This is a genomic window from Streptomyces sp. NPDC058221, assembly GCF_042882365.1.
In the GTDB taxonomy this organism is placed as follows: Bacteria; Actinomycetota; Actinomycetes; order Streptomycetales; family Streptomycetaceae; genus Streptomyces.
This window is the reverse complement of the sequence record NZ_JBHVWF010000012.1, coordinates 1-57671: the sequence shown is the minus strand read 5'-3', so window position 1 is coordinate 57671 and position 57671 is coordinate 1. Positions and strand designations below refer to the sequence as shown.

Here is a 57671-nt window from a genome sequence, read left to right as displayed (position 1 = left end):
GCCGGCCTCCTGCTGGCCGTTCTCGCCGCCGCCTGCGGCAAGGACGGCAGCCCGCCCGTGAAGGGGCCGAAGGCCGCCGAGCTGCCGGTCTACAAGGTCGACACCGGATTCCGGCTGCCGGACTCCAGAACCTGGACGCAGGCCAAGAAGCGCGGGTACCTGCGGGTGGGCGCCAAGGAGGACCAGCCCTATCTGGGTGAGAAGGACCCGGCCACCGGGGTCTACTCCGGCTTCGACATCGAGATCGCCCGGATGATGTCGGCCTCGCTGGGCTTCGACCCGAAGAAGATCCGGTTCAAGACGATCGCCTCGGCCAACCGCGAGACGGCGTTGCAGAACGGGCAGATCGACTTCTATGTCGGCACCTACACGATCAACGACATGCGCAAGAAGCTCGTCGGCTTCGCCGGCCCCTACTACATGGCGGGGCAGGGGCTGTTGGTCCGCACGGACGAGAACGACATCCACGGCCCGCAGGACCTGGCGGGCAAGACGGTCTGTTCGGCAGCGGGTTCGACCCCGTACCAGCGGATCGCCGCCGACTACCCGAAGGCGCACCTGGTCTCCTACGACACGTACTCGATCTGTGTCGACAACCTGCTGACCTACCAGGTCGACGTCGTCACCACCGATGACGCGATCCTGCTGGGGTTCGCCGCCAAGGCGCCCGACGAGATGAAGGTCGTCGGCAAGCCCTTCTCCGAGGAGCCGTACGGCATCGGCGTACCGCGCGGCGACAACGCCCTGCGGTCCGCGCTGAACGACGCGCTGGAGGCCAACGAGAAGAACGGCAACTGGAAGAAGGCGTTCGAGGCCACGCTCGGCCTCTCCGGGGCGCCCGCGCCGAAGCCGCCGCCCATCGACCGCTACCCGGCGACCTGAGAGGACGACCAGAACCATGGACGTACTCACCGAGAATTTCTCGCTCTACGGCAAGGGCTTCCTCGGAACCGTCGAACTCACCGTCTACGCCTCGATCCTGGCGCTGGTGCTCGGATTCGTGATGGCCTCCTGCCGGGTGGCACCGGTCGGCTCGTTCCGGGTGATCGGCACGGTCTGGGTCATGGTGCTGCGCAACACCCCGCTGACCCTGCTCTTCTTCGCCGTCCTGCTCGGTCTGCCGCGCTTCGGCCTGGTGCTGCCGTTCAAGGTCTTCGCGGTCATCGCGCTCGGCTGCTACACCTCCGCGTTCATCTGCGAGGTGCTTCGCTCCGGGATCAACACCGTGCCCACCGGCCAGGGCGAGGCCGCCCGCAGCCTGGGAATGACGTTCGGCCAGACGCTCGGCAACGTGGTGCTGCCACAGGCGTTCCGCTCCGTGATCCCGCCGGTCGGGTCGACGCTCATCGCGCTGGCCAAGAACTCGGCCATCGCCGGGGCGTTCAGCGTCACCGAACTGCTCGGCACCTACAAGACCCTCAACGAACTGGGATTCAGCATCATCTGGACCTTCGTCTGGATCGCCGTCGGGTACCTGATCATCACTCTGTCCATCAGTGCGGTCTTCAACGTGCTGGAGAAGCGCTGGGGAGTCGCCCGATGACCACCCACTCCGCACCCTCCGCCACGGCCCTCTACGACATCCCGGGGCCGCTGACCCGTAGACGGCACCTCGTCTACGGGGTCATCTCGACGGTCCTGATCCTCGCCCTGGTCGGCTGGGTCATCTACCTGCTCTTCGACACCGACCAGTTCACCAGCGCCAAGTGGTCACCCTTCGAGTACAAGGGCATCCAGGAACTGCTCCTGCGCGGCCTTGGCAACACCCTCAAGGCGTTCGCGTACGCCGCCGTGCTCTCGCTGGCGCTCGGGGCCGTCCTCGCCGTCGGACGGCTCTCCGACCACCGGCCGGTGCGCTGGGTCGCCACCGTCCTCGTCGAGTTCTTCCGCGCCATGCCCGTACTGGTGATGATCTTCTTCATCTTCGTCGCGCTGAAGGTGCAGCCGCTGCCGGCCCTGGTCGCCGGGCTGACGCTCTACAACGGCTCGGTGCTCGCCGAGGTGTTCCGTTCCGGCATCAACTCGGTGGAACGCGGCCAGCACGAGGCGGCGTTCGCCCTGGGCATGCGCAAGACGCAGGTCACGACCTTCGTCCTGGGCCCGCAGGCGGTCCGCGCGATGCTGCCCACCATCATCAGCCAGTTGGTGGTCGCGCTGAAGGACACATCGCTCGGCTATCTGATCACATACGAGGAATTCCTCCACGCGGGCAAGCTCATCGCCTCCAACCTCGACTACGATCTTCCCTTCATCCCTGTGGTGATGGTGATCTCGCCGATCTACATCGGGATGTGCATGCTGCTCTCCTGGTTCGCGACCTGGATGGCGAAGCGGCAGCGGCGCAATCCGAAGACGGAGGCGGTGGACGTCGCACCCGCCCAACCAGGAACGCTCCAGCCGGGAGCGCAGTAGCCGGGAACTGCCGTGAGGCGGTGCCCGCCCGGTAGCAGCCGGTGATCACTTCTCGTGCAACGGTACGGACCGGATGACGGTCCGTACCGGCGAGGGGAAGGTCAGCTGTGAGCCGGCCGGGCTGTGCTCGGTGCGCAACGGGCCGACGGTGTCGGCCACCAGGGCGCGTCGGTGACCGGCCGGGACGCCGTGGGAATCGGAGAGCCACTCCGGGCCCACGGGGAACGGCCGGCCCGGCGTCCGCCCGCAAGGCCCGGGCCCCCGGACCGCCCACACCCACCGCCCAGGAGCGGCGCGCTCCACGTCCGATATTCTCCACGTTCGATCCCCAAGACCGCTCCTTGGCCGGCCTGCAGCTGTCCGGCGCCGGTGAAGAAGGTCGTGGAGACCCTCGGAGAGTGGGAGACATCGGTGCGCGGAGCAGCCGGCAACATCCTGTACCGGACGTCCCTGGACTGCCAGGACCGCCGGTGACGGCCGCGGACGCGACCACCGGCCCGGTCGCCGCGCAGGAGGAGGAGCAGCTGCAGCGGGGCTCCGGCTCGGTGCTGCGCAGCGGCGCAGTCATGGCCGCCGGGTCCGTCGTCTCGCGGGCGACCGGATTCATACGCTCGGCGGTCGTCGTCGCCGCCCTCGGCACCACCTTGCGCGCCGACGGCTACACGGTCGCCAACACCGTGCCCAACATCCTCTACATGCTGCTGATCGGTGGCGCCCTCAACGCCGTCTTCGTCCCCGAACTGGTCCGGGCGGCCAGGGAACACACCGACGGCGGGGCCGCCTACACCGACCGGCTTCTCACGCTCTGCACGGCCGGGCTGCTCGCCCTCACCGCACTCGCCGTCGTCGGTGCCCCGCTGATCATCTCCGTCTACGCCCCCACCTACGACGGTCACCAGGCAGAACTCACCATCGCACTGGCCCGCTACTGCCTGCCCCAGATTCTCTTCTACGGGCTCTTCACCCTCCTGGGACAGGTGCTCAACGCCCGTAACAGGTTCGGGGCGATGATGTGGACCCCGGTCCTCAACAACGTCGTGATCATCGCGGTGTTCGGGCTCTTCCTCGCGACCGCGGCCGGCTCGAACGGCAGCCTCACCTCCGCACAGGCCCAGTGGCTCGGCTGGGGGACCACGGCCGGGATCGTGGTGCAGACCCTGGCGCTCGTACCCGCCCTGCGTGCCGCGAAGTTCCGTTGGCGGCCGCGGTTCGACTGGCGCGGCAGCGGACTCACCCGGCCGCTGCGTGCGGCCGGCTGGCTGGTCATGCTCGTGCTGACCAACCAGGCCGCCTACTGGGTGGTGACCCGGCTCTCCACCGCGACCGGGCAGCACGCCGTCGACCAGAATGTGGCGGGCGGAGCCGGCTACACCGCGTACAGCTACGCCTACCAGCTCTGGGTGGTGCCGCAGGGCATCGTGACCGTCAGCCTCGTCACCGCGCTGATGCCGCGGATGAGCAGGGCGGCGGCCGAGGGCGACCTGCTCGGGGTGCGGCGGGACGTCTCCTACGCCCTGCGGACCTCCGCCGCCGTGGTGATCCCGGCCGCGGCTGCTCTGCTCGCGCTCGCGCCGTGGGTGATGGGGTCGGTGTTCGGGTACGGAGCCACGGGCCCGGCGGACATCACGGTGATGGCGGGCATGATGGCTGCCTTCGCGCCGGGGCTCATCGCCTTCTCCGGGCAGTACGTGCTCTCCCGGGGGTTCTACGCGATGAGCGACACCCGTACGCCGTTCTTCCTGAACCTGGTCATCGCCGCGCTCCAGGCCGGTCTCGCGGTCGCCTCCTATCTGCTGCTGCCGGCGCGCTGGGCCGTCACGGGGATGGCCGGGGCGTATTCCGTCGCGCTGTTCGCCGGCTTCGCCGTCACCGCGTACGTCCTGCACCGGAGGGTCTCCGGGAGCGGAACGGCCCGCCCCTCGGCCGTGCGTTCACCCGTGGTGTGGGCGCATGTGCGGCTGGTCGCCGCGTGCGTGCCCGCGGGGCTCCTGGCGTACGTGGTGGCCGGCGCCGTCGACATGCAGGGGGCCGGGCTCGGTGATCTCGCCGCCGCGGGCGCGGGGGCGGCGGTCCTCCTCCTTACGGTGGCGCTGCTGGCCCGTCCGCTGCGGCTGGCCGAGGTGAGCACCGCGCTGGAGGCCGTCCGGCGCCGGCTGCGGCGGACCTGAGATCTGTTGCCCGCTCCCGCTGCGATGACGTCGGGAGGGGCATCGGGGCGTCGATCTCCCCACGTCGGCCGCGCTGCGGCACCCGGGGCCCAGGGACTCCGCGGCCGGCAAGGACCGAAGAGCCCGCGACCTTCATCCCTCCCCAGGATTCGGATCGTTCTGCTCGTGCGCCTGCGCCCAGGTGTTCGCCCATGCGTCGAGTGGCTGGAGGGCGTGACCGAGCGCTGTCGTGGGAATGGGCGAGAGCCTCGGCAGCCCATCCGTACCGTGGCGCTCTTCGCTGCCCTTTGGGCTGGCTGCCTCAAGTACACGATCGCGGGGGGCACTTCACCCTGCGCGTGTCATCACATCCGTGATACCACAGAGCATATTTGTCAGGGCGAGTGTCGAACGGGGTGTTGTGGTGGCTGTGGGCTATCTGGTGACCGTGGTGTTGGCCGTACTGATCGTGGTGTTCTGCCTGGTTCGCATACGCGGGCCCAAACCGCTCTTCTACTTCAGCTACCGGCTCGGCCTGGTCTTCAACGAGATTCCGCACGTTGCTCTCTACGCTCTGGTGGCATCGACGGCACTGGCCTTCTCGGAGGGCGATATCGCCACCACCCCTGACCGGGTGAATGTCGGGGTGGCGGCGGTCGCGGCTGCCGGGCTGGTGGTGGTCACCCTGCGCGGGATACGGGCGGCGTCCGTGGTGCGGGGCGCCCTGGACGAAGCGCTCGGCGCCGGTTCGGGGACACACCGCCGGCCGCCGCTGGCACGCATCCTGCTCAGACCCGTTTTCCGCCGCCGCCGCGACGTCAAGCGGGTGGGCAACCTCAGCTACGGGGACGGGGGCCGCCGCAACCTCCTCGACGTCTACCACCACCGCTCACGCCCCGAGGGCGGCTCCGTAATGATCCACTTCCATGGTGGACACTACGACCAGGGCCGCAAGAACACTCAGTCGCTGCCCCTGCTCTACCGGCTCGCCGGCCAGGGCTGGGTCTGCATCAGCGCCAACTACCGGCTGAGGCCCGACTTCCCGCATCCTGCCCATCTGATCGACGCGAAGAAGGTCATTGCCTGGGCGCGCGAACACGCAGCGGAGTACGGCGCGGCGCCCTCGGCGGCCGTGTTCGTGGCGGGGAGCTCCGCGGGTGGGCACATGGCGGCGCAGGCCGCACTCACCCCTAATGAGCCGGCCTACCAGCCCGGGTTCGAGGAGGCGGACACCTCCGTGGCGGGAGCCGTCGCACTCAACGGCTTTCTCGCGGAGTACTTCGACGGAGACCCGGCAACCTCGCCGGTGAACCTCGTCCGGGCGGATGCACCACCGTTCCTCATCGCGCACGGGGACCTGGACGAACTGGTGGACAACGACAATCCCAGGGCCCTTGTCGCCGCTCTGCGCTCCGTCTCCGCCTCGCCGGTCACGTACGTCGAACTGCCCGGCGCACACCATGCCTTCGACCTCTTCCACTCCTTCCGGTTCGAGGCGCTCATCGACGGCATCGAGGACTTCGCCGCGTGGGTGATGGCCCGAAGGAGTCGGTCTGAGAACCAGTGAAGCGACCATGTCGAGATGCTCCGGCGGCTGAACGCGCGGATCGATCGGCTGGTGTGGACCCACCGGCACAACGGTCGACCGGCCTCGTCCTTCCTCATGGCGGATGCCAGCGGCACCCGGATGTGATGGGCGCCGGGCAGGACGGGGGTCCAGCCGCCGTCGACGACGAGCTGGGCGCTGCGGACGGGGCGGGGCGGGTCTGCTGGGGACGCGTGCTGGGCGGTTGGACTTTCCCGTACGACCTGTTGGAGGTTCACCGCGAAGCCGTACGAAATCCTTCCCTGCGCCACCGGGCTTGATTAGCTTCCCGGCTGTACGACAGAACTCGGGAGGCTCAACTTGACCACGGACATCTCACGGCGACGACTCTTCGCGCTCGGCGGCGGTGCGCTCGGCGCTGCGGCGGCGGGGTCGCTGCTGCCGCCTTCGCTGCAGGCCGCGATAGCCGCGCAGCCGGCACATCCGGCGGGGTCCGGCGGCCGCGACGGGCTCGGAGCCATCAAGCACGTGGTGATCCTGATGCAGGAGAACCGTTCCTTCGACCACTACTTCGGGATGCTCCGGGGCGTACGCGGCTTCGCGGACCGCAACGCCGTCGAGCTGCCCTCGGGCAAGCCGGTCTTCGAGCAGCCCGCACCGCTGGGCACCTCCGTTCTGCCGTTCCCGGTGCGCGGCGCCGCCGAGACGCAGAAGCAGGACCTCCAGTACGTCGGTGCGCTCGACCACTCCTGGAGCGGCGGCGGCAAGGCGTGGGCCGACGGGTGGATGAACGGCTGGGTGTCCGCGAAGACGGCCGCCACCATGGCGTACTACGACCGCCGTGACATCCCTCTGCACTACGAGCTGGCCGACACCTTCACGGTCTGCGACGCCTATCACTCCTCCATCCACTCCTCGACCAGCCCCAACCGCAACCACCTGTGGAGCGGCAAGACGGGCAACGAGCCGAACGGCCGGCGGGCCGTCGACAACGACGCGTACGACGAGGGCACCCACCCCGGATACGACTGGGGCACCTACGCGGAGCGACTGGAGAAGGCCGGGCGCAGCTGGCGCACGTACACCGAGTGGGAGAACTTCACCGACAACCAGATCGAGTTCTTCGCCACCTTCAAGGCCATCGCCCGCAAGGCGCTGGCGAAGACCGGCGGGCACACGTACATGGAGTCGTTCTACTCCGCCGTGCGGGACGCGGACGCAGCCGAGCGGGAGCGGCTGTTCGACCTGCTGGAGGAGGGCGTCGCCACCCTGGACAGGGCCGAACGCCGCCTCTTCGAGAGGGCGTTGCGTCGGCTGGAGACAGGAACGCTGGCCGAGGAGTTCGCCAGGGACGTGGCGGCGGGCACGCTGCCGCAGGTCTCCTATCTGGTGCCCTCCGCGGTCGACTCGGAGCACCCGAGCGTCTCCTCGCCGATCCACAGCGCGACGATCGTCTACAAGGTCCTGGACGCGCTGGGCAAGCACCCCGACGTGTGGCGGCACACCGCCGTCATCATCAACTACGACGAGAACGACGGCTTCTTCGACCATGTGCCGCCGCCGGTCGCCTCGCCCGAGGTGGCCGAGGAGCAGTGGGAGGGCAAGCCCACCGGACTCGGCATGCGGGTGCCGATGCTCGTCGTGTCGCCATGGACCATCGGCGGCTACGTCTGCTCCGAGGTCTTCGACCACACCTCCGTGATCCGCTTCCTGGAGCGCTGGACCGGGGTGAAGGAACCGAACATCAGCGACTGGCGGCGCACCGTTGCCGGCGACCTGACCTCCGCATTCGACTTCTCGCGAGGACGTCGCCGACCCGAGGTGGAGCAGCCGGGCGCAATCCCGCCGTTCAGCGGCCGCTGGTCGCCGAGGCCGCCGCTCGTGCAGCGCATGCCCGTGCAGGAGCCGGGCGCGCGTCCGGCCCGTGCACTGCCGTACCAGCCGGACGCGCAGGCGAACGTGGTGGATGGCGCGGTGCGGGTGACCCTCAGCAACACGGGGCGCTCGTCGGCGCACTTCGCGCTGTATCCGTACGCGGGCGAGTTCCCCGTACCCCAGCACCGGGACGTGAAGGGCACGGCGCGGTGGACGGTGCCCGTCACCGGCGCGGCGTACCGGTTCACGGTGACGGGGCCGAACGGCTTCCGCCGTGAGTTCGCCGGGTCCGCGAAGGACGGTGCCCGGGCCGAGGTTGCGTCGCGGGTCGACGCCCGTGAGCGCGATCTGCATCTCACGCTGCGCAACACGGGGCGGACGGCGCTCACCTTCAACGTGCGGCCTCGGGGATACGTCGACGAGGCGGACCTGCGCGACTGGACCAGGACAGTCAAGGTCAAGCCGGGGCGCAGCCGCACTGTTGTGCACTCGGCGGCCGACGCGCACGGCTGGTACGACCTGGACGTCTCCGTCGACGGGGACGACGCCTTCCGGCGCCGGCTGATGGGGCACATCGAGAACGGCCGGGCGAGCGTCTCGGGCTGACCGGAGCCCTCTGCGCGGGGGGCCTCGCCCCGGCCCCCGTCTCGGTGGCAATGGTGCGTCCGGCCTTCGGAGTTGGCGTGGCCTTCTCCCTCCCTGGGGTCACGCCCAGAGGTGACCGTTGGCCATTGCAACTTCATCGAGCGTGTCTCCCGGTGGTCCCTCGGCCGGCTGCGTCGATGCCGAAGAACGATGGTGCGAGTCGGGCCCGGGTCAAGGGCAAGGGCCGGCGGTCATCGGACCATGGGGTGTGGACGGTGCGGTGAGGTAGGCGATGATCATGTCTGCGAGCATGTTCCGGTAGTGGTCCCGGCTGTCCTGGGCGACCAGGTCGCGGCCGAACAGTGCGCCGAATGTGTGCCGGTTCGATACGCGGAAGAAGCAGAAGGAGCTGATCACCGCGTGTACGTCGATGGCGTCGACCTCCGCGTGGAAGAGCCCCGCTTCCCGTCCTGACCTCAGGATGCGCTGTAGTACCCCGGCCGCGGGAGAGCCGAGCCGGCTCAACTTCTCGGAGCCGATGATGTGTTCTGCCTCGTGGATGTTCTCGATGCTGACGAGCCGGATGAAGTCGGGATGCGCCTCGTGGTGGTCGAACGTCAGCTCGACCAGTCGGCGGGTGGCGGCGACGGGATCGAGGTGTTCGACGTCGAGTTCGCCCTCCAGTTGGCGGATCTCCGAGTAGGCCGCTTCGAGCACCGAGGTGAAGAGCTGTTCCTTGCCGCCGAAGTAGTAGTAGATCATCCGCTTCGTCGTGCGAGTGAGGGCAGCGATCTTGTCGACCCGCGCGCCTGCGTAGCCGTCCCGGGCGAACTCTCTGGTCGCCACCGTGAGGATCTCTGCCCGGGTGCGAGCCGCGTCGCGCTGACGCTCGGCGGGCGGCGCTGACTTCTGGGCGCTGGACATGCCCTGCTCCTCCGGTGCGTTGTGAGTGTCCCGTGATTGTAGGAGCGGGGCTGTGTCCGGATCCTTCGGTGCGAGGGCTTCTCGTCGTGCCCCACCCTTGCTATAAGTAACGTACTGGTTCGTACATTACTGGAGGTGTGATGGACCGGATCCCCATGCGGGCGATCGTGAGGGCGCTCGTTCTCGACGGGCCCGGCCTCGATCTGCTCGGCACTCGAGAGTCGGCCCCCTGCAGTAGCGTCGGCCTCGTCGATGTGGAGAAGCTCTGCCACCGGACCGCAGCCGCACACGGACTGGAGGCCGACCCCAGGCAGAGCAGCCACGAAGGCTGCCTCGTCGACGTCGTCCTGACGGGTACTCATCTCCGTGGGGAGTCCCGTCACCGCGGCTACGTGGCGGGCGCGGCGGACGCGGTGATCTGCGGTGCGGGACCGGGCGGGGACGTACGCGCGTTGACGAGCCACGCGGGGTTGTTGGGTGGCGCGTCGCGGTGACGGCGGGTGCGTACCTTATCGGGCTGATCGGCGCGGGCATCACCACGTCGCTCAGTCCCGCTCTGCACGAACGCGAGGCGGACCGGCAGGGGCTGCGATACCTGTACAAGCTCCTCGACCTGGATGCCTTTGGTGCCGGCCCGGAGAGGGTGGGCGACCTCGTGCATGCGGCCCGCGACCTCGGGTACAACGGGCTCAACATCACCCACCCCTGCAAGCAGACCGTCATCCCGTACCTGGACGCCCTCGATCCGCAGGCAGAAGCGCTCGGCGCCGTGAACACGATCGTCTTCCGGGACGGACGGGCCACCGGGCACAATACCGATGTCACCGGATTCGGTGCGGCGTTCGCCCGGGGGCTGCCCGATGCTTCCACCTCACGCGTGGTCCAGCTGGGAGCCGGTGGCGCCGGGGCGGCCGTCGCCCACGCCATGCTCACCCTGGGCACCGGACACCTGACCCTGGTCGACACCGACGAGGCGCGTGCCCGGTCGCTCGTGGCCTCATTGAACGCCATCTTCCCCAAGAAACCGGTGGTTGCCGGTGCCCCGCGGGACCTCGCCCGGGAACTGGCCCACTGCGACGGCCTGGTGCATGCCACCCCGACCGGGATGAGTGCGCATCCCGGCATTCCGTTCGCGCCCGAACTCCTCCACCCGCGGCTGTGGGTGGCGGAAGTCGTCTACCGGCCGTTGGAGACACGGCTGCTCGCCGAGGCGCGCGCACTGGGCTGCACCACGCTGGACGGATCGGGAATGGTCGCTCTGCAGGCCGCGGACGCTTTCCGGTTCTTCACCCGATGCGAACCCGATGTGGAACGCATGCTCGCTGATGTCGCCGACCTCGTAAGGGTCCCGGATCCACGCAGCTGAAGCCAGAAGAAGGATCACGATGCGTACGTCCATCGCCACTGTCTCGGTCAGTGGAACGCTGACCGAGAAGCTCAATGCCGTGGCCCGTGCGGGGTTCGACGGTGTGGAGATCTTCGAGAACGACCTGCTGGCCAGTCCGCTCACGCCCGAACAGATCAGGGCGCGGGCGGCGGACCTGGGCCTCGAACTCTTCCTTTACCAGCCGATGAGGGACGTCGAAGGGCTGTCCGCCGACGCCTTCGCCCGAAGTATGCGCCGGGCCGAGCACAAGTTCTGTGTCATGCGTCGACTCGGCGCCGACACCGTGCTGGCGTGCTCCAACGTCTCCGCGCACACCCGCGACGACGATGCTCTTGCCGCAGCTCAACTGCGTGAACTGGCCGAGCTGGCGGACGAGTACGGGATCCGCGTCGCCTACGAGGCCCTTGCGTGGGGGCGTCACGTCAACACGTATGACCACGCCTGGCGCATTGTCGAGGCAGCGGACCATCCTGCTCTCGGCGTCTGTCTGGACAGCTTCCATGTCCTGGCCCGCGGCGGCGACCCCGCGGGCTTCGCCGCGCTTCCCGGAGAGAAGATCTTCTTCGTTCAGCTCGCTGATGCCCCGCTCATGGGGATGGACGTCCTGCAATGGAGCCGCCACTACCGGTGCTTCCCCGGCCAGGGTGACTTCGACCTTGCGGAATTCGTTCGGTCCGTGGTGCGGACCGGATACGACGGGCCGCTCTCGCTGGAAGTCTTCAACGATGTCTTCCGCCAGGCGGACTCCGGCCGTACGGCCATCGACGCGCGGCGTTCCCTCACTGCGTTGCAGGAAGCCGCCGGAGTACTTGAACTTCCCGCAGCTGCCGCGCCCACCGGTATTGCCTTTGCCGAACTGGTCACCATGGACACGGAGCCGGTCGCCTTGCTGCTCCAGGCGCTGGGATTCTCCCGTACCGGAAAGCACCTCTCCAAGCCCGTAGACCTCTGGGAGCAGGGTGCCGCGCGTGTCCTGGTGAACACCGAGCCCGCCACCGGCGGCAGCGGGCCACGTCTCGCGGCCCTCGGCATCGAGTCACCGGACCCCGGGGCTGCGGCCAAACGGGCCGAGTCGCTCGGGGCGCCGGTTCTGCCGCGCCGTCGCGCCCGCACGGACGTCCTGCTGGAGACGGTTGCCGCTCCCGACGGCACCGAGCTGTTCTTCTGCGCATCCGGCCGGCACGACCTGCCCGACTGGCTGGACGACTTCGCCCGCCTAGCGGATCCTTCGTCGCGTTCCGGGCCCATCACGGGTGTCGACCACGTTGCCCTCACCCAGCCGTGGCACCAGTACGACGAAGCCCTCCTCTTCTACCGCAGTGTGATCGGGCTCCAGCCGCACGGTGGCGTCGATGTTCCCGACCCGTACGGCCTGCGGCGCAGCCGGGCCGTCAGCAACCAGGACGAATCGGTGCGCATCGCGCTGAGCATCGACCCGGCGCCGGGCGCCTCTCATCGCGCCTCCCAGCACATCGCCCTGGCCACCGACGACATCGTCGGTGCCGCGCGGTGGGTCGGCGGCACGGGACATGTCCTGCCGGTCCCCGACAACTACTACGACGACCTGGCCGCGCGCCATGTCTTCGGGCCCGGCGAACTGCGGACCTACCGTGAGCTGTGCATCCTCTACGACTGCGACGAGCGTGGCCAGTTCCGCCACTTCTACACCACGACCATTGGGGATGTCTTCTTCGAGGTCGTCCAGCGCGACAACGACTATGCCGGCTTCGGTGAGCAGAGTGCCCATGTGCGGCTGACCACCCAGCACGCTCAGCACGGTTCGCGTAGATGCCATTGATGCGGGTGAGCACCGGGTCATCGACGGGTCGAACGTGCGGAGGGCGATGATCACAGCCTCTGCGCGCCGCTACTGACCAAGTGCAACCGTGTCAGGGCTCAGACGCGGGAGGCGGACCGATGGCCGGTGGTCGGACGGCGGGGAACCAGATCGGTCACCTCGCCGGGAGCGGAGAGGGTGAGGGCCGTCAGTGCCGTGTGGTCGGGGGAGAGGGTGCAGGCCGGGTCGGTGCGTGTGGCGTCGCCGGTCAGGGCGAAGGCCTGGCACCGGCAGCCGCCGAAGTCCTGGTCGCGTCGGTCGCAGGTCCGGCACGGAGAGCGCATCCAGTCGGTTCCTCGGTAGAGGTTGAACGCCTTGGACTCCTCCCATATCCAGCGCAGCGCCCGGTCCTTGACGTTGGCCGGGTCGAGCCCCGGCAGGGTGCCTGCCGCCGGGCAGGGAAGGACCGTGCCGTCAGGGGTCACGGTGAGGGAGACAGCTCCCCACCCTCCCATGCAGGGTTTGGCCACTCCGTCGAAGTAGTCCGGCGCGACCCAGACGATCTCCAGGCCTCCCTCCAGCCGCTCCCGCCATCTGTTGACGGACTCGACCGCACGGGCCACCTGGTCACGGCCAGGCATCAACGCTTCCCGGTTGAGCAGGCCCCATCCGTAGAACTGGGTGTTGGCCAGCTCGATCCGGTCCGCACCCCAGCGCAGCGCGAGTTCCACGAGGCCGTCGACGGCGTCCAGATTGTGCCGGTGAAGTACGGCATTGACGCCCAGGGGCAGCCCGGCCCCGGTGACGAGTGCTGCCGCGGCCTCCTTGGCGGCGAACGCCCGGCTTCCCGCGATACGGTCCGAGGCGGCGGGTTCCGCGTGCTGGACGGATAGCTGGACGCTGCGCAGTCCCGCGCCGGTCAAGGATCGGAGGCGGTCTTCGGTGAGCCCTGAACCGCTGGTGACCAGCTGGGTGTAGATGCCGGATTCCTCCGCGCCGGTGACGATGGTCTCGAGGTCCTTGCGGAGCAGCGGTTCGCCACCGGAGAGGTGGGTCTGCAGCACGCCGAGCTCCGCCGCCTGGTGAAACACGTCCACCCATTGCTCGGCGGCCAGTTCGTGGGAGCGGCGGGTCAGTTCCAGTGGGTTGGAGCAGTAGCCGCAGTGCAGTGGACAGGCGTGCGTCAGCTCTGCCAGGAGTCCCCAGGGGGGCGCGATCGTGCTCACCGGATCCAGCCTTCCTTGTGCATCCGTTCCACGAACGGACCCACTTCTGCGTTGACGGGAGCTCCGGGAAAGCGCGCCCGCAGCTCTTCGGCGATCCGGGCGACCGTGCGCGTGCCGTCGCACAGTTCCACCACGTGACGGGCGCTGCCCGTCAGTACGACCACGCGCTCGGGCATCAGCAGGACGTGATGACCGCGCGCCCGGTCGTGTCGCAGGAGGACGCCGGGTGCCGGCCGCGGGTACCAGTGGTCCGGATCGGAGGTGGTCACGGTGTGTTCCCCGGTCGGCTTCCGTGCTCCACGGCATCGAGCAGGGACCACAGAATGTCGCACTTGAAGGAGAGGGCCGACAGGGCTGCCAGTTGTCCGGAGCGGGTCCGCGCCCAGTCGGTGACCCAGGTCAGGGCCTCAGCCCCGTCACGGCGTCCCTGTGGAACCCTGCTGCGGAAGTAGGCGAGGCCCTGTTCGTCGATCCAGGGGTAGTAGCGGGGGAAGGTCTCCAGGCGGGTCAGCATGATGTTCGGCGCGCACAGTTCGGTGAGCGAGGACGCCACGGCTTCCGGAGCGGGGCTCAGCCGGCAGAAGTTCACGTAGCCGTCGACGGCGAAGCGCACCCCGGGGAGGACGGACTCGCCCGATTCCATTTCCGCGCGGTCGACGCCGACGGCCTCGCCGAGCCGCAGCCAGCGCTCGATGCCGCCTTCGCCGTCCTCGATGCCGTCGTGATCCTGGATCCTGCGCAGCCAGGAGCGCCGCATGGCCGGCTCGGGCAGCTTGGCGAGGATCAGCGCGTCCTTTACCGGGATACTCCGCTGGTAGTGGAACCGGTTGACCACCCAGGTGCGGAGCTCGGCGGGGCTGAGCCCGCCCTGGTGCATCCGCACGTTGAACGGGTGGGTGTCGTGGTAGCGGCTCCGCGCGAGCTCCCGCAGTTCGTGTTCGAACGCGGCAGGTGCCAGCGGGCTGTTGTCCGGCTGTGCGGCGGGAGCTGTGGCCCGGCCCGGACGCGGGGGTGCGGTTGTCATAGTTCGATCACCATGCCGTCCTGTGCCACTTCGAGCCCTCGCTCGGCGAGGACGCCGTGCTGGGGGGCGGAGGGGTCGACGAGAGGGTTCGTATTGTTGAGGTGGGTATAGAGGCAGCGGGCCGATAGCTCTGCCAGCCACCCGGCCGTGCCACCGGGGCCGTCGACGGGCAGATGGCCCATCCCGGTGGAGGTCCGTGCCGAGATACCCAGCCTTCGCGGCTCCTCGTCATCCCAGAACGTCCCGTCGACGAAGACGCAGTCGGCCCCGGCGGCTTCCTTCGCGAAGCCCTCGGTCCAGACTGCGAGCGCTGGTGCGTAGAGCGCCGTCGTCCCGCCGGCGGGGTCGTGGAGCCGGGCAGCGACCACCCAGGAGTCGTCCTCCAATGCATCGGAGGCGTACCGGGGGCGCTTGGTGGACAGGGGGACGGCGGACACCTCGATTCCGGCGGTCACCGCCGGGGTCTGCCCGGCCGGCGGCAGATCGTGCCAGGTGATGGAGGTGTACGGCGTGAGTACGGTGTCCAGGGCCAGTCGTTGGCGCAGTGCCTGCCGGACGGGCGCGGTGGCGAAGATCTCCAGGTGGTGCGCCTCGCGCAATCTCAGAAGGCCCAGCGTGTGGTCGAGTTCGGCGTCGGTGAGGAGGATCCGGACCAGGGGGGTGCGCTCGCCGCCGGCTCCGGGCCGGAGTTCGGGGTGCGCTTCCATCTGTTCCGTGATGTCGGGGCCCGCGTTGATGAGGAACCAGGAGGACTGGCCGCTACCGAGAACGGCGAGGGAGTCGTGGCTGCGGCGCCGGTCGGGGTGGGCGCGTGCCCCGGAGCATCCGGGGCACGCGCAGTTCCACTGCGGAACTCCTCCACCAGCTGCCGTGCCCAGCGTGAGCACCAGCATATGGGCGTCTGCTAAAGGTCGTTGAGGTAGTAGGCGGTGACTTCCATGCCGGTCTCGATGACCGTGAAGTCCGGGGCGGACCAGGTGGCCACGGCCGTGGTGCTGGACGTGGCCTGGTCCTGCGGTGCGGGTGCGGGTGCGGTGGATTCAAGCATGGTCGAAATCCCTTCGGGTGAGGCGAGATCGGTGATGGGCGGGGCGCCTTGCGGCGAGCGGGCGGGGCGGGAGGATCCTTGCGCAGCACGGCTGGGGACAACCCCGGGATCCGTTGTGCGGTTCTTCGGTCCCGCCAGGTGGATTGCTCCCTACGCTAGACATGGCGGAGAGCAGTGGCAAGAGGCGCGAACGGGCAGATCCACGCGGTTGCGGAGGACGGTTTCGGATCGCGGGCACGGCGCCGCGTCGTAGGGCGGACGCGGCGCGGAGCCCGGGGCCGGCACTACTTGCAGAAGGGCTTGATGCCCGAAACCGACTGGATGCCGCCCACGATCAGCTTCTGGAACTCGGCCGCGCCGGCGAACGAACCGTCCGTGGTGAATTCCTTGGCGTCGTGGCCCAGCGTGGTCACCCAGGACTTGCCACCGTCGTAGTACTGGCACCAGGCCACCGCGTGGTTGTCGCCGTGTCCGGGGTGGTTGTAGTTGCCGGTCACGCCCTTGGCGAGGGTGCTCTCGTCGACCTTGGCGAGCACGCGCACCTTGGTGGGGGCGGGCGCCAGGTTGTACCACTCATCGGTGAAGTTCCACCGGGCCGGAAGCCCCTTGGTGGAGACGTCCTTGCGCTCGACGGTCTGAACGGTGCCGGGCTGGGAGGCGCCGTGGTCGTAGAAGTTGGCGTTGCCCAGCAGCCCCTCGTACCAGGGCCAGTTGTACTCGGTGCCGAATGCGTTGTGGATGCCGACGAAGCCGCCGCCGCCCCGGACGTACTGCCGCAGCGATGTCTGTGCGGCGTCGTCCAGTGCGTCCCGGCTGGTGGAGAAGAACACCACCGCGTTGTATTTGAACAGGGTGTTGGGGGAGGCGAGTTGGCTGACGTCCTCGGTGTAGTCCACCTGGAAGCCGCCGGTCTCACCCAACTTGATCATGGCCTTCTGGACCACGTTCGCGTCGGTGAGCGGCGGGTTCAGGCCGGCCGCCAGGGCGGGCCCGAGATTGGCGTGGCGAGGGCCGGCCGTGCGGGTGTACAGCAGGATCTTGTGGCCCTTGGCGGGATCGAAGTTGCCCCAGTCGTGGTAGCAGTCGGGGTCGAGACCGCGGCAGACGCCGTAGTCCGGATCGCCCAGTTCCTTGGCGCCGGTCCCGGTCCGCCCGTGGGCGACGCTGAGGGTGCCGGTGGCGATGAGTGCCACGACCATGGCAACGGTTATTCCCAGTGTGGCGAGGACAGCCGAGCGTGTGCTCAGGGCTCTCGCTCGCAGTGTTCTTCCTGACATGGTTTTTCCTTCTCTTGTCGAGGACACGCCGCGCAGGCGGCACGCCGGAGAGAGGTGAGGGGCCCGGGCGGGGGCGAGGAAGCACCGGTCGGGCATCCGCCCCGGCCCGGAGGGCAGCACGGGAGGGCGGTCGGCGCTACTTTCGAAACACGCCCTAGGAGATGACGATCTTGCCCGTGCTCTGCGGGGAGATCGGGTCGTTGTAGAAGTACTCACCCGGCGTGTTGAAGGTGTGGGTGTACGACTCACCAGGCATCAGCAAGCCGGTGTCGAACTCGGCCTCGAAGAACGCGACGGCGCCGTGGGCGGACTTGTTGGCCGCTGGATTGGTGAAGGTCACCGTGGTGCCGTGGGGGACGGCGAGGTGCTGTGGGGACATGGCGTTCTGTGACACCAGGTTTTCCGCGGCCCCGGGCGCGTTCTTCGTGCTGTCCCAGACGCGGCCCAAGGTGATCGTGTTGCCGGCGGTCGCGCCGCTGACGGCTGCCGCGCGGATCTGGTTGCGCTTGGACGGGGGAGTGGGTGCGGCGGCCGGGCCGACCTTGCCCCCGACCTTGAATGCCCACAGGTGATCGCCGCGCGGGATGTCCGGGTAGGGCAGCCCGTTGCCGCCGGCGAGCACGGCCACGTACTGCTCACCGTCGATCTCATACGTCATGGGGCTCGTGTTGACGCCCGCGCCGCACTGCCAGGTCCACAGCTCCTCGCCATTGGAGTCGTCCAGGGCGGTCAGGACACCGTCGGGACGCCCCTGGAAGAGCACGCCGCTCGCGGTGCTGAGGACGCCGTTGCCGTGCGCGAGCGACCAGTCGCCCTCTCGTCGCCACGAGACCGTGTTGGTGCGGGGGTCGACCGCCACGACTCCGCCGGCGAAGTACTCGCCGAGCGGGCGGGCGGTGTTGACCCGGCCGTCGTGGGTGTTGGAGTAGGCGGAGTTGATCAGCCCGTAGCCGACGTAGACCAGCCCCGTGCGGTGACTGAAGGACGGGGAGGACCAGTCCGCACCGCCGCCTGCCCCTGGATACAGGATGGTGGGCCGGTCCCAGTGCACCTCGAACAGGCCCCCGGTGGCGTAGAACGGCACCGGGCGGGTGGCCTTGTCGATGCGTGGCTCGGTCTCGACGAAGGGCTCACCGCCCGGGAAGGGCTGGGTGGGAGAGGTCTTCTGCGCCGCGTGCTGCGGCACCGGCCGCTCCTCCATGCCGTGCACCGGGTCGCCGGTCGAGCGGTCGAGGATGTAGTACATGCCCGTCTTGCTGCCGTACACGACGACCTTGCGCTTGCGCCCCTTGATCTGGATGTCCGCGAGCACGGGCGACATGACGCCGTCGTAGTCCCAGATGTCGTGATGCACGGACTGGAAGTGCCAGCGCCGCTTCCCTGTCTTGGCATCGATGGCCACCAGGCAGTTGGCGAAGAGGTTGTCCCCGCCACGCGTGGAGCCGTCGGTGCGCGGATAGGGGTTGCCGAACGTCCAGTAGACGAGGCCGAGTTCGGGATCGACAGCGGGATGGATCCAGCAGACCGCGCCCCCCGTCTTCCAGGTGTCGCCCTCCCAGGTGTCATGGCCGAACTCGCCGGGGCCGGGTGCGCCCCAGAACGTCCAGACGACTTCGCCGGTCGCGGCGTCCAGGGCGTAGCCGCGCCCTCGGGCGCCCGCGGTGCTGCCCTGCGTGCCGACGTAGATCAGGCCGTCCCAGTAGACGACTGCCCCGGCCAGGCTGCCCTTACTGCCGCCGCACTGGCCGCTGGCCGGGTCGCAGCCGGGATCGCCCTGGTCCTCGATGAGCATCTCCCTGGTCCATACGACAGCGCCGGTGCGCTGGTTCAGGGCGTAGATGATGTTCGCGCCGGAGATGGTGAAGGCGAGCCCCTGGCCGAGGGCGACCCCGCGCATGTTGGTGGTCTCGGTGCCGACGCTCGTCTTCCATTTGACCGCGCCGGTACGGCCGTTGACGGCGAAGATGTTCTGCTGGGTGGTGGCGACGTAGAGCACACCGTCCTGTGCGACGACGGCGCACTGCTGGGCGCGGCCGGTGTCGCCGCCCTCCAGATTGATGTGCCAGGCCCCGCCGAGCTGCTTCACGGTGCGCGGGGTGATCTTCTTGAGGGATGAGTAGTTCTGGTTGGCCAGGTTGCCTCCGGCCTTGGGGAAGTTCTTCGCTGTCGCCTCGAACGCCTGCCGGGGGACGGGCGTTGCCAGGGTGCCCGTGGGCGCTTCAGCAGCCTGGGCCGGTGAGTTGAGAACTGCGATGCTCGCGGTCGTGCCGGCCGCGGCTGTGGCAAGAAAACTGCGTCTGTCCATGAACCCTCTTCCGTGGCATGGCCCTGCCGAAACCCAGTGCCTGATGGCCCGATGGGCGGCGAGGGTGGGAAAGAGCGGGAAGCTGATCTTGGTCCGCTGTGCGGTTTGCTAGACCCGCATGGTGGTCGCCGTGAGGCGCTTCCATACGTTAAGGACGTGGCAGCGGCCTGACAAGGGTCACGACGCGGATTCCTCGTGGGCAGGCGGATCGACAGGGTGCAGGCGGGCGGGCAGGACGGATCGCGGGATGGGGCCCTTGTTGCGTCGGCCCTGCCCGGTCTCCTCCCAGGCGTGGGCCAGGATGCCCACCGACCGGCTGATGACGAACAGGCCCCTGGCCAGCGGTGCGGGGAAACCGAGCTCGGCGTAGATGACGGCCGTGGCACCGTCGATGTTCATCGGAACAGGACGGGCGCCGGCACGGCGCTGCCGCAGGGCGCGTTCGACGGCCAGAGCCGCCTGCAGGTGGTCGCCCGCCACTACCCCGGCGGCCACGGCCTCCTCCGTCAGCCTCAGGAGTGGATCGCGGCGGGGATCGACGGGATGGAAGCGGTGGCCGAAGCCCGGGAGATAGCGGGAACGTGCCTGGCGCAGCGCCATGACCTCGGTGGCGGCCGCGTCCCAGTCCCGGCCCTCCATGTGAAGGGAGCGGATCTCCTCAAGCATGTCCACACACTGCTGGCCTGCTCCGCCGTGGATGTCACCGAGCATGTTGACGCCGGTGGCGATCGCGTTGTTGAGTCCCACCCCGCAGGTCGCTGCCATACGCGCGGCGGCGATCGAGGGCGCCTGGGGCCCATGATCCACGCCCGCCACGAGCGCCGCTTCCAGCAGGGCGGACTGACGTGGCGACGGAAGGTCTCCGCGCAGCAGGAGCCACAGGGTGTCCACCAGGCCGACCGACCCGATCAGGCCCTGCACGGGCCGGTCCCGCAGCTCGATGGAACCGGGCTCGATGTGGCTGACGGCGGTGGCCCACCACTGTGCCGCCTCGTCGTGGGCGGATGTGGACGAACTCATGAGCCTGTCGCCTCCTTCGCGGCGGTGGCGGACCAGCGTGATGCGAGCTCGTCCCGTTCATGGTTGTGCTCACCCAGCAGTGGAGGCGGAGTACGGGGCAGGAAGGCCTCTCCGTCGAAGAGCACCCCGCTCCCCAGTACGGGCAGGGCGGTGCCCGAGGCATCGGGCCTTCGGAGTTCGGCGATGAATCCCCGGTATCGCAACTGAGGCTGGGAGAGAGCCTGAGGGACGGTGAGGACGCGCGCCGCAGGTACGCCCGCGGCGGTCAGCAACTGTTCCCACTCCGCCGCCGGGCGTCGTGAGAGCGCATGGTTGAGAGCGGAGTTGAGTTCCTCACGATGGGCCTTGCGGCCCTCCCGCTCGATGAAGCGGGGATCGGTGACGAGCTCAGGAGTGCCGACAAGCCGGCACAGGGTCTCGAACTGACGCTGCTGGTTGGCAGCGATGTTCAGTGGTGCGTCCGCCGTCCGGAAGGTGCCGGAGGGCGCGGCGGTTACGTTCTGGTCGCCCATCGGCTCCGGGGGAACTCCGCTGACCATGTAGTTGGAGACGGCCCATCCCATGGCTGACAGCGAGGTCTCCAGCATGGAGACGTCCAGCCGGCTGCCCTGTCCCGTGCGTTCCCGGTGCAGCAACGCGGCGCTGACCGCGAGGGCTGCGGACAGTCCGCCGGTGGTGTCACACACGGGGAATCCGACCCGCAACGGGGCGGTTTCGGCGGTGCCGGTCACGCTCATCATCCCGGAGAGCCCCTGGATGATCTGGTCGTACGCCGGTGCGTCACTCATCGGCCCGCTCTGACCGAAGCCGGAGATGGAACAGCAGATCAGCCGGGGGTTGATCCGGTCGAGGCGTTCCTGGTCGTACCCCATCCGGGAGAGCACACCGGCGCGGAAGTTCTCCAGGAGCACGTCGGCGCCGGCGAGCATCTCCTCGAAGACCTCGCGGTCGGCCGGGTCCTTGAGATCGAGTTCCACGGACTTCTTGCCGGCGTTCTGCGCCAGGAAGGAAGCCCCGATGCCGGCGCGGTTCAGGTCGGCGTCGGGGCCGAGGTTCCGGGCCAGATCGCCCTGTCCGGGGCGCTCGATCTTGATGACCTCCGCCCCGAGGAGCATGAGGTGGTAGCTGCAGTACGGCCCTGCCAGGACGTTCGTCAGGTCCAGAACTCTTATGTCGTCGAGCGGTCGCACATCCATGGATGGTGTCTCCTCACGCGGTGCCGCGGGACGGCACCGCTTTCCGGCACGGTGGTCAGCCCCGAGGTCCCAGGGGGTGGTCGAATCCTTGCGACATGATCTGCGCGGCCACCTGCATCAGGTCCTGAGCGAACTCGTCGATTGCGTCCTGCGTGATGCGGGCGCTGGGGCCGCTCAGGGAGAGCGCCGCAACGACCGTGCCGGACGAGGTGGTGAGGGGTGTGGCTACCGCCGTGAGACCGACGTCGCGCTCGCCGTGGCTCACCGCGTATCCCTGCGCGGCGACCTGATCCGCCCACTCCCGCAGGCGCTCGGCGTGCGGTTTGCCATGGGGTGAGGCCAGCGCGATCCGCTGCAGCAACGCGTCGCTCGCGCCGCTCAGCAGCACTTTGGACGAAGCGCCTGCCCACAGCGGCAGTTCATCGCCCACTCGCACCACATGGCGCAGCGGCTGGGGGCTTTCCTGCTGAGCTACGCAGACGCGGTGGATGTCGCGCCGGATCATTACGTTGGCTGTCTCGCCACGCCGGTCCGCGAGATCTCGCAGGAGCTTGATCGTCTCCTGCGGCAGCTCCCAGCTCTGATGAGCGAGATGCGCCCAACGCCACAAGCCCGGCCCTGCCGCGTATCCCGCGTCCGTGGACCACAACAGCCCGTATCCCTCCAGTGTCTGCACCAGCCTGACCACAGTTGTCTTCGCCAGGCCGGTCGCCTCCACCATCGTCTTGAGCGAGACGACGGGCTGGTCCTCGGTCAGCAGCGACAGGATGTCCAGGGCTCTGCGAACGCTGCGTACGCCGCCAGGTCCTTGATCGGAATCCATGATTCCTCCTTCGTGGGGTCTGTTCCGGAGTGCCTGTCAGAGATACACCAGGACGACGGCGTGTCCATTCGGTGGCACCGATTCGGTGCGAAACCTGAAAATTCAACTTGTTTCGTCCGGGCTATTGCCAAGCCCAACCGGCGCCCGTACGTTACACGCCAGTCCACAAGGCGGTCTACGCAAACCGCTAGATGGCTTGACTGGAGACGTGATGCTGGAAGTCATCCTCAAATCCGTCGCCGATGCGGATGTCGTCGACGCACTGCCCTTCCTGGCGGGTACATGGTCCGGTGACGGGCCGGCCGCGGAACGGAGCGGGCCATACCTGCGGCGCACCGTCAGCCGGGCTACCACTGCCCTGCCCGCAGAGATCGACCGGGCCGTCGACGATGCCCGGCGCTACGCTCCTCAAGTTGGCACGCTCGCCCCGGCGGCGCGGGCCGAAATCCTGCAGCGCGCCTCAGTGGCCGCGCTGGCCCACCGCGACCAACTGGCCCGGCTGCTCGCCCTGGAGCTGGGGAAGCCGGTCAAGGACAGCCGCGTCGAGATCGAGCGGGTCGCCTCGACCTTCGAGGTCTGCGCGGCCGAGGCCCGGCGCATCGACGGGGAGACCCTGCCGGTCGCGGGCTGGAACACGGGTGTCGGCAACAGCGCCTTCACCTACCGCGCGCCTGCCGGGGTAGCCCTGGCGATCACTCCCTTCAACGCACCCGCGAACCTGTTGGCGCACAAGCTCGGCGCCTCGTTCGCCGCGGGCAACACCACCCTCGTGAAGGCTCCGCCGCAAGCGCCCGCCATCTCGGCAGCTGTGGTGGCCCTGCTGCTGGACAGCGGCATGCCCTATCAGGCGGTTCAGCTGCTGCACGGCGGGGCAGACGTCGGCGCCGCGCTGTGCGCGGCCACCGAGGTCGACGTCATCAGCTTCACCGGGAGCGCCGCCACCGGAGCGGCTGTCGCACGCGCCGCCGGCGCCAAGCGTCTGGCCCTCGAACTCGGCGGCAACGCCGCCACCATCGTGTGCGAGGACGCCGTCATCGAGTCAGCGGCCAAGACCGCGGCGCGCACCGGGTACAGCAACTCGGGGCAGAGCTGTATCTCCGTCCAGCGCGTCTACGTGCACCGAAGCCGCTACGCCGACTTCCTCGACGCCTTTGCCGCCGCGGTCGACACCCTGGTCATCGGTGACCCCATGGACCCGTTGACGGACATCGGGTCCATGGTCGACGAGGACGCGGCCGAGCGCGTGGTCCGCTGGTCCGCGGAAGCCAGTGAACTCGGCGCCTCGGTGCTGCGTGGCGGCACGCGTGACGGAGCCACCGCGGCCCCGACGATCATTGCCGGACCGCCGGCGAATGCCTCGGTCGTCGTCCACGAGGTGTTCGGCGCGCTCGTCGCGGTCATGCCGTACGACGACTTCGACACCGTCATCGATGAGTGCAACGCCAGTCGTTACGGGCTGCAGGCGGGCCTCTTCACCCATGACATCAACCGCATCTTCACCGCCTGGCGCCGCCTGGAGGTGGGCGGACTCATTGTCAACGGCACCTCGAACTACCGCCTTGACCACATCCCGTTCGGCGGGGTCAAGGACTCGGGGTTCGGACGCGAGTCGCCGCGCTGGCTGATCGACGACTACACGGTCGTCAAGACCCTGATGCTCCGCGGCCTGTCCATCTGGGGCGATCGCCACGACCTCACGAAAGGGAACCAGTGACCACCGTCACCGCAGCTGAAGCCCTCGTCACGCAGTTGGAGTCGTACGGCGTCGAGTACGTGTTCGGGACGTGCGGGCACACCAATATCGCGCTGCTCGATGCCCTCGGCCCCAGCTCCATCCACTTCGTGATGGCCCGGCACGAACAGGCCGCGGCCCATGCCGCCGACGGCTACGCTCGCGCCTCCGGCAAGCCGGGCGTACTGCTCACCCATGTCGGCCCGGGCATGATGAACGCCGTCACGGGTGTCGCCACCGCGGCCATGGACTCCGTGCCGCTCGTGGTCATCTCCGGTGACATCCCCTCCTATTACTACGGTCGTCATCCGCACCAGGAGGTCAACCTCCATGCGGACGCCGACCAGACCGCGATCTACCGGCCCTTCTGCAAGCGCGCCTGGCCCGTCCAGCGCACCGCCGACCTGCACCGGACCATGGAGCGCGCGTTCTGGACGGCGACTTCGGGCCGTCCCGGCGCCGTACTCGTCAACGTCCCCATGGACCTCTTCTCACGGCAGGCCGCGCCGTATCTCCCCGGATCGCACTCCATACCCGACAGTTCACTTCCCGGCATTGCCGAGGAGGCCGCACAGCGCATAGCGCAGGCGCTGGTGGACGCGGAGCGGCCGCTGATCTACTTCGGCGGCGGGCTGCGCACACCGGAGGCCAAGCAGTCGCTGCTCAGCCTTGCCGAGCATCTCGACATCCCGCTCGCCCACTCCCTCATGGGCAAGGGAGTTGTCCCCGACAGGCATCCGCTGCTCCTGGGCATGCCCGGTTTCTGGGGACTCGACTCGACCCATGCCCACACCAAGGACGCCGACCTCGTGCTGGCCCTGGCCACGCGCTTCGCGGAGACCGACGCCAGCTCGTGGGAGCCCGCCTACACCTGGAACTTCCCGCCGAGCAGGCTCATCCAGATCGACATCGACCCGGCGGAGATCGGCCGCAACTACCCGGTCGAGATCGGGGCGGTGGCCGACGTCGGCCACTCCGTTCGCGCCATCGACGCGGCCGTCCGTGTCCTGCAGCCCGAGCGCACGCACCGGCCGGGGCTGCGCGAGACGATCGCGGTCAGCCGTGCCGAACTCTTCGACACGGCAGCGGACAACGGCGCGAGTGACAACTTCCCACTGCGGCCCCAGCGCATCCTGGCGGACCTGCGGGCAAGCCTGCCGGCTGATGCCATCCTGGTGACCGACGTCGGATGGAACAAGAACGGCGTCGCGCAGTCCTACGACCTGCCGCCCGAGGGCCGGTTCATCACACCCGGCGGAGCGTCCACCATGGGCTTCGGTCCCGCCGCCGCCGTCGGCGTACAGATGGCACAGCCACAACGCACCGTCGTCGCCCTCATCGGGGACGGCGGGATGAGTGCCCAGCTGCCGGCCGTTCCGATGGCAGTGGAGCAGGGCCTGCCCGTCATCTTCGCCGTGATGAACAACCGTGCCCACGGCACCATCTCCGACCTTCAGCGCTCCAACTACGGCCGGGGGTACGGCTGCGACTTCACCGGACCTGACGGCCGGCCCTACAGTCCCGACTTCGCCGCGTACGGCAGGTCCTGCGGGGCCGACGGCTACGAGGTGTCCACCACCGAGGAGCTGGCAAAGGTCCTCGCCACCGCGGTGGAGCGACGACGGCCCGCCGTCATCGACATCCCCATGGTCAACGAACCGGTCCCCACACCAGGCCACTGGAACATCAACGACATCTACAACGGCGACTTCCCCGACGAAGGATGAATCCCATGCACGCAAAAACCCGAAGCACCTTCAGCATCCCGGCCGCCGCGCTCGGCGTGCTCCTCGCCGCGTCCGCGTGCAGCGCCCCCGGCGACTCCGGTTCCGACAGTGCCAGTGACAGCGGACCCATCAAGATCGCCGTGGTGAACGCCCAGAGCGGCCAGCTCGCCTCGCTGGGTGACTGGGAGGCCAAGGGTGCCAAGCTCGCGGTCGAGGAATGGAACAAGAAGGGCGGCATCGACGGCCGCAAGATCAAGCTGACGGTCTTCGATGACCAAGGCGACCCGACCACCGGCACCAACATCGCCCGCAAGCTGGACAGCGGAAACTACACCGCGATGATCGGCACAGCGGAGAGCGCCGTCACGGTCGCCATGGCGCCGATCCTCAGGCAGGCGGAGATCCCCAACATCGCCTCCGGCCAGGCCACCGCCCTCGTCGATGTGAAGAGCCCCTTCCTCTTCCTCAACGGCCCCACCAGCACCACCTACGACTCCACACTGGCCGAATACCTGGTCAAGACCAAGAAGTTCAAGAAGATCGCGGTGATCTCGAACAACGGGTCCTACGGGAAGGGGGAACACGACGCCTTCTCCGCGATACTCAAGAAATCGGGCGTCACCCCGGTCACCGACCAGGTCGTCACCACGGACCAGAAGGACTTCAGCGCCGCCCTCTCGCGTATCCGCCAGGCCAAACCCGACGCAGTCTTCATCGGCTCCGAGGAGGTGGAGGCCGGCCTCATCGTGAAGCAGGCGCGTGACCTCGGCATCACCGCTCCGTTCGCAGGCGCGGCCCCGCAGGGCACCCCGGTCTTCATCGACACCGCCGGCGCCGCGAACGCCGAGGGCACCATCGTCAGTTCCCCCTACCTGAGCAACGAGATCAGTGACGCCGGCCGCGCTTTCGCCAAGGCCTACAAGGCCAAGTACGGCAAGGAGGCCGAACTGCACGGAGCCAAGTCGTACGACGGAACCAACATCGTGCTCACCGCGCTGAAGAGCAGCGGCGTGGCGAAGGGCAAGAAGCTGGCCGACGAGATCCGTGCCACCAAGTACGCCGGCCTGCTGGGTGACTTCGCCTTCGACGAGACGGGCGTCGGAATCTTCAGGACCACCATCGGAATCATCAAGAACGGAAAGCTCTCCGCAGCTCAGTAGCCAGCCCGTCGAGCCGAGAGCCGGGCTCCGCACCGGCATCAGGGAGCCACCATGCAAGTAACCCTGCAGACCCTCGTCGGAGGTCTCAGCCTCGGAGCGATCTACGCGCTGATCGCTGTCGGATTCTCCGTCGTCTACCGCACCATGGGCCTGGTCAACTTCGCGCACGCCGACGTCGCGATGATCGGCGCCTACGCCGCCTCCACTTTCTACCTCACGACGCACGTTCCATTCATCGCGGCCGCCGTCATCTCCATCGTCGTCACGGGCATCATCGGTCTGGTCATCGAGCGGGTCCTGCGCCCGCTGGAGAACAAGGACTTCGACCTGATGCTGATCGGCACCATCGGCTTCGGGACCGTCCTCCAGGCGGCCGCCACACTCATCTGGGGCACGACCGGGCGTGCCATGCCCTCGCCGATCACCTCCGGCCCGATCGACGTCATGGGGATCCGCATCCGCACGTACGACCTGATGGTCATCGCGATCACCGCGGTAGCCGTGGTCCTGCTCACGCTGTTCCTCCAGCGGACCAAGCCCGGCGCGGCCATGCAGGCGGTGGCCATGGACCACGAGGCCGCCACCGCGGTCGGTATCCACGTGGGCCGGAGCAACGCGCTCGCCTTCGCGATCGGCGCCGGCATCGCTGCACTGGCCGGCAGTCTCGCCGGGCCCATGCTCTATGTGGACGCCACGCTGGGCGGCGCCCTCGGTGTGAAGGGGTTCGCCGCGGCGATGCTCGGCGGGTTCGGCAGCATTCCAGGGGCGGTGGTGGGAGGCCTGGCCATCGGCGTACTGGACTCCTACGCAGGGGACCACTTCCAGGGGTACTCCGTCCTGGTCACCTTCCTGGTCTTCACCGCGGCCATCATGATCCGCCCGACCGGAATCTTCGGCGAAAGGACGGTGAGCCGGGCGTGAACCTCCTCAAATCCAAGCCGGCGCTCATTCTGCTGGCGTGCGTTGTCGCGTATGCGCTGCCGTACGGTCTGAACGGCTACTCGATGCATGTGGTGGACATCGCGATCATCTTCGCCCTCCTCGCCATCGGGATGGGCCTGGTCATGGGCGTCGCGGGTCAGATCAACCTGGCCCAGGTGGCCTTCTTCGGCGTCGGCGCGTACACCACCGCCATCCTCACCACCCACTCCGGCTACGGCTTCTGGACCGCCGCGATCGTCGGGCTCGCGGCCACTGTCCTGGTGGGGCTGCTGGTGGGGCTGCCGGCGTTGCGCATGCAGTCCCACTACCTCGGCATCGTCACGCTCGGCCTGGCACTGGGATTCGTCAACTGGATCACCAACGCGGAAATCACCGGGGGAGCGGACGGCATCTCGGGCATTCCGGTGCCACCGCTCTTCGGGATCGACCTCGCCGACGAGTACCTCTACTACTACCTGGAGATCGTGGTCTTCGGGATCGCTCTGGCCTTCGGCACCTTCGTCGTACGGACCAGGCTCGGACGCAGACTCCGTGCCATGCGGGACGACGCCCTGGCCGCCGGCGCCATGGGAGCGGAGATCCCACTGCTCCGGATGACCGCCTTCATGCTCGCCAGCGTGTACGGAGGCGTGGCCGGCATTCTGTACGCGGGCCTCATCCGGTACGTCGCCCCCGAGACCTTCAGCCTCACCAACATGTTCCTGCTGCTGGCCATGGTCATCATCGGCGGCCGACGCAGCCTCATCGGCTGTGTTGTCGGCGCCGTCGGTCTCGTACTGATCCGTGAGGCACTCGTCGACTTTGCGGTCTACGCGCAGCTCGGCTACGGCATTGTCGTCGTCCTCATGGTGGTCTTCGCCCCCACCGGACTGGCCGGTATCCCGGAGCGAATCCGACAGGCCGTCAGCCGCCGGAGGAAGAACGAGGATGTACGGGCCGCCGAGCTGGGGCCCTACCTGCCCGACGCCCTCCCCGTTGATCAGGCACCCGGCCACGGAGCGAACAGTGGACCGGCACTGGAGATCAGCCACATCACCAAGCGGTTCGGTGCGCTGGCCGCGCTCGACGACGTCACCCTCACCGTGCAGTACGGCGAGATCCGCGGCATCGTCGGTCCGAACGGGTCAGGCAAGACGACTCTGTTCAACGTCATCAGCGGCCTTTACCGGCCTACGGACGGCCGAGTCGCGGCATCCGGCCGCGACGTCAGCCGGGCACGGCCGTACCGGCTCTCTCTCTGGGGGATGGCGCGGACGTTCCAGAACCTGCGCCTGTTCTCCCAGATGACGGTCCGCGAGAACATCCTCGTTGTCCTCGACCGGTCCCGCACCACGACGGTTTGGCAGTATGCCGTGTGGCCCGTCGGCGTCCTTTCCAACGAACGCCGCCTGCAGGCGGAGGCGGACCGAATCCTGAAGGTGTACGGGCTCACCGCCTTCGCGGACGCGCACCCACAGTCGCTCCCGTACGGCATCCAGCGGCGGATCGAGATCGCGAGGGCCATGGCGGGACGGCCGCGCTTGCTTCTTCTGGACGAGCCGGCGGCCGGTCTGAACGGCGAGGAGGTCGGCCAGCTCTCGGCGATCGTGCGCTCCATCCGTGACCAGGGCGTCACCGTCGTACTCATCGAACACAACATGGGACTGGTCATGTCCCTGTGCGAACGGATCACCGTTCTGGCCGCCGGCACCGTCATCGCGGAGGGGACACCGGCCGAAGTGGCGGTGACCCCTGAGGTCATCGAGGCGTACCTCGGCGACTCGGCGCCGGTCGACATCCCCGTTCCCGCCGCACAGGAGATACCGCGATGACCCCGAAAGCCGGCGGACCCGCCGCACCGAAATCGGACACCGACCACCTCTCCGTGACCGACCTGACCGTCCACTACGGCGGAGTCTGCGCGGTCAGGTCGGTCGCGCTCAGCGTCGCGCCCGGTGAGTCCATGGGCATCATCGGCTCCAATGGAGCCGGCAAGACTTCCACCCTCAAAGCTCTCATGGGGCATATCCCGCGCACGAGCGGGAGGATCACCCTCGGTGACACCGACCTCAGCACCGTACGAGCCCGCGACATGGTCCGCCACGGCGTGGGCTACGTACCGGAGGGCCGCCATGTGTTCGCCGGGCTCTCCGTCGAGAAGAACCTCCTGCTCGGCGCCTACCACCTGTCATGGAAGGGCGAGACACGAGACACCCTCGCCCACGTGTACGACCTCTTCCCCATCCTGCGGGACTTCCGCAATCGTGCCGCCGGAGACCTGTCCGGCGGCCAACAGCAGATGCTGGCCATCGGCCGGGCACTCATGTCCCGGCCCAGTCTCCTGCTGCTGGACGAGCCCTCCATGGGTCTCTCGCCGAAACTCATCGAGAACGTTCTGGAGATCCTCGTACGACTGCGTGGCGACGGACTCGGGATTCTCCTGGTCGAGCAGAACGCCAAACTGACGTTCGGGGTGACCAGTCACTGCCTTGTCATGGAGAACGGCTCCGTCGCCATGGCGGGCACGTCCGAGGAGCTCGCCCACGACGAGCGGGTCCGGCAGATCTACCTCGGGCTGTGAGTGGGCCTGACCCGAGCGCGATCCGCGGTACCGGCGGAATACACGTCAGGACCGACCCTCGATCAGCCGCCGGGCAAGCGGCTGGTCGAGGTACGGCCGCACGTTCGGCCGCCATGTGAACAGGCTCGTCCTCCACTCGATTTCGCCACCGTGGTTCGCCGTTTCCCACCACATCAGTACCTCGATAGGAACCTCACCATGACCGACCACTGGGATCACCAGGTCGACCTCCTTGTCGTGGGCTCCGGTGCGGGTGGCCTCGGATCCGCTGTCGTCGGTGCGCAGGAGGGTCTCGGCGTCCTCGTGCTGGAGAAGAGCGAGTGGCTCGGTGGCACCACCGCGTACTCGGCCGGCACGGTCTGGGCTCCGGGCCACCGCTACCAAGAGGACCCCGCCGCGGACACCGCCGCGGCACGGGACTATCTGGACGCCCTGGTCGGTGACCGTGCTCCGATGGAACTGCGAGAGAGCTACCTCGGACACGCACCCGAGATGATCGACTACCTGGAACGGGCAGGTGTCGGTTTCTGGCACTCCGCGAAGGCCGTTGACTACCACCCCGAGATTCCGGGCTACGGCACCGGGCGGGCTCTCGAACCTCACACCTTTGACGGGCGCCGACTCGGCAGAGACCGTTTCGGCCGGGTCCGCCGTCCTGTAAGGGAACTCGCCCTCTTCGGCGGCACCCTCATGGTCCGCCGCTCGGAGGTGAACGAACTCCTCACCGTCTTCCGCGGATCGGCGCGCGGCATGACGCTCGCGCTGCGCCTCGGTGTGCGTTGGGCAGTGGACAGGCTCCGCTACCCCCGGGGCACCCGGCTAGCCATGGGCAATGCCCTGACAGCGAGCCTCTATCACCAGCTGCTGAGTCGTGGGGGCGACGTATGGTTCACCGCGCAGGCCACGGAACTCGTCGCCGACGCGACCGGGCGCGTGGTGGGCGCGGTGGTCTCGAAGCGCGGGAGAACCGTCCGGATCGCCGCTCGGGCCGGCGTCGTCCTTGCCGCCGGCGGATTCTCGGCCAGCCCTGAACTACGTGCCCGCCACCTGCCCGTGCCCACACCGCAGTTCACGCCTGCGGCAGAAGGGGCCAACGGCGACTCGATCGCTCTCGCTCAGGCGGTGGGCGGAGCGCTTGGGGAGTCCAGCGGCGACAACGCCCTGTGGTTCCCGAGTTCTCTGGGCCGTCGCCGGGATGGTTCCACCGCGGTCTTCCCGCACATATGGGACCGGGCCAAGCCGGGTATCGTCGCGGTCAACGCCGCAGGACGCCGGTTCGTGGACGAGGCGGTGTCCTACGACCGCTTCGTCCGGGCCATGTATGCAGAGCATGCGTCCGTACCGACGATCCCGGCGTGGCTCGTCACCGACGCGCGAGCCCTGGCCGCGTACGGACTCGGCATGATCCACCCACACACCCCACGCCCTCTTCTCAAGCGGCACCTGCAGTCCGGCTACCTGCGTACGGGAAAGTCCGTCCGTCAGCTCGCCGCTGCGATCGCGGTCGACCCCGCCGGTCTCGCGCGCACCATTGTCGACAGCAACCGCTATGCCGCTACTGGTGTCGACGAGGAGTTCGGAAAGGGCGGACACCCCTACGGACATCAGTACGGCGATCCTTCCCACACGCCGAACGTGAACCTTGGCCCCATCGAGAGAGCGCCCTATTACGCCATTGCCGTGGTTCCGACCCCACTGGCGACCTCGCTGGGCCTCACGACCGGCCCGCAGGCTCAGGTCCTCGCGGAGGACGGCACGCCGGTCCGCGGCCTCTACGCCTGCGGCAACGATGCGAACTCGCCAATGGCATCGGAGTACCCAGGAGCGGGGTGCCAGATCGGCGGCGCTCTCACGTTCGGCTATCTTGCCGCCCGTCACGCGGCCCGCTCGCTGCCCCAGCCCGAGTGACCCTTCCTGACGGCGCAGCTCTTCATCGAGGGCTGGGACAACTTGCGCCGACCGCACAGCAGTCCCGGCTGCCGCAGCCCGGCCGAGTGCGAGAGCACACTCGCAGCCGGACCAACACACCAAGGCGTCCGTCAAAAGGGAACAAGCTCAGGCGTGGCGGGGGTGACGCGCGTTGCGCCGCAGACGTATGTCACCTTGACCATCACAGAATGCTTCGTCTTCGTGTCGTCCACGACTTGTCGGGTTAGCGGGCCGCCGCGTCGGGGGAGGAGCGGATCATGACGAGTACCGATCATGTCGCGAACGGTCACAACAAGCCCTCAGGTTCGTCAGCCCGTCAGCTGGCCGCTGCCTCCATCGGCAATGCGGCAGAATGGTACGACTGGTACGCGTACTCGTTCCTCGCTGTCTACATCGCTGACCAGGTCTTTCCGAAAAGCGCGAGCAACTCCCTGGTCCCTCTGCTTTCCACCTTCGCCGTCTTCGCCGTCGGCTTCTTCATGCGGCCCGTCGGCGGCCTGCTCATGGGAGCCGTCGCTGACCGCCATGGCCGGCGTGCTGCCCTCACCGCGACCATTCTGCTCATGGGTGCCGGCAGCCTTCTCGTCGCCTTGACTCCCACCTACCACGCCGTCGGCGTTCTTGCTCCCATCGTTCTCGTCGTCGCACGGCTGGTCCAGGGGCTGTCGGTGGGCGGCGAGTTCGCCGCCTCGACGACCTTTCTCGTCGAATCGGCCGGTCCTGGCAGGCGCGGGCTCTTCTCCAGCTTCCAGTACATTTCCACCACCATCGGCCAGCTCATCGCATCGGGCGTCGCCGCTCTTCTCGTGTTTCTCCTCACCAATGACCGGATGAACGAATGGGGCTGGCGGGTCCCTTTCCTGATCGGTGCGCTGATCAGCCTTGTCGGCCTCTGGATCCGCCGAGGAGCCCACGAGACCCGCCCCGCGGAACAACGGGGCGGTGCCCGCCCCGGTCTCTTCGAGGCCCTGCGGCGCCACCCCCGCGGGTCTCTCCTGATCTGCGGCATCACCACAGGCGGCACCATCGCCTACTACACGTGGACGACCTACCTGCCCACCTTCGCTCAGGTGAACGCCGACTTCGACAAGGGGGACGCGCTCGTCGTCAGCACCATCTCGCTCGCCTTCTTCGCTCTGCTCCAGCCCCTGGGCGGCATGCTGTCGGACCGGATCGGCCGCAAGCCGCTCCTGCTGTTCTTCGCGATCGGCTTTGCGGCGCTGGTCGTTCCTCTGCTCGACTCGGTCACCGACGCCTTCGTCTCCCTGCTTCTGGTGCAGTGCGCGGGAATGGTCCTGCTCACCGGCTACACCTCCGTGGCAGCGGCCGTGAACGCCGAGATCTTTCCCGCACGTGTACGGGCTGCGGGGATCGGATTTCCCTACTCGCTGACGGTGGCACTGTTCGGCGGCACAGCTCCCTATGTCGGCACCTGGTTCAAGGAAGCAGGTCACGCCGGAGGATTTGCCTGGTACGTGGCAGGGCTGTGCCTCGTATCCGCTTGCTTCTACCTGGTCCTGCCCGAAACAGCGAAGAGGCCGCTGAAGGGCTGACGGGGCACTGTCCGGGGCATTCTGTGATGAGCTGAGGTCCGCCTCCCCGCCTCCGTCCGGCCGTAGGGCCCGTGGGCCGGACGGAGCCCGTGGATGCCGTGGGATTCAGCCCGCGCGGTGCGAGGTGCGCGGTGCGGGTGTGGGGGCGGGGGCCTGTGCCGCTCTGGTGACGTCCGAGACCAGTTCCACCACATCGGGCCCGTACGCCTGGGAGTTGACGACCTTCAGCAGCAGGCAGAAGGTGTTGTTGCCGTGCTTGCGGGACAGCCGTTCGAAATTCCGGGCCAGGTAGCGGGTCGCCGCCTGGTTGGTGATTGCCTGCTGTCCGCAGAACAGGAACACCGGGCGGGCATCCTGGCCGGCTGTCAGCCGGGCGAGCAGCACGTATTCGGCGACGCCCTTCTCCACCCGGTAGCGCTCGGAACCGATCTGGAAGGCGTTGCGGTCCGGTCCGGGCTCGGCGTCGGTGTTCACCTTCACTCCCGGCAGCAGCGAATGCAGATGCGCGGCCATCCGCCGGTTCAGACGCGTTCCGAGGGTCCAGCCTTGAACTCAGTTTCGTGACAGCCTCCTGACCTGGGGAAACGTGAGGCTCCCGCTTTGGCGGGAGCCTTCGCCATGAGAATGGAGGCGTGAAACCTCCGCATCCCCTGCCTTCCGGTAGCGATCTCCTGGCAGCGTGTGCCTGATCCTCTACGAGGCCGCCCGCCCCACCATCACCAACCGTGCCTCGGAGGTCGCCCCGCTACGGCAAAACACCGCACGATCGGGCAGGGGTCGCCCCGACCTCGACGCAACCATGCACGAGGTCGTCAACTATGAGCTGCCGACGGATCTCAGGGGAGGTGCCTTCAGCCGGAGGAGTCCGAGCCGCGTCCGCTGCCGACGGCTCCTCCGAGTGCCCGTCTCAGCGCCCGCGCCTCGTCGGCGAGGCGCCGGGTTACAGGCTCGTCGCGGAGACCAAGGTCGTTCAGCCTGGCATGAGACTGGACCAGTCGCTCGGCGACCTCGCCGAGCAGGTCTTCTACCATGCCGGGGGTCAGGCCGGAGCCCGGCAGAGGTAAGGCGTCGATCTGCTCGTTCAGTAGGTCGATGCCTTCCCGTACCTCGGCGTGGGGCTCAGCGGGCATGTCCGACCGTGCGAGCTGGCGTTGCAGCCGTGACAGCGCGAGTGCGGTCTCCTCCAGGAGTCGCACGTGCCGGTCAGCCTGGAACCCGGCGTCGGTCGTGGAGACGTTTCGCAGAAACGCAGTGTGGTTCTGCGCTCCCACCATCGTTTGGTACACGCGGCCCGTGTGCACCGTGCTGTCGCTGGCTCCTGCCGGATTCGAGCAGCCGAGAGCGGGCCGGAAGCAGGGATGAATACGCAGGTTTTCCTCGTACGGCTGGACGGGCCACTGGGAGTCGCCCGCGTACACAACCCCATTGCCACGGCACACGCCCAGAAATCCGATGGCGTAGAGGGCGTCGATGACGGACGTTGCCGTCAACTGCTCTGTGTACGAGGAGTACCTCTCGTGGAGGGCTTCGCGGATCGCGTCGAATTGTGCGGTGAAGTCGCCTCGACCTACGGCGTAGCCGGTGTTCTCAAATTGCGCGAACACTGGCCGTAGGAATGGGAATCCGACGTTGTACTCCTTGGCGAGATCATCGAGTTTCCAACGGGAGAACTGCTCGGCCGCCTCCAAGACATTGTCCTCTTGGATCGTCGGACGTCCCGAACGGTCGGCCGCGTCCCGGCACAGTGTGAGGAACTGGATGATGTCACGGGGCCGGGTGAGGGTACGCCGCACGAGGTAGTCCGGGGTCCACTCGCCGACGACCCTGCGAGGGAAGACTCCGTCCCATAACTCATATTCTGAGACCGGCCGTTCGAGGGACAGACTGGCGCGGGCGCGGGCCAGAGCGCGAAGCGCGGCCGGGCTCCAAGTGATACGGACTTCGTCGCTGCGGAATTTGTCCCCGTCAGCGAAGTTCAGTGCGTCGTAAATGTCGGCCCGCACGAAGAGCACACACCGCACGGCGTGTCCGTACGCCGCGAGGACGTGCTTGGTGCCCAGCAGGAGGCCGGTGACCAGCGCGTGGCTGTCTGGGTCGGCCTGCCACACCTGTTCGAGCTGGTCGACCAGGATGAGAAAGGGCTTCTCCCGCGCCGCGACGCAGCCGAGGTCATCGAAGGCGGCTCGTACACCTGCTTCGATTGCGCCCAGTTGCCTTGTGGCCTGCGCGCCTTCTGAACCGCCGTTTGTGCCTGGCTCGCCCCCGGCGCTGAAACTCGCCTCGAAGCCGAACATTTTGACCGACAGTGTCGCCGACTGCAGCAGGCGTGTGCCGCGACGCAGCCGGTCGGTGAGCCGTCCGTCGTCGCCCTCGTTGTTGGCCCGGAGGAAGTCCTTGAGAGCGCGTACGGAGGCGGGAGTGCGCCACTTCTTGTGGGTGTCGGCGTGTTCGGTGACGTACTGGGCCGCGTGGACTGCGAAGACATAGCGCCAGATCAGGGACTTGGCGGTGTCGGCGGTCAGCCCCTGTAGTTCGAAGCGGCGAATCTCGTCGCCGGCCGCGTCGTCCGGCGTGATCAGGGCAGTTCGTCCCGGATATCCGCCACTCACGAGATGGGCGCAGATCGCGCTTTTGCCGGAACCTTTGCGCCCGACGACAAGTGACTTGCGCCCAGTGAGCACGGCTTCCGAGGCATGTGTGGACTGGAAGCCGTCGCGCAATAGGCCGTCGGCGAAGTCGGACTCCGCATCGTCACGCCCGAAGAAGAGCTTCTTCACGGGCTGGTACGGCTGCTCCACGGCTCCCCCTGAGCGGTTGCGTATCAGCCACTCAGATTAGCTGTTCGGGAGCATGGACGCCGATGCGAACGGATAATGGTGCGGCGGCGGACGCAGTGTCGAGCACGGCTGAGGCCGGCCGACAGCATGACGCGGGGGGACACGTTGAGTGAGCGCTTCGAGATCGAGCCGCTGGAAGGCGAGTTGGCGGAGGCTTTCAGTGACCTGAAAGCCGGGCAGAGGCGCCAGGATGAGGTCCTGGGGACCGTGGTGCGGGGGGTCGGATCGCTCGACAACGCCGTCTCAACGGTGCACGCGGAGATCGCCGGGCTGCGTGGTGAACTCTCCGCGGTCGCCGCAGAGGTGCTGGACGTGAGGCAGTCCGTGCGAGCCGTTGACGACTCGGTCGCGCAACTCCGTGACGTCTTCGCCGAATTCACCGCACGGTACGTGAAGGATCAGGCGCGCGCCGTCGCCGAGGCCGAGCTGGCGCAGCTCACCCTTGACTGGCACAGCCGCTTCGAGCAGCGTCGGCGTACCCGCGCTCTCGCCCATGGCCTCGTGCACACACTCACACGCGACGCTGTGGAGCGCGGAGTGGTCGATGCGGCTGCCGTTGAGTCATGCGCTGCGGAGCGTCTGCTCATGGAACCGTCTTACTGGCTGGCTCCGGCCGTGGTGGCGCTTGCCGCGCGCCATCGGGGTGAGGTGCAGCGGGCTCGCCGCGCCGTGAGTCAAGCTTTCTCCCTTGACCCGGCCAAGTCCAATTTGTTCTTCGCGCTGACCTGTTCACGCCTGGGCGAGTTCAAGGAGGCCGCTCGCCGGATGGACCAGTACCTTCGCTCCATCGACTCGTACGCCCTGGACGAGGATTTCCAGATCGTGCTGGATGCGGTGGCTTGCCGGGAGCTTGGAGACGACGCGCACACTTATGCCGAACTCGCTATGAAGCGTTGGGCGGGTCAGTTGGATCTGGCCAGGAGTAACGGAGAGTTCGACCCGGTGGCCGACCATCTGTGGGAGCTGCGGCACCGTGTGCGGAGTGACGCGTTCCCCGAGCTGGGTCGGTTGTGTGAGCCGAAGTGGGACCAGCTCAGGCGAGGCATAGAGCTCGCGAGCGTCCCAGGCGCCGCTCTGGAGTACCTGCGAGAGCAGTTCCCGCCTGAGCCAGCGGCATGGACTGAGGCGGGCACTTATGCGGAGGGTGCACTGGGGGCTCTGATCGACCGGTACGACGCCGAAGAGCGAGCGCTGGACCGGCGTATGGAGTACCTGCGCCGCGTCATCGATCACGGCGGAGACGCGGATGAAGCCCGCCGTTCCGTCAGCGTCGACGACGACGCGCGCAGGCCCGCTGACCTCCGCACCCTCCTCGTCAACGCCGTTTTCGTGCCGCGGTCCGTCCTCCTCGGCGACGAGGCTCGTCGACTGGTCCTGCGCACCCTATGGCCCCGCGTGCTGGAGGCCACCCAAGAGTGTGCGGATCGGGCCCAGCACCTGCTGCCCAGGGAACTCGCAATCGGGACGGACGGGTGGAGTGGTGTAGTTCCCACCGATCCGTCAGCCGATGTCGATGCCGGACCGCTAGTGGCCGAACTGAAAGATGCAATAGAGGAGCGCACCGGCCGACAGGTGGATGCGGTGCAGCTCAACCCGGTCCGGCTGTGGGGTGCCATCCTGCTGACTCTGGTGGCCGGTGTCCTCGCCTTCATCACGGCAGCTGGGGCGGCCCGCAGTGTCGCCTTATGCCTCGGCCTTGGGTGCGCGGGATGGGCCTGGCATGAATGGCGGAGGGTACCGGTCCGCAGGCGGGAGTTGCGCACCGAGGGTTCCGTGCTTGCGCGGCGGCGTGTGCGCATGCTGCGCCAGGGACTGGATCAGCGGGAGGAGTTCTTCAGCGTGTGGACGGACCACCTGCACGGGCCCGACGGGCTGCGGACCTGGGGCACCGAGATTTGGCATGAGGTAGACGAGACGTGAGAGAAACGACGAGCGACGCGGACGGCCCTATGACTGTTGGGGGCGGCCGCTACGAGCTGATCGGTCACCTGGGCAGCGGCGGCATGGGCGACGTGTTGGAGGCCAGGGACGTTAATCTCAACCGCCGTGTGGCGCTCAAGTTCCTCGGTGCCGGACGCCTTACGGGGGCGGCTCCGGGCAGCGAACGCTATATCCGGGCGCGGGAAATGTTCGTCCGTGAAGGGCACACGATGGCCCGGGTTGAACACACATACGTGGCCACGATCTTCGATTGCGACATTGGTGGCGCGGACCCATTCCTCGTCATGGAGTACGTCGACGGTCGGCCTCTCGCAGAGTACGTGGGCGGTGATCCGCTACTGCTGGAGCAGACAGTCCGCTGGAGCGGGCAGATCACTGAGGGCCTCGCCGCCGCACACCGCGAGGGCGTGGTACACCGCGATGTCAAGCCCGCAAATATCCTCATCACCCACGACAGCAGTGAGGTGCGCATCATCGACTTCGGCCTCGCCCGCTTCGCCGACGCTACTGAGTCGCACACCGACATGGGAACACCGCTGTACAGATCGCCCGAGCGGTGTCGCTTTGAGTCGGGCGACGAACGCAGCGACTTGTACTCCCTCGGCTGCGTCATGTACGAGATGGTGACTGGCTGGCCCCCGTTCGGCGACCGGCACTCGGACCCGGCCGCTCTGGCCAAAGAGCACCAATATCGCTCCCCGGTCCGGCCCGGCCAGCAGGTGCCAGATGTTCCCGACCCCCTCGATGACCTGATCATGTCGCTGCTAGCCAAGAGCCCAGCCGACCGCCCCCGCAGCGCACGCGCGGTGACCCGGGCGGTCCGGGAGGTGGAGCGGGTCCTCGAATCGGTGGCGGCGAGGCGACGCCAGGCTCCAGGACACGACACGTCCCAGGCCGACGTGGGCATCACGGAGCGCATCAGGGAGGCTGAGAAGCGAGTCCGGCGGCTTCTGCTGCAGTTCGGGTCGGCGCACGACGAGACCGTCGCGGCCCGTGTCGAACTTGCCGAGCTGACGGGCGAATCCGGCGACGAGCGGGGCGCGGTGGAACTGTACGAACGGTTGGGCCGCGACTGCCAGAGGCGCTACGGCCCCCACGACCGCAGGGCCCTGGACGCGTTCGAGAAGATGACTCGCTGGACCGAGGGCGGGTACGAAAGGTGAACGCGGCGTAGGTTCATGTTCACGTGGGCGTCACGACGGCTTCGTGCGTGGTTGGCGGTGACGCATCGAGGCCAACATCGCTGCACATCGTGCAGGGCCGCCTTTCTTCGCTCGCGAGTAATTGGAACGACGGAGAGTGTGGAAGGACTGAGGGATGAGTGGGGGCGTGTGGGTGCCCCAGCCCGCATGGGGAACCACAATAACACTCCGAGCCCACGCCAACCATTACGGCGAGGTGCTCGTCGGACTCGTGACTGATGTGCTTCTCGCCGGGCTTGCGGTAGTGGGAGGCGAGCCAGACACCGTCGCGCGCAACGAGGTACATGGGGACGCGCCGACCTCGGAGGTCCGGGAAGTCAGGGCAGATCAGCCCGCGGCGGTCAACGGGGAGCGATCGCAACCTTCACCCACGCCCCCCCAAATGAGCGAAGCCGCGGCAGATCTGCCGCGGCTTCGCTCATTTACTTCTTCTTCGTGAGGTAGTAGGTATCCCGCACGTCAGGGTCCGATGTCAGGAAGAACAGTCGGAGTTTCCCCTTCTTGCTCCTGGTGACACCAATGTCCCACACCGCCTTTTCCGGCGGCGGTTCGGTGCGAGACGCGACATCGTCCGGGGTGAATTCCTTTTCTGCTTCCGGACTTTCAGCCGCAGGATCCTTCTTACCTGCACCACCGCCCGGGCTTGCTTTGATCTGAATTACCGATCCGTTGCCCACGGTGTTCCCACCTCGATACGCCCCGGGCTTCAAGAGACGCCAGGACCCCGGGCCCGACATGCGCCAGGCATCATCGAATTCGAACTCTTGCCCGTCGAGGTTCTCCACCACCGCACGGGATTCGGGTTGGAAGGTCAGGGAACTCCCCTTCCAGCCCGTCCAAGTGCCGTAGAGGTCGGCGGCAGTCACCTTGACGGGAGCTGGCGGCGGGTCGGTACGGCTGTCCACGCAGGAGCTGAGAGCCAGCACCCCGGCACACGCCATTGCGAGTCCGACTGGTGCGCGCCTCATCGCCCGGGCTCCGGCATCAGTATCTGCTCGGTCCAGCGGAAGGTCATCTTGGCTTCCTTTTGCCCGTTGGGAAACATCGCTCGCATACCGCTGGAAATTGCCGAGGCCAGGGGATCCTTGGCGCCGCTCTCGTACCCCTCCTTGGAAACACCCCGCGTCAGGGATTCCACGGTCGTCGATTGGGTGATCTTGAACTCAACCGACCCTCGTTTCGATAGCTTATTGTAGCCCGTCACCTTGGCCTTGAGGTTGAAGGAACCAAGCACAGCGCGGGTGGCACCTTCTGCCGTAGCCGGGGAACTGTCGCCCAGCAATTGCGTGATCGCGTCCGTACCCTCAGCGGCCATCATGCCCTTGAGTGGCAGATCATTCATCCTTGCCCCATATGTGGTCTTGTAGTCAAGGCCCTTGATGCTCTCGCCGATTTTTACCCCCTCGCGATGCGTCAGGTACCTACGTACAACAGACATCCAGATATGACGCTTCACGTCCTGTGTCATCTTGTCGGAGTCATCGAAGTGATACGCGGCCGGTGTCGCACCCATGAACCAGAGAGCCACCAACTGGGCGGCATTCGGGTTGAGGATGGCTTCGGTGTCCAGGAATGAGAACCCGGAGCGATAGCCTGCTGCCGCACGGCTGCCGATCTCGTCCTTGCGTGAGTCCCCGCTGCCACTGCCGCTGCTGCTCCCCCCGCCGCCATCTCCGGTGCCAACGTGTACGTAGGTGGCGGTGCCGCTTTGATAGTCGATGTAGTCGTCTTGGTGCCTGCAGTCATCCGCACAGAACTTCTGGCCGGTGGGGTCGCTGAACGTGGCGGGGTTGTTGTTGCTGTAGGTGTATCCGTTCATCTGCTGGGGGTCACCCGAATCCATGATCGGGTCGACGGAGATGAACCGGCCGGTGGTGGAGTCGTATTCACGGGCTCCGAGATGAGTGAGCCCTGTCGTGTCGGTGTCGTCCACGCCGCCGATGAAGCCCTTGGTGCCGGGCCAGTTCCCCGTATCCGTACCGCGGGTACCTCCGAAGGGAAGCGTGCGGCGCTCCGAAAGGCTCAGGTCGCTAGTGTTGATGGCGAGTTGACCGGTTCCGACGCTGTCGGCAACGGTGATGGCGACCTTTCCGTCGTCAGACTGAACGGCTTGGCTGCCCCCGCCGAGGTCTATGTAGCGAGTGGCCTTCGACTTCGCCGCACCCTTGGCCAGCACAATTTCGGTGTTGCCGACATAGAGCGTGGTCTGCTTGGGACTCCGCTGGACGAGTCGAGTGCCGTCGGTGCCGTAGACGTATTCGGTGACTTCGTCCGCCTTGCCCTCGACGGGCTGGGTAACCTTGGCGAGGTGGCCCTCCGCGTCCCAGGTCAGTTTCTGGGTACCGCTCCGGAGGGCGCGATCGGTGGTATTGCCGGTGACGTCGTACTTGTATGTGTCCTTGGACGCACCTTCTGATCCGGTCTGAGTGACATCCGTGAGGGTGTGGGGCCGGCTGTTTCCAGCGGCCGGGTAGGCATAGACGCGCTCCGTGTCCTGGGCCTTGTCGGCGCCAAGGTCGTGAATCGTCTCGGTCTTGCGGTTGCCCGACTGGTCGAAGGTGTAGGAGTTCCAGTACGGAGCCACTCCGCCGGCAGCGCTTTCGCTCGGGGTGCTCACACAAGCAGTGTTGCCCTGGCTCCACGCTTCTGTCACGCGCCGCAGGTAGTCGTAGGCGAAGCACTGCGCGTCGGTGCCGGCGCGCGCGACGTCCGAGACGGACGTGACGTTGCCGGCCTCGTCGTACTTGTAGGTGTTGAGCCGGTCGACCCCGGGGACGTTTTCGCGGTCGACGCGCGAAGTGGCCAAGCGCTGGGTACCCCACTCGTAGGTGTTGGTCGTCCAGATCTTCTTGGCTCCCTCGGCAGTGGAACTGTAGGCGTACTGCAAGGGCCTGCCGGTCAGGGAGTAGCTGGTGTCAGTCGTGAATCCGTCGCCGAGGACGGACGTCGGACGCAGGGTGGCGTTGTCGTACGCGTAGCTGTAGGAGCCGCCGGGCAGTGAGCCGGCCGCGGAGTAGGAGACACCACCGATCAGGCCGGAGGTCTCGTAGCTGGTGCTTGACTGGTAGGTGCCAGCCAGGCCGCCCTCGGTTGCGGGAACGGTCATTGCGGTGCGGGTCGGGCGGTACAACTGGTCGTACTGAGTGACCTTGGTGGTGTACTCGTCCTTCCCGATATAGCGGGTGGACGAGGCCAACTGCCCTTTTGCCCCTGTGACCGTGTCGTAGAGCCATGACGCGCGCAGCGCACCGGACGCGTCCTCGTCCCGCAGTTCGATCTGTCTCCCGAGCTGATCGTAGGTGCGGAACAGAACGGTGTGTCGCGCGTCCTCGGTTGTGATGAGTTGATTGCGGTCGTCGTAGGTGCTCCTGGTCTCTCCCTTGTCCGGGTCGTCGGCCAGGATCTGGTTGCCTCGCTGGTCGTACTGGTACTTCCAGGTATTACCGGCCGGATCGGTGACTGAGGCCGACTTGCCCGCGGGGGTGTAGGTGTAGTGGGTGGCGTCGTAGGCGGCGCTTGCGTCGCGACTGTGGAGTTGGCGGCTCTCGACGACGTTGCCGCGTGCGTCGGTGAGGGTTGTGGTGGCGGTGCCGCCGACCGGCGGGATGATCGTGGTGCGGTCGCCGCCGTAGATGGTCCTGGTGACACCTAGCACGGCGCCACCATCGCCGTTGCCGGCGATCTGCTTCGAGTCCGTCTCTCGGCCCAGACCGTCGTAGGTCGTACGGGTCTGTGCCTCGATGCCGAGGGCGTCGGCGGGCTTGAACAGATCACGCTTCGGAGCACCCTCGGTGTAGTACGAGCCGAAGGTCTTGGCGAGTAGACCGCGCTCGTCGTAGAACTTGTCGGTGAGCAGACGGCCGCCGTCCGGACCCACGTCCTGGGTCTGGCGCTCGCGCAGAAGCCCGTCGTACAGAGCGTAGGAGGCGATCTGACCGCCCTTGTTGTCGAGGGTCAGCGTGCGAACTGCGGCGGCCTTGCCCTCGTCGATGAAGTAGTCGAAGTCGAAGGACGGTGTCTGCCCAGTCTTGCGGTCGGCACGCCATACCTTGTCGCTGCGGCCCAGCGCGTCGTAGGTGAAGGCGGTGGCCTTGCCGTTGGTGTCCTTCTGGGTCGTGGGCCGGCCGCGCAGCGGGTCCAGGGTCGTGGTCGCGGTCTGTGCGGAGTTCGCGTCGCCGCCCCTGGCCGGTGGCGTGGTGGTCGTGGTGGTCGTGGGGAAGCCTGTGGCCGGGCTGTAGGCGGTGGTGTTGGTCAGCTCGCCGGGGCGGGGGGTCCGCGTCGGCACGCCGCCTTCCTTGGCGGTGACGTCGGCAGCTGTGGTGGTCATGGCCAGAGGGCGACCGTAGGGGTCGTAGGTGGTGTCGTCCTCGGTGTAAGTGCCGGTGACGCCGTCGTGTTCGTGGAGTACTGCCGTCGCTGTGGCATCGCCCTTGGTGGGCGCAGCATCATAGGCGGCGTTGTCGTAGGAGGTGCGGATGTCGGAGATTACATCCTTGCTGCGGTCCGGGGTGCCGACGCAGGCAGCGGCGACCGTCTCGACCCGGGAAACCTTGTCGAGGAGGTTGGCTGACGTGTTGGTCGCGTAAGTGGTACGTGTGCACCGGTTATCGGCCGCGGTGGCGGAATCGCCTGCGTCGTGCTGCATAACCACGCGCCCATGGGTGTCGTGGCTGTAGGAGATGTAGGTCTTGCGCCATTCAGTGCCGACGCCGCCGTCCAGCGATGACCAGTTCCAGGTGTTGAGCGTGCCGGTCTGATTGGCTGTAACGGTGCCCCAGTCGCGGACCTTCTTCGCGGTCTCGCGGTGCCATGGCTGGTTCACGGTTTTTGACAGGACTTTGCCACCGGGACCGGAGTAGGCAGCGGTCTTGTAGGTGAAGCCGGCGCCCGATTGGTCGTCGGCGATCGCATCGCCTTCGCCGGTGTCGAGCGCGACGGTCACGGACTTGGTGCCACCGTCCTTGTTCTTGCGGTCGCCGTCCATGCCACGTAGGAAGTAGGAGTCGGCCTGGGATTTCATGGCGGCACTGCCGCCTTGGCCGCCGGTCTTGACGCGAACGTGACCGTAGCCACGCCATTGGGACCAGGTCTTGCTCCTCTCCCGGGTCAGACCGTCATCGTCGTCGTAGTGCCAGGCGGCATCTCCGAGGTAGTCGTAGACGGTCACAGCATCCGGAGCGCCGCCGGTGCGGTCGCTCTGGGTAGTGGAGGCGACTACGTACTTGTTGAACCAGTGAGTACGTGGATCCTCGTCCACCGATTCCGAGATCATCTGCGGGAAGCAACGGGTAGCGTTGGTTTCCGGTGTTGGCAGTGCGGAGGCGTTGCAGGCCGGGGCGGAGTAGTTGACGTCAATCTGGCCGCCGTACTCGTCATCGACAGTGGACAGGCGCGCCTTGATGAACGGGGCGTAGCCGTCGCCGGTTTTGTCGAGCCGGTTGGCAAGCTGGGTGTAGGCGAAGGTGACCTTCGGCAGGGTGATGTCGGGCTGCGTTGCGGGGCCGGTGTGGCCGGTGTGCTGGATTGAGTCCAGCAGCAACTGGTAGTCGATGTCTGCCTGGCCCCAGCGATGGGTCAGTTTCCAGGAGTCGACAGTGCTGTAGGCATCGCCCTTGAGAACCTTCGTGGTGATGTCGGTCAGCTGCTTGCGGGTCCAGAACGTCGGCGACATCCGACCCTTGTCGCAGTCTGTTCCTGTCTCGCAGTTCATGTCCCACGGCGTGTCGTACCAGTAGGCCGAGTCCTTGGAGATCGACGAGCAGTCCGTGTGGGCATCGGGGATGCAGCGCTCGGAACTGGTGAACTCGACCTTGGCCAGCGGGTTGGCGTAGTAGTTGGTTCGCAGGCCGTACTCGATGCGCTTGAGGTAGCCACCGCGTGTGTACGAGGTGTCGTCGGCGGCCTTGAGGTTACGGCCGTAGGAGTTGGTCTCCTTGCCGTAGTAGTAGTTCATCTTGTTGCCGTGCACGTCGACGACGGCGTCCAGGTTCCAGCGCCAGGTCTGCTGGCACCAGGATTCGGCGAAGGTGTCCTTGTGGCAGGGTTCGCCGGCATCGTCGCCGTAGACGGGCACGGTCCAGGATGAGTTGGTCTCCTCTTTGTCCGCAGTCCATCCGGAGGGCCTATTGAATCCGAAGTAGTACTTCGTACCGTCCGGGGTGGTAATGCGCCAGTACTCCCCGTCGTTGTCGCCGTTGGCCAGTGCGGTGCTGCGTAGTCGATTGATCAGCGTGCCATCGTCGTTCTTGAGCCTGTACACGTCGGCCGTGCCGGTCGGGACGAGTTCCCCGCCCTTGCCGTTGAAGGAGATGAACGCGTTGTCGTAACCCCAGCACAGGTCGCCGGGCCTGCTAACCCCGTCGTCGGCCTTCTGCCCGTCCTCGGCACACGGCTTGTAGCGCCGCTCTATGAAGCCAGGCGACAGGTCGAAGCCGTCGCCGACCCAGGAGGACTGATTGTTGGTGTTACCGGTGCGACCGTCGATGGTGCCTGATGAGTACGACAGGGCGACTTTGGGGGTGAGATCTCCAGTCACGTTCGGGACATCTATATCGTAGGACCAGTTGAAGTCACCCGTGTTGAGGCTCGTGTTCCAAGTTGCCGATGGGGACAGCGGGCTCGCCTTGTAGTCACCGGACTTGGCGCCGTCGCCTGCGACGGCGGCGAGCACGGTCGGGATTCCGGACGTCACCTCCACAGACTTGGCCGTCAAGGTCTGCTTCTCGGTGTCGTTGGTGGTGACGACGGGACGGGTCGAGCGGCAGTGAGCCTTGGACGGGGTTGTCAGCGCGCAAGTTGGCAGCTCGACCAGAGTCAGTCGCGAGCCGTAGTCGCCGCCGCGGGCCTGGGCGAATTTCTCGTAGTCGACGATCGCTCCGACGCTGCCCGCGCCATCGGCGGACTGCGGCTGCAGGGTGAACAGCAACCCGTCGACGCCGGCCTCCGTGGCAGCCTTCCGCGACAGAACACGAGTGGTGATCCTGCCGTCGAGTGGCCTCTCGGCCTGTCGTTTCGACGGTGTATTCAGCCTCAGTGGAAGGCTCCCCGCCTGGACGGGACTACCGGCCGTCGCTCCCGCCTCGGCGAGGGTGACGACGGCGTCATCAGGCGTGGGCCAGGTGGACTTCGGCGTCTCCTGCGGGGTGGGTGGGCCCTTTTGAAGCTTGCGGGGCTCAAGCTTGGAGAGTTCGTGCCCGGCAACCGGCTTGTCCGGATCGCTGATGCCTGGCCTCCCCGCACCTGCCGCGTTGGCGGCCGGTGCGAACGCGATTGACTGGACCAGTGTGGCCAGCATGGCCGTGGAGGCTGCCAGGGCAACCGTGCGCCTGACTCTTTCCAGGGCACGACGTGGCTGTCTTATGCGGGACATCTCTGGATTAATCCTTCATCGAATGGGCGCGTGCGGTCACAGCACTGGGAGGCACGCGATGAATGAGAAGAAGGCGGGGCGTCAGGGCTGATGGCCAGACGCCCCGCCGGGCAGAACGGTCAGCTACCGGGCACCACGGTGGGTACGTCGTAGAAACTGGTCGCCAGCTTGTAAACTTGGTCGTCGCTCAGCGGGCTCTGGAATACCCACGCGTCGTCGACCACGCCGGGGAAGTACTGTCCGGCGCCGGATCCGGTGCCTTCACGGCCGAACTGGAGGGACGTCGCCTTGAAGGCGAGCGCGTTCTCCGCCCAGGGAACCGCGTCCTGGCAGGTGGTGTTGTCGGCATCACCGTCACCATCGGCATCAGTGCAGGCGACTTCCTCCAGGCTGCCGTTGACATAGAGGCGGGCCTGCCTGGCGAAGCCGTCGTAGACCAGCGCGAGATGGCTCCACTCCCGGGCGTCCCAGAAGTTGCTGTTGTCGACCTGAGCCACTGCGGCTTGCGTACTGTCGCTGTCGGCGACACCCAACTGCCAGCGCCCGGGATTATTCTCCGGGTCGGTGGCATCGGGCACGAACCTCACCGTGAACGCCGAATGCTTGGTGCCCTCCGCGCTGGCTAGGGCGACGGCGTCTTCCGGTATCGCTGAGGCCTGAGCCCACGCTGTAATGGTGAAGCTGCCCGAGGTGTCGACCGGGACGTCGCTGGTCGACGCGTAGCCGCTGATGCCGTCCAGCTGTAGTCCGCCCATGACGCCGGCGGTGTCGATGGTGCCGGTCCCATCAGCCTGCTTGGCGCCACCGTTCAAGGTCAGTGCAGGTGCGCCGGAGATTTCGTTGGGTGTGGTGACCGTGCTGGTGCCACTGGCCGTGTCGAACTTCCACCGCGTTTTGACCGAGGGGCGTTGCATGTACATCTGCTGGACTTCCTCGGCCGACACCGACCGGTCCAGCAGCCGGACGTCATCGATGGTTCCGGGGAAGAAGTTGGTGACGGATCCGCTGTAGCTCCCCGCACCGATGTACATGGACTGGTCGGCGTAGAAGGCTCCGGCGAGCTTCGTGGAGCCGGCGCGCCGGCCGTTGACGTAGAGCGTAAGGGTGTCTGCCACGGGGTCGTGAACTCCGACGAGGTGGGTCCAGGTACCGATCTGCGCGGTGGTTCCCTCGGGCTGCGTGGCCCGGATGATGGAAGCGGCAGGTGTATCGGCGGCGTACTGGTTGACGGCCCAACGCTTATAGGCGGACGAGTAGTACAGCTCGAATCCGGGCCGGTCCGTGCCCGCCTGCGCGGTGATGATGGCGGCCTGGGACGGCGCCTTGTCGAGTTTGGCCCAGGCGGAGACGGTGAAGGCTCGCGAGGTGTTCACGTGTGCCCCGCTGGCCCGGCCGATCTTCGCGTAGCCGCTGGTGCCGTCGAAGTGGGTGGCCTTGCCGGCGATACCCTCGACGCCGGTGGTCACCGTGCCGTTGTACGTGGCGGGCAGTACGCCACCGCGCCCCGTGATCTCTGTGGCGTCAGCGGGCTCGTCGAGGTTGAAAATTGCGATCGCGGGACGGCCCGGGTCACCGACGCTCTTGAACGCGTGGAGATTGTCGACCTCTCCTTGGGCGAGCGGCTTGTCAAACATCTGTACTTCATCGATCGTTCCCGGGAGCAACGCCGAGGCGGTACCCGTGAAGTTCTTCCCGCCGATCACCAGACCGCGACGCGCCTCCCAAGGCGCGCTGTACGGGGTCGACGCCACCAGCTTGCCGTCGACGAACAGTTCCATGACGTCACGGGCCGAGTCGTAGGACCCGACCAGATGCGTCCATGTGCCGACCTTCACCTTCCCGGCGTCACCTTGCGTCGCGCGTACGATCCCGCTCGCCGCGTCATCGGACTTGTACTGGTTGAACGACCATCCCAACGTCGTCGAGTAGTACAGCTCAAGGCCGGGAGCGTTGTTGCCGGGCACGAGCACCACGTCCGCCGTCGCGTCCGGCACCTTGTCGAGCTTCACCCACGACGAAACCGCGAAGCCGGCGCTGGTGTCCACCGGCGGCAGATCAGTGGACGCGTATGCGTCGGTGCCGTTGAAGTGAACCGCGGTGCCCTGCGCGCCGGCCTCACCCGGAACGGCGCCCCCGCGTAGAGCCAGACTGCGTCCGGGCGTGGACCCCTCGGCCTCGCTCGCGTCCGGTCCTTCATCCAGTTGCCAAGTGGCCCGTTCGGGCTGGCCTGCCTTCACCCGGTACTGATACGTGCGGATCTCGCTACCGTTCCCGGCAGAGTCGAACGCCTGCGCCGTGAAGAAGTTGAGGCCCGGCTTGGCAGGGAGTACCTTGGCGCTCCTCGCGGCACCGCCCGTCGTCGTGATCTTGTTCCCCGAGGTGGGGTCGCCGTTGACGCCGTACCAGTACGTTGTCACATCCGACTCGGCGCCGTTGATCTCGAACGACCCGTAGCGGCCCACTCCGTCGTACCAGGGGTCATCGGGGTCGGCCGGGTCCGAGGCCGGATAGTCACCCGAGCCGACCGACGGAGCCTTCGGCACGGCGGTGTCGTAGATGAAGTAGCACGCCTGTGGGTCACCGGCGTACGACCACGGCGAGTACTGGGCACCGTCATAGACGCGTGCGTACCAGTTCACCGTCTTGTTCTTCGGGATCGAGGTCGGCAAGGAGATCGCGAAGTCGGAACCCGACTTCTTCGCGGACGTCTTGGCGGGGCTCCAGGAGCCGTTGTCCCACTTGGCCTGGAACTGGACCGACACGCTGTCTTTGTCAGGGTCGGCAACGTTGTTCGCGTAGATCTTGCCCAGGGTGCGCACACGCGCCGTCTTCGAGGACGGTTTGCAGGTGCCGCCATACTCCATGGTCAGCTGCGACGACTTCAGCTGCGCCGGCGGACGATTGTACTTAACTCGCAGATATGCCTTATCGGAGAATCGCTTCCACCCGTAGGCGTCCGACTCGCTGCCGGCTCGCAGCCCGAACGTCATCGTCGCGCTCTTGGCATTAGCAGCTGCCTGCACGGCTGACTTCACACTGAACTCGGCGTCCTGCGCACCGCAGCCGGAGTATCCGTACGCGAACGAACCCGACGTCAGCTTTTTCGCCCAAAAACCGGAGGCATTCTGCGAGTTCCAGGTCGTCTTGTCCGAGATGTCCTTGGTCTGCCACAGCTCCACCTCACGTTTACTACACGAGGCCGACCAGGTATTGCGCACCACGAACTCTGCCGAAAGAACCGACTTGCCCGAGAACTTCGACACCGGAATGCGGTAGAAGAGCCGCTTAGTGTCGTTCGGCTGGCAGTACGACCAGTTGCAGTAGCCCATGCCCGAATCGTGGTCGCCGTTGAACTTCCACTGCGGGGACGACGCCCAGTACTTCGACGCCATCGTCCACGCCGAGGCGCGCGGCGAGTACCACTGCGGGTCGATGAACACTGGGAACTGGGTGTCTTTGCCTTTGAGGACGTCCTCATCCGGGGTCAGGACAAGTTCATCCCCACTCTCGGGCACACTCACATCAACCGCGGCCAGTTTGGCGGACTCGCCAGCGCCGGGTTCTGCATCGCCGGCGTCTGCTGCCGTCGTGCGGGCCGACCCGGTCGGCGCGGGCGCGGTGCCGTCCGCAGTGCCGGTGCTGGAGTCCCACATCATCGGCTTCGGAGCCTCGAACACAGTGCCCTTGGCACCCGCATCAGTGGCCTTCAGGCCGCCGTCCGCAGTCTCATTGACATCCAGGCCCTCCACCTCAAGCTTCAGACGCAGCTCCTCAAGCTCCTTACCGGCCGCGGCCTCGGCCGTCTTCACAACCAGGAGCTGAGTGAAGCCGTCCTCCTGAGCACCCATGCGCAGGTCCACACCTGGCAGTACGTCGCGGTAGGTGGCCGTGTCGCCGCTGACCTGCGGGGGCGGGAGCCTCGTGGGCCACGACAGGCTCAGTGTGCGGCCCGCGCGCTGCAACTGCACCAGCGGCGCCTTGTCGCCGCCCCCTGAGAACTGAAGGCCCACTGCGGTGGCCTTAGGCGCAACCGCCCCATCCCCGGTCACTGCCAGATCCGTGTTGATCTGCTTCCACCCGCCGCCCCGCCGCGTCCACACCGGGCGCAGATACTCACGGGCCTCCAGGTCGCCCTGCGGGGTAGCGAAGACCTCGCTGCTCTCCCCCCGCTGAGATAGCACCTCTACCGGCTCTCCCGACTTCTTCGCCTTCGCCAGCGCCTGCGTCTCGGAGGTCGCCGGCTCCGTCGTTCCAGCGCCTGCCGAGGCCGCCGCTTCCGCGGGCACTGCACCGGCCAGGGCGAGCGTCGGCAGCGCGCCCGCAGCAAGAGCCACGCTAACGATCACGCCCCAGCAACGCCGCCCCGAAGGTCCCCGCCCAAGTCTTCGCATTTCTCCCACGTTCTACTCATGAAATTCTCACTATTCTGACGAGAACTTATGTGCGGGCTACACATGCTGGCCAGGGGGGCACCTCGTCCCGAAGGAGACAAGTCAGACATCATTAAGGTGACGCCCATCACGCCCGGATCGGGTTGTACGGAGGGAGGATGCGATTGCGCACCCCTTTCGCATCGATCGGATCACACCAAGAACCGCTACAGGGACTGCCGTTAGGTGAGCAGCGCCTATCCACACAGGGCCACGCGATGTGGTGGAGTTCAGGTGGCGAAGGGCTGCGCACCGCGCTGCCAGAAATGTCGAGGCCGCCTCGCCCGCGGTGACACCCGGGGCCTGCCGCACCCGTGGAGGCGCCCGGCCCAGTGGTGCCCGGACTGCGCCGCCTGCCGCAAGGGCTGCGACGGCGGCGACGAGAACAAACTCCTGCGCCCGCCCCCGTGCGCGGTGTTCGACTTCCCCGACCCCGAGCGCCCCTTGAGCTGGCAGGCACTGGACAGCGTGGAACCCACTTCAGCCATTGCGGCAGGAGGTTCACTGCCGCGCTCGGCAATTGGGCTGGCCGAGCAGACTATCGACGGGCGGCGTCAGCGGCTCAGCGAGCTGGAAGGCTGGCTTCGGCCGCAACGGCAGAGGGCCGGGGCGGGCAGCCTGCCCGCCCCGGGTCAGCGATCCCGCTCAAGCTCGGTGTACCAATCCAGCGCCTGTTCACCGAGCTCGGTCTCAACTGCCCCCACGAGGCGCAGTGCTTCCCGGTCCAGCGTCTCCGAGTCCACCATCTCTTCGGCGGGCCGGCCGAGCAGAGACATCGTCTGCCCTGGAAACGAAGTGAGCGCCGTTCCCTTCAACTGCTTGTTGGTGAGGTCAGGTTGCGGAGACGCGGTGTCCTCCTCAGGGCGAGCCTCGACGAGGTGTTCCAAGGAGTTCCGCGCCAGCCTGAGTACCTCGCTCCTCTGCGGTGCCGGCTTGCCGCGCTCTTTGGCCAGGCGCGCCTGCCACTGCTCCAGCTGATAGGCGGCCCACACCAGCGTGTGGTCCTCGGCCCACATCGCTCGCTGGTTGGCTGCGAGGTCGAGGGTCGTGAGGCCCGGGGCCATCGTTGCGTTCCCACATGAGCCCATCGGTCGCGTTCCGCTTCCGTGCCGCGCGCGCCCGTGCCGCCTGACGCATCACGGCCTCGGCCCACACCTGCACGTACGCTGCCGCAGCTACTTCCCCGCTGGTCGGTATCACCGGATCCACATTCATGCGCCGAGGCTAAGCCCAGCGACGGCGGCGGGCGCACCGAGCACGCCGGTCCGTCTCCGGTGACAGCGGACCTGGACCAAGTGCCAGCGCAGTTGCCCCCTGGCCAGTCGTCAGTTTTGGCCGGACTAGCTGTGCCATCTCATGAGATTGGTGTCGCTCCGCGGAGACTGTTGTTCTCATTCGTTGCCGTCACCGACGACGGCGAATTGGTCGGGGCCGCCGCCGGGCGGCGGACGGTCGGCTGTTGCCGGCCAGTTGGCGGTGTGATTGGTGCCGCAGGGTCAGGCGCCCCGGTGGATTCCGATGTGCTGGGCGCGGGTCACCCGTTTGAGCGGGGCGGCCCAGTCGATCGGGAGTCGGGCCGTAGCGGACGAGCTCGGCGTATGCCACATCGTGGCGGACGAGGCGATCAATGTGACGCTGCGGCGTTGGTCGACGGCCGGACGTGGCAGGGAGCCGATGCTTCGTCCGATGCCTGAGCGGCGTGTGATGCGGCGGCCTGGTCAACGGCGGCGCGGGCCAGGGCTGCCGGGGCACCGAGGCTGAGGAGTTGGCTGTAGGCGACGTCGGTCTCGTCGCCGGCCCACGTTCCTCGCTGCTGGGCGGCGAGGAACGTCATGGCGCAGGCGTGGAGCAGGTGCGCGAGCACGTCGGCGTCCACGGAGGACTGGAAGGAGCCTTGGGTCTGGCCGTGGCGGATCAAGTCGGCGACCACCATGTTGAACGGTTCCATGGCCGCGTACATTGCGTCGACCGCGTTTCGGCGGGCTATGTCGATGACTGGGCCGAATCGCTTGGCCGTCCCCCAGGTCCGAAGGACCAGTCGCGCCATTTCCATCACCGCGTCCTCGGCGCGTACGTCGATGTCGCCGACGTGCTCGATGAGCTCCTGGGCTCCGACTTCGACCACTGCGGCGATGAGGTCCTGGCGTGTGGGGAAGTGGCCGTACACGGTCCGGCGGACCATGTTCGCCGCTTCCGCGATGTCGTCCATGGACGCGTCTGGATTGCTGGCCAGCACGTTCTGCGCAGCGGTGAGTATCAGCATCCGGTTCCGACTGCGGGCCCGAAGGGACCGACCGGGGCCGGGTGCCGACTCCGAGTTCTGCGTTTCGCGCGTTGCCACACCCCATTTTTGCACACATTGAGCACGATGACTTGCACAGCTTGAGCAAAAATGCTCAACTCGTGTCCATGGCGGCTAGGTGATCCGCCCCGGACTGCGGCATCCGCCGACTGAGCCCGGCCGCTACAGCGGCAGCCGCCGCGGAGCTCCTCTTCGCTTTCCCAGGGGTACCGCCTCGTCGACGCCGGCGCCCACCTCGCCCCGAAAGGAATCGGCATGATCCAGTACGCCCCCACCCCCACCGACCGGGCTCCCGTGCCCGGGAGCTACCAGGCAGAGCCGCGTTACCTCGGCTACCGGCAGGACGACACGGCCAAGCCCTACGCCAAGTACTTCCGCACCGACTGCCTGCCGTTCCAGGACCACGTCCGCGAGGTGCTGATCGCGGGCATGGCCCCGACCGAGTACGCCTACGGCGTCGAAGACGCCGCCCGGATCATGTCGCGTGCCGGTCACCACAAGATGGAAACCGGATACACCCGTGCCCCCGGCGGCTGGATGATCAACGTCCTGACCGACATGCCCAACGTGACCGCCGAGATGTGGGACTGGTGGTTCGGCTGGCACTCCTGCGAGAGCGCCCGCTACAAGCTCTGGCACCCCGATGCCCACCAGTTCACGGCCGTCGGCGAGAACCGCAGCGCCGACCGCACACTCACCGACCGCCAGCGCTACGTCGGCAACGTCTCCTACGCCGACGAGTACGTGGGCGGCACCATGCAGCGCCTGGCCATCCGCTTCATTGATCCCACCCGGCTCGGATTCGACGAACCCGCTCCGGGCAACACCGTCATCTGCGCCCGTGTCGGCCTCAGCCAGTACCCCGTGGCCATGGGCTGGCTCATCCACCAGATCCGCCCCACCGACCACGGCTGCGAGATGCGCAGCCGCTTCTTCCTGAACGACTCCCAGATGCTCGACCTGCCGGCGCATTCCGTGACCGGCCGGGGCACCCCGCTCCTGACCGGCAAAGCGTCCCGCAAAATCGGCGATACCGTGCTGCCCCGTGTCATCTCCAAGGCGATGGGACCCAACGTCGGGTACGACATGGCCGTTCACTGTGCCTCAGAGATGAATCACCTCGCCTCCTTCCTCCCCGACCTCCACCAGGAGTTCAACGGCGCCCCCTGAAAACTCCGGACAGGATCTGACGACCGTTGAGCCCCCTCCGACACGCACGGGAGTATGCGATGACGACCACCACGGTGACCTTCCCCTCCGACGGCATCCGCCTGGCAGGCGACCTCTACTTGCCCGACGGCGCAGCCGGCCCCGTTCCTGCGGTGGTGATGGCACCCGGTTTCGGCGGCGTCAAGGAGATGCTCATGCCCGCCTACGCCGCCGCCCTGAACAAGGCAGGCATCGCCGTCTTGTCTTTCGACTACGCGAACTTCGGTGGCAGCGGCGGCGAACCGCGCCAGCATATGGACCTCGATGCCCAGCAGCGCGGTTACCGTCACGCGCTGGACTACCTCGCCGCCCGCGACGACATCGATGCGACCCGCCTGGGCGTCTTCGGCACCAGCATGTCCGGCGGCCACGCCCTGGCGCTGGCTTCCGCCGACACTCGGGTGCGCTCCACCGTCGTCCTCATCCCCTTCACGGGTCTCGACGTCGCAGCGCAGCCCGCCGGACTGATGGAGGCGGTCGAGGACGCCGCGAGGCGCATGGCCGCCGGTGAACAACCGCAGATGATCGCCAGCGTCGGCAAGCCCGGCGACGCCGCCGCGATGACGACCGACGGCGCGTGGGGGTGGATGGAGCAGATGACCGCCGACGCCCCCAGGTACCGCAATGAGGTCACTCTGGCCTCCCTGTGGAACCTGGCGAACTACCACCCTGCGGAGAACGTTTCGGCCATCGCCACGCCGGTCCACGCGGTCCTTGCCACCGACGACGCCATCACCCCGGCAGCCGCCGCCCGCCAGGCGGTCAGCCCCATCGCCCACCTCGACATCGTCGAGATCCCGCAGACGCACTTCGAACTCTTCACCGACCACCTGCAAAAGACCATCGATCTCACCACCGGCTGGTTCACCACCGACCTGCGCGCCTGAACCGGAGAGTCTGGCGCGACATCGGTCATCCCATGAGGAAACGAGTGCGGCCGTCGCGTCAGGCAGCGGTGAACAATGGCTGGGCGGCTGAGGCGCTCTGATGGCACCCAGGATAGGGACCTCGATGGGCTGATATGGCGGGGCACCCCAACGCCCCGCTGACGCCGGAAGGGCGTCGTCGGCCCTGTGAGCGCGTGGATGCCGGGCGTCCGATCGCACACGTTGCGGCAGAAGCCGGGATCTCGCGGCGCTGTCTGGCCAAGTGGTACGCCCGCTGGCGCACGCACGGCGAGAACGGGTTGCTCGATCGCTCCTCCCGGTCTGCCAGGAGCCCGGCCCGCACCGCGGAGGACATCGCGGACCTGGTGGAGGCGCTACGGCGGCAGACCAAGCACGGCCCCGCCCGCCTTGCCGCCGACCTCAAGCGCCTGCACGGCATCATCATCGCGCCGGCCACCGTGCACCGCGTCCTGGTGCGCCGGGGCCTGAACCGCCTGCGAGATCTGGATATGCCGACCGGCGAGCAGTTGCGCGAGGTCATCCGCTACGAGCACGAACACGTCGGCGACATGGTCCACGTCGACGTCAAGAAGCTCGGCCGCATCCCCGCTGGCGGCGGCTGGCGCATGCACGGCCTGGGCACCGACGCCGCCCGCGCCGCCAAGCGCACCGGCCCCGACACAGGCCGCGTCGGCTACACCTACCTGCATTCCGCCCTCGACGACCATTCGCGCCTTGCCTACACCGAAGCCCTGGAGGACGAGCGCGCGGTCACCGCGGCCGGCTTCTGGCACCGGGCAGTTGCGTTCTTCGCCGCGCACGACATCGCGCCGATCCGACGAGTGCTCACGGACAACGGCGCTTGCTACCGCTCCGCCACATGGGCCGATGCACTCGCCGCGACCGGGACGAACCACAAGCGCACCAGGCCCTACACGCCGCGCACGAATGGGAAGGTCGAGCGCTTCAACGGCACCCTGGCAAGGGAGTAGGCCTACGTCCGCGACTACACCTCGGAGCAGGAGCGAAGGACGGCGCTCGCCGACTTCCTCAACTACTACAACCACGACCGTCCGCACGCGGCCATCGGCCGACCACCGATCAGCCGGACCGCAGGCAGCGACTACCGCGTCACCTTCGACCAGCCGCCGGAGCCGCTCGATACCTTCCCCCAACAACTCACTATCGAGGACTTCGAGGCACCAAGGTCATGAGATACCACAACTGTATTAATCACGAGCGTTGTTGACACCAGGGTCTTGATCAAAGGCGAAGACCTCCGGTGTGGTGGAGCTGTCTAGGACTGCACCGCACCGGAG

General features: G+C 67.4%; 38 protein-coding genes and 2 pseudogenes (1 of these 40 running past the window's edge). 22 read left to right on the top strand and 18 right to left on the bottom strand.

Annotated features, from left to right (window positions below):
- From ACFVW8_RS06575 to ACFVW8_RS06550, 6 genes are all read left to right on the top strand, one after another.
- Positions 1-882: the 3' portion of a glutamate ABC transporter substrate-binding protein gene (locus ACFVW8_RS06575; RefSeq protein WP_389686706.1), read on the top strand. The gene continues 30 nt to the left of window position 1, outside the view; the window shows 882 of its 912 coding nt (coding positions 31-912); the start codon falls outside the window, past its left edge; the stop codon is at positions 880-882.
- A 16-nt stretch (positions 883-898) separates the two neighbouring features.
- Positions 899-1543, top strand: a complete 645-nt coding sequence (locus ACFVW8_RS06570; RefSeq protein WP_389686704.1) for an amino acid ABC transporter permease — start codon at positions 899-901, stop codon at positions 1541-1543.
- Positions 1540-2412: an amino acid ABC transporter permease gene (locus tag ACFVW8_RS06565; RefSeq protein WP_389686702.1), complete on the top strand. Its 873-nt coding sequence runs from the start codon at positions 1540-1542 to the stop codon at positions 2410-2412. The genes ACFVW8_RS06570 and ACFVW8_RS06565 overlap by 4 nt, the downstream gene beginning before the upstream one ends.
- Positions 2413-2882: 470 nt before the next feature.
- A complete protein-coding gene (gene murJ / locus ACFVW8_RS06560) occupies positions 2883-4580 on the top strand; it encodes a murein biosynthesis integral membrane protein MurJ (protein WP_389686700.1) in 1698 nt (565 codons plus the stop codon).
- Positions 4581-4983: 403 nt separating this feature from the next.
- Positions 4984-6126 carry an alpha/beta hydrolase gene (locus ACFVW8_RS06555; protein ID WP_389686698.1) on the top strand — a complete coding sequence of 381 codons (1143 nt, stop codon included), beginning with the start codon at positions 4984-4986 and terminating at the stop codon, positions 6124-6126.
- 339 nt (positions 6127-6465) lie between these two features.
- Positions 6466-8586, top strand: a complete 2121-nt coding sequence (locus tag ACFVW8_RS06550; protein WP_389686696.1) for a phosphocholine-specific phospholipase C — start codon at positions 6466-6468, stop codon at positions 8584-8586.
- A gap of 210 nt (positions 8587-8796) precedes the next feature.
- Here the strand turns inward: ACFVW8_RS06550 and ACFVW8_RS06545 are convergent, their stop codons facing one another.
- Positions 8797-9489, bottom strand: a complete 693-nt coding sequence (locus ACFVW8_RS06545; protein WP_389686694.1) for a TetR/AcrR family transcriptional regulator — start codon at positions 9487-9489, stop codon at positions 8797-8799.
- Between the two features lie 140 nt (positions 9490-9629).
- Between ACFVW8_RS06545 and ACFVW8_RS06540 the strand changes: the two genes are divergently transcribed.
- Genes ACFVW8_RS06540 through ACFVW8_RS06530 form a run of 3 tightly spaced genes read left to right on the top strand, consistent with a single transcriptional unit; the run spans position 9630 to position 12674 of the window.
- A complete protein-coding gene (locus tag ACFVW8_RS06540; protein WP_389686692.1) occupies positions 9630-9983 on the top strand; it encodes a type II 3-dehydroquinate dehydratase in 354 nt (117 codons plus the stop codon).
- The gene (locus ACFVW8_RS06535) at positions 9980-10855 is read left to right on the top strand and encodes a shikimate dehydrogenase (RefSeq protein ID WP_389686690.1); all 876 of its coding nucleotides are present in this window, start codon (positions 9980-9982) and stop codon (positions 10853-10855) included. Before ACFVW8_RS06540 ends, ACFVW8_RS06535 begins: the two co-directional genes overlap by 4 nt.
- A 19-nt stretch (positions 10856-10874) precedes the next feature.
- A complete protein-coding gene (locus ACFVW8_RS06530; protein ID WP_389686688.1) occupies positions 10875-12674 on the top strand; it encodes a TIM barrel protein in 1800 nt (599 codons plus the stop codon).
- A 98-nt stretch (positions 12675-12772) separates the two neighbouring features.
- Here the strand turns inward: ACFVW8_RS06530 and pqqE are convergent, their stop codons facing one another.
- The 10 genes from pqqE to ACFVW8_RS06480 all read right to left on the bottom strand — a co-directional run bounded on the left by pqqE (position 12773) and on the right by ACFVW8_RS06480 (position 22572).
- On the bottom strand, positions 12773-13879 hold the full coding sequence (gene pqqE / locus ACFVW8_RS06525) for a pyrroloquinoline quinone biosynthesis protein PqqE (protein WP_389686686.1): 1107 nt from the start codon (positions 13877-13879) through the stop codon (positions 12773-12775).
- Entirely contained in the window at positions 13876-14148 is a 273-nt protein-coding gene (gene pqqD, locus ACFVW8_RS06520) for a pyrroloquinoline quinone biosynthesis peptide chaperone PqqD (RefSeq protein ID WP_389686684.1), read from the bottom strand. Before pqqD ends, pqqE begins: the two co-directional genes overlap by 4 nt.
- On the bottom strand, positions 14145-14903 hold the full coding sequence (gene pqqC, locus ACFVW8_RS06515) for a pyrroloquinoline-quinone synthase PqqC (RefSeq protein WP_389686682.1): 759 nt from the start codon (positions 14901-14903) through the stop codon (positions 14145-14147). Before pqqC ends, pqqD begins: the two co-directional genes overlap by 4 nt.
- Positions 14900-15796 carry a pyrroloquinoline quinone biosynthesis protein PqqB gene (gene pqqB, locus ACFVW8_RS06510; protein ID WP_389686680.1) on the bottom strand — a complete coding sequence of 299 codons (897 nt, stop codon included), beginning with the start codon at positions 15794-15796 and terminating at the stop codon, positions 14900-14902. The genes pqqC and pqqB overlap by 4 nt, the downstream gene beginning before the upstream one ends.
- An 11-nt stretch (positions 15797-15807) precedes the next feature.
- Positions 15808-15951 (bottom strand): pyrroloquinoline quinone precursor peptide PqqA, encoded by a 144-nt coding sequence (pqqA, locus tag ACFVW8_RS06505; protein WP_389686678.1) that lies wholly within the window; start codon positions 15949-15951, stop codon positions 15808-15810.
- Between the two features lie 284 nt (positions 15952-16235).
- The gene (locus tag ACFVW8_RS06500) at positions 16236-17150 is read right to left on the bottom strand and encodes a ThuA domain-containing protein (protein WP_389686676.1); all 915 of its coding nucleotides are present in this window, start codon (positions 17148-17150) and stop codon (positions 16236-16238) included.
- A gap of 232 nt (positions 17151-17382) precedes the next feature.
- On the bottom strand, positions 17383-19533 hold the full coding sequence (locus tag ACFVW8_RS06495; protein ID WP_389686674.1) for a PQQ-binding-like beta-propeller repeat protein: 2151 nt from the start codon (positions 19531-19533) through the stop codon (positions 17383-17385).
- A 177-nt stretch (positions 19534-19710) separates the two neighbouring features.
- Positions 19711-20553, bottom strand: coding sequence for a citryl-CoA lyase (locus ACFVW8_RS06490; protein ID WP_389686672.1), 843 nt, complete (start codon positions 20551-20553; stop codon positions 19711-19713).
- Positions 20550-21749: a CaiB/BaiF CoA transferase family protein gene (locus ACFVW8_RS06485; RefSeq protein WP_389686670.1), complete on the bottom strand. Its 1200-nt coding sequence runs from the start codon at positions 21747-21749 to the stop codon at positions 20550-20552. Before ACFVW8_RS06485 ends, ACFVW8_RS06490 begins: the two co-directional genes overlap by 4 nt.
- Before the next feature lie 55 nt (positions 21750-21804).
- Positions 21805-22572 (bottom strand): IclR family transcriptional regulator, encoded by a 768-nt coding sequence (locus tag ACFVW8_RS06480; RefSeq protein ID WP_389686668.1) that lies wholly within the window; start codon positions 22570-22572, stop codon positions 21805-21807.
- A 211-nt stretch (positions 22573-22783) separates the two neighbouring features.
- Between ACFVW8_RS06480 and ACFVW8_RS06475 the strand changes: the two genes are divergently transcribed.
- The 8 genes from ACFVW8_RS06475 to ACFVW8_RS06440 all read left to right on the top strand — a co-directional run bounded on the left by ACFVW8_RS06475 (position 22784) and on the right by ACFVW8_RS06440 (position 34175).
- The gene (locus ACFVW8_RS06475; RefSeq protein WP_389686666.1) at positions 22784-24286 is read left to right on the top strand and encodes an aldehyde dehydrogenase family protein; all 1503 of its coding nucleotides are present in this window, start codon (positions 22784-22786) and stop codon (positions 24284-24286) included.
- Positions 24283-26031, top strand: a complete 1749-nt coding sequence (locus ACFVW8_RS06470) for a thiamine pyrophosphate-binding protein (protein ID WP_389686664.1) — start codon at positions 24283-24285, stop codon at positions 26029-26031. The genes ACFVW8_RS06475 and ACFVW8_RS06470 overlap by 4 nt, the downstream gene beginning before the upstream one ends.
- Before the next feature lie 5 nt (positions 26032-26036).
- Positions 26037-27191: an ABC transporter substrate-binding protein gene (locus ACFVW8_RS06465; RefSeq protein ID WP_389686662.1), complete on the top strand. Its 1155-nt coding sequence runs from the start codon at positions 26037-26039 to the stop codon at positions 27189-27191.
- Positions 27192-27242: 51 nt separating this feature from the next.
- Positions 27243-28112 (top strand): branched-chain amino acid ABC transporter permease, encoded by an 870-nt coding sequence (locus tag ACFVW8_RS06460; protein ID WP_389686660.1) that lies wholly within the window; start codon positions 27243-27245, stop codon positions 28110-28112.
- Positions 28109-29944, top strand: coding sequence for an ATP-binding cassette domain-containing protein (locus tag ACFVW8_RS06455; RefSeq protein WP_389686658.1), 1836 nt, complete (start codon positions 28109-28111; stop codon positions 29942-29944). The genes ACFVW8_RS06460 and ACFVW8_RS06455 overlap by 4 nt, the downstream gene beginning before the upstream one ends.
- Positions 29941-30693 (top strand): ABC transporter ATP-binding protein, encoded by a 753-nt coding sequence (locus ACFVW8_RS06450; RefSeq protein WP_389686656.1) that lies wholly within the window; start codon positions 29941-29943, stop codon positions 30691-30693. Before ACFVW8_RS06455 ends, ACFVW8_RS06450 begins: the two co-directional genes overlap by 4 nt.
- A gap of 198 nt (positions 30694-30891) precedes the next feature.
- Entirely contained in the window at positions 30892-32601 is a 1710-nt protein-coding gene (locus tag ACFVW8_RS06445) for an FAD-dependent oxidoreductase (protein WP_389686654.1), read from the top strand.
- A gap of 278 nt (positions 32602-32879) precedes the next feature.
- Entirely contained in the window at positions 32880-34175 is a 1296-nt protein-coding gene (locus ACFVW8_RS06440) for an MFS transporter (RefSeq protein ID WP_389686652.1), read from the top strand.
- Between the two features lie 105 nt (positions 34176-34280).
- On the opposite strand, the pseudogene ACFVW8_RS06435 reads toward ACFVW8_RS06440, so the two are convergent.
- Together ACFVW8_RS06435 and ACFVW8_RS06430 are read right to left on the bottom strand one after the other, a co-directional pair.
- Positions 34281-34709, bottom strand: a pseudogene (locus ACFVW8_RS06435) (hypothetical protein); the annotation flags it as partial.
- A gap of 317 nt (positions 34710-35026) precedes the next feature.
- Positions 35027-36973, bottom strand: coding sequence for a P-loop ATPase, Sll1717 family (locus ACFVW8_RS06430; protein WP_389686650.1), 1947 nt, complete (start codon positions 36971-36973; stop codon positions 35027-35029).
- A gap of 144 nt (positions 36974-37117) precedes the next feature.
- Here ACFVW8_RS06430 and ACFVW8_RS06425 point away from each other — a divergent pair, with 144 nt between their 5' ends.
- Together ACFVW8_RS06425 and ACFVW8_RS06420 are read left to right on the top strand one after the other, a co-directional pair.
- The gene (locus ACFVW8_RS06425) at positions 37118-38932 is read left to right on the top strand and encodes a hypothetical protein (RefSeq protein ID WP_389686648.1); all 1815 of its coding nucleotides are present in this window, start codon (positions 37118-37120) and stop codon (positions 38930-38932) included.
- Positions 38929-40116 carry a protein kinase gene (locus ACFVW8_RS06420; protein WP_389686646.1) on the top strand — a complete coding sequence of 396 codons (1188 nt, stop codon included), beginning with the start codon at positions 38929-38931 and terminating at the stop codon, positions 40114-40116. The genes ACFVW8_RS06425 and ACFVW8_RS06420 overlap by 4 nt, the downstream gene beginning before the upstream one ends.
- A gap of 461 nt (positions 40117-40577) precedes the next feature.
- Here ACFVW8_RS06420 and ACFVW8_RS06415 read toward each other — a convergent pair whose 3' ends face one another.
- The 5 genes from ACFVW8_RS06415 to ACFVW8_RS06395 form a co-directional block, all read right to left on the bottom strand.
- Positions 40578-41060 carry a hypothetical protein gene (locus ACFVW8_RS06415; RefSeq protein ID WP_389686644.1) on the bottom strand — a complete coding sequence of 161 codons (483 nt, stop codon included), beginning with the start codon at positions 41058-41060 and terminating at the stop codon, positions 40578-40580.
- 59 nt (positions 41061-41119) lie between these two features.
- Entirely contained in the window at positions 41120-47449 is a 6330-nt protein-coding gene (locus ACFVW8_RS06410) for an RHS repeat-associated core domain-containing protein (RefSeq protein WP_389686642.1), read from the bottom strand.
- Positions 47450-47643: 194 nt separating this feature from the next.
- On the bottom strand, positions 47644-51915 hold the full coding sequence (locus ACFVW8_RS06405; protein WP_389686640.1) for a LamG domain-containing protein: 4272 nt from the start codon (positions 51913-51915) through the stop codon (positions 47644-47646).
- A 671-nt stretch (positions 51916-52586) separates the two neighbouring features.
- Positions 52587-53018, bottom strand: a complete 432-nt coding sequence (locus ACFVW8_RS06400; protein ID WP_389686638.1) for a hypothetical protein — start codon at positions 53016-53018, stop codon at positions 52587-52589.
- Between the two features lie 560 nt (positions 53019-53578).
- On the bottom strand, positions 53579-54217 hold the full coding sequence (locus ACFVW8_RS06395) for a TetR/AcrR family transcriptional regulator (protein ID WP_389686636.1): 639 nt from the start codon (positions 54215-54217) through the stop codon (positions 53579-53581).
- Between the two features lie 294 nt (positions 54218-54511).
- On the opposite strand from ACFVW8_RS06395, the gene ACFVW8_RS06390 reads away from it, so the two are divergent.
- The 3 genes and pseudogenes from ACFVW8_RS06390 to ACFVW8_RS06380 all read left to right on the top strand — a co-directional run.
- Positions 54512-55426, top strand: coding sequence for a DAPG hydrolase family protein (locus ACFVW8_RS06390; RefSeq protein WP_389686634.1), 915 nt, complete (start codon positions 54512-54514; stop codon positions 55424-55426).
- 59 nt (positions 55427-55485) lie between these two features.
- Positions 55486-56352: an alpha/beta hydrolase gene (locus ACFVW8_RS06385; protein ID WP_389686632.1), complete on the top strand. Its 867-nt coding sequence runs from the start codon at positions 55486-55488 to the stop codon at positions 56350-56352.
- A gap of 134 nt (positions 56353-56486) precedes the next feature.
- Positions 56487-57461: pseudogene (locus tag ACFVW8_RS06380) on the top strand (IS481 family transposase); the annotation flags it as partial.
- Positions 57462-57671 lie beyond the last annotated feature (210 nt).

Bases quoted from the DNA above. Each gene is read 5' to 3' on its own strand.
- ACFVW8_RS06500 (WP_389686676.1), bottom strand. From the start codon at position 17,150: ATGGTCGTGGCACTCATCGCCACCGGCACCCTCAGCGTCGCCCACGGG.
- ACFVW8_RS06450 (WP_389686656.1), top strand. From the start codon at position 29,941: ATGACCCCGAAAGCCGGCGGACCCGCCGCACCGAAATCGGACACCGAC.
- ACFVW8_RS06440 (WP_389686652.1), top strand. From the start codon at position 32,880: ATGACGAGTACCGATCATGTCGCGAACGGTCACAACAAGCCCTCAGGT.
- ACFVW8_RS06540 (WP_389686692.1), top strand. From the start codon at position 9,630: ATGGACCGGATCCCCATGCGGGCGATCGTGAGGGCGCTCGTTCTCGAC.
- ACFVW8_RS06495 (WP_389686674.1), bottom strand. From the start codon at position 19,533: ATGGACAGACGCAGTTTTCTTGCCACAGCCGCGGCCGGCACGACCGCG.
- ACFVW8_RS06410 (WP_389686642.1), bottom strand. From the start codon at position 47,449: ATGCTGGCCACACTGGTCCAGTCAATCGCGTTCGCACCGGCCGCCAAC.
- ACFVW8_RS06465 (WP_389686662.1), top strand. From the start codon at position 26,037: ATGCACGCAAAAACCCGAAGCACCTTCAGCATCCCGGCCGCCGCGCTC.
- ACFVW8_RS06490 (WP_389686672.1), bottom strand. From the start codon at position 20,553: ATGAGTTCGTCCACATCCGCCCACGACGAGGCGGCACAGTGGTGGGCC.
- ACFVW8_RS06475 (WP_389686666.1), top strand. From the start codon at position 22,784: ATGCTGGAAGTCATCCTCAAATCCGTCGCCGATGCGGATGTCGTCGAC.
- ACFVW8_RS06390 (WP_389686634.1), top strand. From the start codon at position 54,512: ATGATCCAGTACGCCCCCACCCCCACCGACCGGGCTCCCGTGCCCGGG.
- ACFVW8_RS06485 (WP_389686670.1), bottom strand. From the start codon at position 21,749: ATGGATGTGCGACCGCTCGACGACATAAGAGTTCTGGACCTGACGAAC.
- ACFVW8_RS06545 (WP_389686694.1), bottom strand. From the start codon at position 9,489: ATGTCCAGCGCCCAGAAGTCAGCGCCGCCCGCCGAGCGTCAGCGCGAC.
- ACFVW8_RS06395 (WP_389686636.1), bottom strand. From the start codon at position 54,217: ATGCTGATACTCACCGCTGCGCAGAACGTGCTGGCCAGCAATCCAGAC.
- ACFVW8_RS06570 (WP_389686704.1), top strand. From the start codon at position 899: ATGGACGTACTCACCGAGAATTTCTCGCTCTACGGCAAGGGCTTCCTC.
- ACFVW8_RS06530 (WP_389686688.1), top strand. From the start codon at position 10,875: ATGCGTACGTCCATCGCCACTGTCTCGGTCAGTGGAACGCTGACCGAG.
- ACFVW8_RS06565 (WP_389686702.1), top strand. From the start codon at position 1,540: ATGACCACCCACTCCGCACCCTCCGCCACGGCCCTCTACGACATCCCG.
- ACFVW8_RS06480 (WP_389686668.1), bottom strand. From the start codon at position 22,572: ATGGATTCCGATCAAGGACCTGGCGGCGTACGCAGCGTTCGCAGAGCC.
- ACFVW8_RS06460 (WP_389686660.1), top strand. From the start codon at position 27,243: ATGCAAGTAACCCTGCAGACCCTCGTCGGAGGTCTCAGCCTCGGAGCG.
- ACFVW8_RS06445 (WP_389686654.1), top strand. From the start codon at position 30,892: ATGACCGACCACTGGGATCACCAGGTCGACCTCCTTGTCGTGGGCTCC.
- ACFVW8_RS06385 (WP_389686632.1), top strand. From the start codon at position 55,486: ATGACGACCACCACGGTGACCTTCCCCTCCGACGGCATCCGCCTGGCA.
- pqqA (WP_389686678.1), bottom strand. From the start codon at position 15,951: ATGCTTGAATCCACCGCACCCGCACCCGCACCGCAGGACCAGGCCACG.
- ACFVW8_RS06400 (WP_389686638.1), bottom strand. From the start codon at position 53,018: ATGGCCCCGGGCCTCACGACCCTCGACCTCGCAGCCAACCAGCGAGCG.
- pqqB (WP_389686680.1), bottom strand. From the start codon at position 15,796: ATGCTGGTGCTCACGCTGGGCACGGCAGCTGGTGGAGGAGTTCCGCAG.
- ACFVW8_RS06405 (WP_389686640.1), bottom strand. From the start codon at position 51,915: ATGCGAAGACTTGGGCGGGGACCTTCGGGGCGGCGTTGCTGGGGCGTG.
- pqqC (WP_389686682.1), bottom strand. From the start codon at position 14,903: ATGACAACCGCACCCCCGCGTCCGGGCCGGGCCACAGCTCCCGCCGCA.